At 70.3% G+C, this 55328-nt stretch carries 56 protein-coding genes, 3 pseudogenes and 1 riboswitch (2 of these 60 running past the window's edge); of the genes and pseudogenes, 28 read left to right on the forward strand and 31 right to left on the reverse strand.

The genetic code is table 11. From position 1 onward, the window contains the following. Both CHC09_RS16625 and CHC09_RS16630 read left to right on the forward strand, forming a co-directional pair. Positions 1–61, forward strand: partial view of a quinone oxidoreductase family protein gene (locus tag CHC09_RS16625; protein ID WP_089294001.1) — the final stretch only. It extends 866 nt beyond the left edge of the window; the window shows 61 of its 927 coding nt (coding positions 867–927); its start codon lies beyond the left edge, outside the window; its stop codon occupies positions 59–61. A gap of 168 nt (positions 62–229) precedes the next feature. Continuing rightward, positions 230–856 carry a hypothetical protein gene (locus CHC09_RS16630; RefSeq protein ID WP_143232377.1) on the forward strand — a complete coding sequence of 209 codons (627 nt, stop codon included), beginning with the start codon at positions 230–232 and terminating at the stop codon, positions 854–856. A 113-nt stretch (positions 857–969) separates the two neighbouring features. Here CHC09_RS16630 and CHC09_RS16635 read toward each other — a convergent pair whose 3' ends face one another. Continuing rightward, positions 970–2100 carry a serine hydrolase domain-containing protein gene (locus CHC09_RS16635; RefSeq protein ID WP_089294203.1) on the reverse strand — a complete coding sequence of 377 codons (1131 nt, stop codon included), beginning with the start codon at positions 2098–2100 and terminating at the stop codon, positions 970–972. Between the two features lie 238 nt (positions 2101–2338). Here CHC09_RS16635 and CHC09_RS16640 point away from each other — a divergent pair, with 238 nt between their 5' ends. After that, positions 2339–3001, forward strand: coding sequence for a nitroreductase (locus tag CHC09_RS16640; RefSeq protein ID WP_089294003.1), 663 nt, complete (start codon positions 2339–2341; stop codon positions 2999–3001). On the opposite strand, the gene CHC09_RS16645 is transcribed toward CHC09_RS16640, so the two are convergent. Then, complete coding sequence (locus tag CHC09_RS16645; RefSeq protein ID WP_089294004.1) at positions 2943–5357, reverse strand: hypothetical protein; 2415 nt, start codon at positions 5355–5357, stop codon at positions 2943–2945. The two genes, CHC09_RS16640 and CHC09_RS16645, sit on opposite strands and share 59 nt — an antisense overlap. Positions 5358–5536: 179 nt before the next feature. On the opposite strand from CHC09_RS16645, the gene CHC09_RS16650 reads away from it, so the two are divergent. Then, positions 5537–5977, forward strand: coding sequence for a VOC family protein (locus CHC09_RS16650; protein ID WP_089294005.1), 441 nt, complete (start codon positions 5537–5539; stop codon positions 5975–5977). Between the two features lie 13 nt (positions 5978–5990). Here CHC09_RS16650 and CHC09_RS16655 read toward each other — a convergent pair whose 3' ends face one another. Together CHC09_RS16655 and CHC09_RS16660 are read right to left on the reverse strand one after the other, a co-directional pair. Then, positions 5991–6275: a hypothetical protein gene (locus CHC09_RS16655; RefSeq protein WP_089294006.1), complete on the reverse strand. Its 285-nt coding sequence runs from the start codon at positions 6273–6275 to the stop codon at positions 5991–5993. 473 nt (positions 6276–6748) lie between these two features. Beyond that, positions 6749–7720, reverse strand: a complete 972-nt coding sequence (locus tag CHC09_RS16660; protein WP_089294007.1) for a helix-turn-helix transcriptional regulator — start codon at positions 7718–7720, stop codon at positions 6749–6751. A 92-nt stretch (positions 7721–7812) separates the two neighbouring features. Here CHC09_RS16660 and CHC09_RS16665 point away from each other — a divergent pair, with 92 nt between their 5' ends. After that, positions 7813–8214 (forward strand): RidA family protein, encoded by a 402-nt coding sequence (locus CHC09_RS16665; protein ID WP_239138247.1) that lies wholly within the window; start codon positions 7813–7815, stop codon positions 8212–8214. 24 nt (positions 8215–8238) lie between these two features. Here the strand turns inward: CHC09_RS16665 and CHC09_RS16670 are convergent, their stop codons facing one another. From CHC09_RS16670 to CHC09_RS16700, 7 genes are all read right to left on the reverse strand, one after another. Then, a complete protein-coding gene (locus CHC09_RS16670) occupies positions 8239–10320 on the reverse strand; it encodes an AfsR/SARP family transcriptional regulator (RefSeq protein WP_089294009.1) in 2082 nt (693 codons plus the stop codon). A gap of 159 nt (positions 10321–10479) precedes the next feature. Beyond that, the gene (locus CHC09_RS16675) at positions 10480–11820 is read right to left on the reverse strand and encodes a TolB family protein (protein WP_179277137.1); all 1341 of its coding nucleotides are present in this window, start codon (positions 11818–11820) and stop codon (positions 10480–10482) included. 132 nt (positions 11821–11952) lie between these two features. Then, positions 11953–13725: an acetyl/propionyl/methylcrotonyl-CoA carboxylase subunit alpha gene (locus CHC09_RS16680; RefSeq protein WP_089294204.1), complete on the reverse strand. Its 1773-nt coding sequence runs from the start codon at positions 13723–13725 to the stop codon at positions 11953–11955. A gap of 23 nt (positions 13726–13748) precedes the next feature. Further along, on the reverse strand, positions 13749–13949 hold the full coding sequence (locus tag CHC09_RS16685) for an acyl-CoA carboxylase subunit epsilon (RefSeq protein WP_089294011.1): 201 nt from the start codon (positions 13947–13949) through the stop codon (positions 13749–13751). A gap of 14 nt (positions 13950–13963) precedes the next feature. Beyond that, complete coding sequence (locus tag CHC09_RS16690) at positions 13964–15529, reverse strand: acyl-CoA carboxylase subunit beta (protein ID WP_089294205.1); 1566 nt, start codon at positions 15527–15529, stop codon at positions 13964–13966. A 25-nt stretch (positions 15530–15554) separates the two neighbouring features. Then, on the reverse strand, positions 15555–17144 hold the full coding sequence (locus CHC09_RS16695) for an acyl-CoA mutase large subunit family protein (RefSeq protein WP_089294012.1): 1590 nt from the start codon (positions 17142–17144) through the stop codon (positions 15555–15557). A 100-nt stretch (positions 17145–17244) separates the two neighbouring features. Then, positions 17245–18531: an RNA-guided endonuclease InsQ/TnpB family protein gene (locus CHC09_RS16700; RefSeq protein WP_307833930.1), complete on the reverse strand. Its 1287-nt coding sequence runs from the start codon at positions 18529–18531 to the stop codon at positions 17245–17247. On the opposite strand from CHC09_RS16700, the pseudogene tnpA reads away from it, so the two are divergent. Both tnpA and CHC09_RS16710 read left to right on the forward strand, forming a co-directional pair. Then, positions 18490–18876, forward strand: a pseudogene (gene tnpA / locus CHC09_RS16705) (IS200/IS605 family transposase). The gene CHC09_RS16700 and the pseudogene tnpA overlap by 42 nt on opposite strands. A 108-nt stretch (positions 18877–18984) precedes the next feature. Next, on the forward strand, positions 18985–19671 hold the full coding sequence (locus CHC09_RS16710; protein ID WP_089294013.1) for a TetR/AcrR family transcriptional regulator: 687 nt from the start codon (positions 18985–18987) through the stop codon (positions 19669–19671). 75 nt (positions 19672–19746) lie between these two features. Here CHC09_RS16710 and CHC09_RS16715 read toward each other — a convergent pair whose 3' ends face one another. Continuing rightward, positions 19747–20319, reverse strand: a complete 573-nt coding sequence (locus CHC09_RS16715; RefSeq protein WP_089294014.1) for a C40 family peptidase — start codon at positions 20317–20319, stop codon at positions 19747–19749. Between the two features lie 6 nt (positions 20320–20325). After that, positions 20326–20502: riboswitch (cyclic di-AMP (ydaO/yuaA leader) on the reverse strand. 457 nt (positions 20503–20959) lie between these two features. Between CHC09_RS16715 and CHC09_RS16720 the strand changes: the two genes are divergently transcribed. Both CHC09_RS16720 and CHC09_RS16725 read left to right on the forward strand, forming a co-directional pair. After that, positions 20960–21637 (forward strand): response regulator transcription factor, encoded by a 678-nt coding sequence (locus CHC09_RS16720; protein ID WP_089294015.1) that lies wholly within the window; start codon positions 20960–20962, stop codon positions 21635–21637. Then, positions 21634–23073, forward strand: a complete 1440-nt coding sequence (locus CHC09_RS16725) for a sensor histidine kinase (RefSeq protein WP_089294016.1) — start codon at positions 21634–21636, stop codon at positions 23071–23073. The genes CHC09_RS16720 and CHC09_RS16725 overlap by 4 nt, the downstream gene beginning before the upstream one ends. 2 nt (positions 23074–23075) lie before the next feature. Here CHC09_RS16725 and CHC09_RS16730 read toward each other — a convergent pair whose 3' ends face one another. After that, positions 23076–24284 carry a barstar family protein gene (locus CHC09_RS16730; RefSeq protein ID WP_239138248.1) on the reverse strand — a complete coding sequence of 403 codons (1209 nt, stop codon included), beginning with the start codon at positions 24282–24284 and terminating at the stop codon, positions 23076–23078. Between the two features lie 96 nt (positions 24285–24380). Here CHC09_RS16730 and CHC09_RS16735 point away from each other — a divergent pair, with 96 nt between their 5' ends. The 5 genes from CHC09_RS16735 (at position 24381) to CHC09_RS16755 (ending at position 29623) form a co-directional block, all read left to right on the forward strand. After that, positions 24381–25355, forward strand: coding sequence for an ABC transporter ATP-binding protein (locus CHC09_RS16735; protein WP_089294017.1), 975 nt, complete (start codon positions 24381–24383; stop codon positions 25353–25355). After that, positions 25352–26098, forward strand: coding sequence for an ABC transporter permease (locus CHC09_RS16740; protein WP_089294018.1), 747 nt, complete (start codon positions 25352–25354; stop codon positions 26096–26098). Before CHC09_RS16735 ends, CHC09_RS16740 begins: the two co-directional genes overlap by 4 nt. 109 nt (positions 26099–26207) lie before the next feature. Then, positions 26208–27221: a cation diffusion facilitator family transporter gene (locus CHC09_RS16745; RefSeq protein ID WP_179277138.1), complete on the forward strand. Its 1014-nt coding sequence runs from the start codon at positions 26208–26210 to the stop codon at positions 27219–27221. Positions 27222–27330: 109 nt separating this feature from the next. Next, positions 27331–29157 (forward strand): SpoIIE family protein phosphatase, encoded by a 1827-nt coding sequence (locus CHC09_RS16750; RefSeq protein WP_089294020.1) that lies wholly within the window; start codon positions 27331–27333, stop codon positions 29155–29157. A 127-nt stretch (positions 29158–29284) separates the two neighbouring features. Beyond that, positions 29285–29623, forward strand: a complete 339-nt coding sequence (locus tag CHC09_RS16755; protein WP_089294021.1) for an STAS domain-containing protein — start codon at positions 29285–29287, stop codon at positions 29621–29623. Positions 29624–29707: 84 nt separating this feature from the next. On the opposite strand, the gene CHC09_RS16760 is transcribed toward CHC09_RS16755, so the two are convergent. The 3 genes from CHC09_RS16760 to CHC09_RS16770 all read right to left on the reverse strand — a co-directional run bounded on the left by CHC09_RS16760 (position 29708) and on the right by CHC09_RS16770 (position 31820). Beyond that, positions 29708–30166 (reverse strand): SRPBCC family protein, encoded by a 459-nt coding sequence (locus CHC09_RS16760; RefSeq protein ID WP_089294022.1) that lies wholly within the window; start codon positions 30164–30166, stop codon positions 29708–29710. A 118-nt stretch (positions 30167–30284) separates the two neighbouring features. Further along, positions 30285–31016, reverse strand: coding sequence for a GAF and ANTAR domain-containing protein (locus CHC09_RS16765; RefSeq protein WP_089294023.1), 732 nt, complete (start codon positions 31014–31016; stop codon positions 30285–30287). Between the two features lie 36 nt (positions 31017–31052). Beyond that, positions 31053–31820, reverse strand: a complete 768-nt coding sequence (locus CHC09_RS16770; protein ID WP_307833931.1) for a GAF and ANTAR domain-containing protein — start codon at positions 31818–31820, stop codon at positions 31053–31055. A 245-nt stretch (positions 31821–32065) separates the two neighbouring features. Here CHC09_RS16770 and CHC09_RS45210 point away from each other — a divergent pair, with 245 nt between their 5' ends. The 5 genes from CHC09_RS45210 to CHC09_RS16790 all read left to right on the forward strand — a co-directional run bounded on the left by CHC09_RS45210 (position 32066) and on the right by CHC09_RS16790 (position 36235). Next, positions 32066–32569: an STAS domain-containing protein gene (locus CHC09_RS45210; protein WP_143232379.1), complete on the forward strand. Its 504-nt coding sequence runs from the start codon at positions 32066–32068 to the stop codon at positions 32567–32569. Between the two features lie 9 nt (positions 32570–32578). Next, a complete protein-coding gene (locus tag CHC09_RS16775) occupies positions 32579–33736 on the forward strand; it encodes an AI-2E family transporter (protein ID WP_239138249.1) in 1158 nt (385 codons plus the stop codon). A 227-nt stretch (positions 33737–33963) separates the two neighbouring features. Then, positions 33964–35169 carry a cytochrome P450 gene (locus tag CHC09_RS16780; RefSeq protein ID WP_089294024.1) on the forward strand — a complete coding sequence of 402 codons (1206 nt, stop codon included), beginning with the start codon at positions 33964–33966 and terminating at the stop codon, positions 35167–35169. A 100-nt stretch (positions 35170–35269) separates the two neighbouring features. Next, positions 35270–35572: a hypothetical protein gene (locus tag CHC09_RS16785; RefSeq protein WP_089294025.1), complete on the forward strand. Its 303-nt coding sequence runs from the start codon at positions 35270–35272 to the stop codon at positions 35570–35572. A 9-nt stretch (positions 35573–35581) separates the two neighbouring features. Next, positions 35582–36235 carry a LysE family translocator gene (locus CHC09_RS16790; protein WP_089294026.1) on the forward strand — a complete coding sequence of 218 codons (654 nt, stop codon included), beginning with the start codon at positions 35582–35584 and terminating at the stop codon, positions 36233–36235. A gap of 21 nt (positions 36236–36256) precedes the next feature. Here the strand turns inward: CHC09_RS16790 and CHC09_RS16795 are convergent, their stop codons facing one another. Continuing rightward, positions 36257–36529 carry a GNAT family N-acetyltransferase gene (locus tag CHC09_RS16795; protein WP_342352357.1) on the reverse strand — a complete coding sequence of 91 codons (273 nt, stop codon included), beginning with the start codon at positions 36527–36529 and terminating at the stop codon, positions 36257–36259. On the opposite strand from CHC09_RS16795, the gene CHC09_RS47615 reads away from it, so the two are divergent. Beyond that, complete coding sequence (locus CHC09_RS47615) at positions 36528–36932, forward strand: hypothetical protein (protein WP_239138277.1); 405 nt, start codon at positions 36528–36530, stop codon at positions 36930–36932. The genes CHC09_RS16795 and CHC09_RS47615 overlap by 2 nt on opposite strands. A gap of 56 nt (positions 36933–36988) precedes the next feature. Here the strand turns inward: CHC09_RS47615 and CHC09_RS16800 are convergent, their stop codons facing one another. Together CHC09_RS16800 and CHC09_RS16805 are read right to left on the reverse strand one after the other, a co-directional pair. Then, a complete protein-coding gene (locus CHC09_RS16800; RefSeq protein WP_239138251.1) occupies positions 36989–37363 on the reverse strand; it encodes a VOC family protein in 375 nt (124 codons plus the stop codon). A 97-nt stretch (positions 37364–37460) separates the two neighbouring features. Continuing rightward, positions 37461–38252, reverse strand: a complete 792-nt coding sequence (locus tag CHC09_RS16805; protein ID WP_089294029.1) for a sulfite exporter TauE/SafE family protein — start codon at positions 38250–38252, stop codon at positions 37461–37463. Between the two features lie 106 nt (positions 38253–38358). On the opposite strand from CHC09_RS16805, the gene CHC09_RS16810 reads away from it, so the two are divergent. Further along, on the forward strand, positions 38359–38769 hold the full coding sequence (locus tag CHC09_RS16810) for a hypothetical protein (RefSeq protein ID WP_143232380.1): 411 nt from the start codon (positions 38359–38361) through the stop codon (positions 38767–38769). A gap of 12 nt (positions 38770–38781) precedes the next feature. Here CHC09_RS16810 and CHC09_RS16815 read toward each other — a convergent pair whose 3' ends face one another. Then, positions 38782–39447, reverse strand: a complete 666-nt coding sequence (locus tag CHC09_RS16815) for a PaaI family thioesterase (RefSeq protein ID WP_089294031.1) — start codon at positions 39445–39447, stop codon at positions 38782–38784. 95 nt (positions 39448–39542) lie between these two features. On the opposite strand from CHC09_RS16815, the gene CHC09_RS16820 reads away from it, so the two are divergent. After that, positions 39543–39974, forward strand: a complete 432-nt coding sequence (locus tag CHC09_RS16820) for a type II toxin-antitoxin system Rv0910 family toxin (RefSeq protein WP_089294032.1) — start codon at positions 39543–39545, stop codon at positions 39972–39974. 81 nt (positions 39975–40055) lie between these two features. On the opposite strand, the gene kstR is transcribed toward CHC09_RS16820, so the two are convergent. Next, positions 40056–40676 carry a cholesterol catabolism transcriptional regulator KstR gene (gene kstR, locus CHC09_RS16825; protein ID WP_089294033.1) on the reverse strand — a complete coding sequence of 207 codons (621 nt, stop codon included), beginning with the start codon at positions 40674–40676 and terminating at the stop codon, positions 40056–40058. Between the two features lie 108 nt (positions 40677–40784). On the opposite strand from kstR, the gene CHC09_RS16830 reads away from it, so the two are divergent. The 5 genes and pseudogenes from CHC09_RS16830 (at position 40785) to CHC09_RS16845 (ending at position 45293) form a co-directional block, all read left to right on the forward strand. Then, positions 40785–41795: an acyl-CoA dehydrogenase family protein gene (locus tag CHC09_RS16830; RefSeq protein ID WP_089294211.1), complete on the forward strand. Its 1011-nt coding sequence runs from the start codon at positions 40785–40787 to the stop codon at positions 41793–41795. Further along, positions 41776–42909, forward strand: a complete 1134-nt coding sequence (locus CHC09_RS16835) for an acyl-CoA dehydrogenase family protein (protein WP_089294034.1) — start codon at positions 41776–41778, stop codon at positions 42907–42909. The genes CHC09_RS16830 and CHC09_RS16835 overlap by 20 nt, the downstream gene beginning before the upstream one ends. Before the next feature lie 45 nt (positions 42910–42954). Beyond that, positions 42955–43842, forward strand: a pseudogene (locus tag CHC09_RS47620) (bifunctional MaoC family dehydratase N-terminal/OB-fold nucleic acid binding domain-containing protein); the annotation flags it as partial. After that, positions 43825–44169 carry a hotdog family protein gene (locus CHC09_RS47625; RefSeq protein WP_239138271.1) on the forward strand — a complete coding sequence of 115 codons (345 nt, stop codon included), beginning with the start codon at positions 43825–43827 and terminating at the stop codon, positions 44167–44169. The pseudogene CHC09_RS47620 and the gene CHC09_RS47625, both read left to right, overlap by 18 nt. Further along, positions 44166–45293, forward strand: coding sequence for a lipid-transfer protein (locus CHC09_RS16845; protein WP_089294036.1), 1128 nt, complete (start codon positions 44166–44168; stop codon positions 45291–45293). Before CHC09_RS47625 ends, CHC09_RS16845 begins: the two co-directional genes overlap by 4 nt. A 57-nt stretch (positions 45294–45350) precedes the next feature. Here the strand turns inward: CHC09_RS16845 and CHC09_RS16850 are convergent, their stop codons facing one another. From CHC09_RS16850 to CHC09_RS16875, 7 genes are all read right to left on the reverse strand, one after another. After that, positions 45351–46157 carry an SDR family NAD(P)-dependent oxidoreductase gene (locus CHC09_RS16850; protein WP_089294037.1) on the reverse strand — a complete coding sequence of 269 codons (807 nt, stop codon included), beginning with the start codon at positions 46155–46157 and terminating at the stop codon, positions 45351–45353. 14 nt (positions 46158–46171) lie between these two features. After that, the gene (locus tag CHC09_RS16855; protein WP_089294038.1) at positions 46172–46510 is read right to left on the reverse strand and encodes a 4Fe-4S dicluster domain-containing protein; all 339 of its coding nucleotides are present in this window, start codon (positions 46508–46510) and stop codon (positions 46172–46174) included. Further along, complete coding sequence (locus CHC09_RS16860; RefSeq protein WP_089294039.1) at positions 46507–48093, reverse strand: FAD-dependent oxidoreductase; 1587 nt, start codon at positions 48091–48093, stop codon at positions 46507–46509. Before CHC09_RS16860 ends, CHC09_RS16855 begins: the two co-directional genes overlap by 4 nt. A gap of 94 nt (positions 48094–48187) precedes the next feature. Further along, entirely contained in the window at positions 48188–49828 is a 1641-nt protein-coding gene (locus tag CHC09_RS16865; RefSeq protein ID WP_239138252.1) for a sensor histidine kinase, read from the reverse strand. Beyond that, positions 49756–50229: a hypothetical protein gene (locus CHC09_RS47630; protein ID WP_239138253.1), complete on the reverse strand. Its 474-nt coding sequence runs from the start codon at positions 50227–50229 to the stop codon at positions 49756–49758. Before CHC09_RS47630 ends, CHC09_RS16865 begins: the two co-directional genes overlap by 73 nt. Before the next feature lie 113 nt (positions 50230–50342). Beyond that, positions 50343–52406, reverse strand: a complete 2064-nt coding sequence (locus tag CHC09_RS16870) for an ATP-binding protein (protein WP_089294040.1) — start codon at positions 52404–52406, stop codon at positions 50343–50345. A 231-nt stretch (positions 52407–52637) separates the two neighbouring features. Further along, the gene (locus CHC09_RS16875; RefSeq protein ID WP_143232381.1) at positions 52638–52922 is read right to left on the reverse strand and encodes a hypothetical protein; all 285 of its coding nucleotides are present in this window, start codon (positions 52920–52922) and stop codon (positions 52638–52640) included. A 208-nt stretch (positions 52923–53130) separates the two neighbouring features. Here CHC09_RS16875 and CHC09_RS16880 point away from each other — a divergent pair, with 208 nt between their 5' ends. Next, entirely contained in the window at positions 53131–53775 is a 645-nt protein-coding gene (locus CHC09_RS16880) for a class I SAM-dependent methyltransferase (protein WP_089294042.1), read from the forward strand. A gap of 12 nt (positions 53776–53787) precedes the next feature. Here the strand turns inward: CHC09_RS16880 and CHC09_RS47635 are convergent. From CHC09_RS47635 to kstD, 3 genes and pseudogenes are all read right to left on the reverse strand, one after another. Then, positions 53788–54009, reverse strand: a pseudogene (locus CHC09_RS47635) (GNAT family N-acetyltransferase); the annotation flags it as partial. Beyond that, positions 54010–54822 carry a MaoC/PaaZ C-terminal domain-containing protein gene (locus tag CHC09_RS16890; RefSeq protein WP_089294043.1) on the reverse strand — a complete coding sequence of 271 codons (813 nt, stop codon included), beginning with the start codon at positions 54820–54822 and terminating at the stop codon, positions 54010–54012. It abuts the pseudogene before it with no gap. A gap of 10 nt (positions 54823–54832) precedes the next feature. Next, positions 54833–55328: the 3' portion of a 3-oxosteroid 1-dehydrogenase gene (kstD, locus tag CHC09_RS16895; protein ID WP_089294044.1), read on the reverse strand. Its footprint extends 1133 nt past the window's final position; 496 of the gene's 1629 nt are visible here — the last part of the coding sequence; its start codon lies beyond the right edge, outside the window; it ends in the stop codon at positions 54833–54835.

Raw genomic sequence — 55328 nt, forward strand, 5'->3', positions numbered from 1 at the left:
CGCCGAGATCACCCAAGCGTGGAACGCCGACACCGACGACCGCATCGTCCTCGTCCCGTAGCGCGGAAACCCTGCTCGCCACTGGAGAACCTGAACCCGAAACGCGCGGATCAGCGGCGGTCGCGGCGCGTCAGCCGACCCGACGTCCCCGAAGGGGCATTCGCGGCGATCCGGGGCTTGGTACAGTCCCCGACCGGGATGGCGATCATCGATGTTTGCGGAGGTCGTGGTGGGCGGAGTCAGGGTCGGTATCGCACTTCTCGTGTTGCTGGGCTCGGGGGCGCTCGCGGCGTGCGGCGGTGCCGACGGTGTCGATGCGGGCCCGGCGCCGGCCGGAGCAGCGCCGTCCCTCGGGCCGGGAAAGTACGCGGGTGACGACCCGGTGCGGCCTACGCTTCCCGCAACTCGTGGGCCGGTGCTGCACATGGACAACAAGTACACGTACACGGTGCAGGTGCTTGACGCCATGACGACCCTGTCCATGCCGGGCGAACCGCCACCGGCCGGCACGACGGCGCTCGCGCTGCTGCTGCGGGTGGAGGCTGATCCGCCGAATCGCCGGATCAGCCCACCCATCCAGTACCTGGGCATCGACTACCCCAGCCGCGAGGAGGACCTGAGCCAGTACATCGGGACCGTGCTCGAGGGCCGCAAGTCCTATCTCACCGAGGATCAGCTGCTCTTCGGGGGCGAGGACGCAGAGGGCGTCGATGTCCTGGCGGCGAACACGGTGTACTACACGCGGGCCTGGCAGTTGGTCTCCGAGAAGGCCGACCTGAAGGGCGCGTCGCTGTGTGAGGTCGCGGTCGCAGGCCGGAAGAACTGCATCCCCATCGGAGCGATCCGAGCCGGCTGAGCGGCAGCGGCGAGTCGACGCCGCCGCTCACCGTCGATCACTGTCGCCCCCGGCTCCGAGGAATCCTGGACGCCGCGCATCTGGTCGGGTGCGCGGCGCTGGATCCCGCGATATCAGGCATCCCCGGGCTGGTCGGCGCAGAACACCGCTTGGATCAGGCCGGCCAGGGCCTGCGGGAACACCGTCGCCGGGTCGAGGTCCCTGGTGGTCAGCGAGGCGGTCAGGGTCTTGCGGCCGTCGGGTGTGCTGATCATCAGTGCCCCGTAGCCGCCGGGGGCGCCGCCGTTGTGGTGAACGATGGTGCCATTGCCCGGGCCCAGATCCTGCACCCACATCCCCAGACCGAGGTTGAACTTGCCGTGCGGGGTGAGCATCTCGGCCAGCAGCGGGGCCGGCAGCAGCCTGCCGCCCAGCAGCGCGGAGATGAACGTGCTGAGGTCGTTGGCGGTCGAGATCAGGTCACCGGCGCCGGCCAGCAGGGAGGGGTTCTGGCGGCTGACGTCGGTCAGCTTCCACTCGCCGGCGTCCTCGTAGCGGTAGTAGCCGTGGGCGTGCGGCCCGGGCAGGTCCGGCGAGGTGGCCGACACCACGGTGTCCGACATCCCGAGCGGCCCGAGGATCCGCCGCTGCGTCTCTTCGGCGTACGAACGGCCGGTGACCTTCTCGATCAGCAGCAGGGCCAGCGTGTAGTTGGTGTTGGCGTAGCTCTGGTCGGTCCCCGGCTCGAACCGGGCCGGCTGAGTCAGCGCGAATCGCACCAGTTCCTCGGGCCGGTAGATGTGGAACCGGTTCTCCACCCAGTCCTTGCCGTGGGAGGGCAGTCCCATCCCGAACGTTCCGTCGGCGTTCGGCTCGCCGGTGTAGTTGTACAACCCGCTGGTGTGCCGCAGCAGCATCCGGACCGTGATCCGTTCGTCCAGCTCGAGTTCGGGAAGGTAACCGGCCACCGGCTCGTCCAGCCCCAGCCTGCCCTCGGCCACCAGCTGGAGCACCAGGGTCGCGGTGAACGGCTTGCTCACGCTGCCCGCCCAGACCTGTCCGCCGGCCGGCGGCCCGGCGGTCTCGCCCAGCTTGCTCACCCCCGCGCGGCCGACCCAGTCGCCCTGCTCGTCGTGGATACACATCTCCGCGCTGCCGAAGCCGGCGTCGACAAAGGTCTCCAAGATCTGCTGCAGTTCCGGACGTTCCCGCCCGGCGGTCTCCAGGACGGTGGTGGCCGGGGCCGGGGTGTCGAACTTCTGCATCATGCTCTCCTGAGGTTTCGTCCCCGTTGATGGGGCGTAGGTCGTGGAACCGGTTGATGAGCCGTTCACGAGAGCCACGATCGCCTGCCGCTCTGACAGCAGACGGACATCGCGCTGACACGGCCTCTGACATGGCGCGTTCGACTGAGGGGCCGGGCATCCGGTGCCGTTGCGCAATACTTCGTGCTGGCACGATTCCGTGCCCGCAAGCGGTCACGAAGTAGGGCTGATCGACTCGATGGATGTCTACAACGCGGTCTGGACGAGGCAGTCGATTCGTAGATTCACCGATCGACCCGTCCCGCGTGAGGTCTTCGAGCGAGTGCTGACGGCGGCCGCCAACGCCCCGTCGGGCAGCAACCTGCAGCCATGGAATGTCTACGTCGTCTCCGGTGACCTGCTGACCAAGCTGAAGAACACAGTGGCCGGGCGGGTCGCGGCCGGCGACTCGGGCGACGATCGAGAATTCGCCAATCTTCCACCCGAGGTGCGCTCGCCCTACCTCGAACGCATGGCGGCGCTGGGCGAGGGTCTGTATGGCTCACAAGGCGTCGCGCGAGGAGATGTGGCGGGCCGAGCCCGCATCCGGGCCAGGAACTGGAACTGTTTCGGCGCCGGCACGGCACTCTTCTGCTACCTGGACCGGGACATGCCGAAGCCACGCTGGGCCGACGTCGGTATCTACCTGCAGACGGTGATGCTGCTACTTCGAGCCGAAGGGCTGCACAGCTGTACACAAGAGATCTGGGGGGAGTATCACCTCAGCGTCGCTGAGGTGACCGCCCCACAACCCGAGCGAATGCTCTTCTGTGGCATGTCGATCGGCTTCGCCGACCCGACGGTCACACATCCGCGCATCCGTCGTGCCCCGCTGTCGGAGACCGTGACCTTCCTGGACTGATCCAGGGTTCCTCCGATACGGGTCCGGGGCTGGCCGGCGGAGGCACGCCGGTCCCCGGCGCGGTGACCTGTTCGTCGATGCGCTGCCACATCGCCTCGTCGGACCAGTAGCCGGTGTGGCGGCGCATCGATGGCATCGGCTCGCCGGTGACGTACCACGCGGTGCTGGGATCGGGCAGGAGGACGTCGACCTCGTCACGGCCGATCGGGCCGCCGATGTAGTCGGTCTTGTAGGAGAAGTTGCGCCAGGACCGCAGCGGCTCGCCGGCTCGGGGGCCGTGCAGGCGGTCGAACAGGTTGCCGTTGATGTAGGCGGGGAACGCCCATCCGTACAGCGTGGTCAGCGGTGAGCCGAAGGTGACCAGGACCGGCCGGTCGCACCCGGGCCGGAGGGCGCCGAGCTGGGCGAGCGCCACCGCGGCCAGCACGCTGCCCTGGCTGTGCCCGACGACCAGCACCTGGCAGCCGCTGTCCTGCAGCCACCGCACGCGGCGCTGCAGGTCGGGCACGGCGCGCTCGGCGTAACAGGGCGGGGCGAACGGATGATAGGCGCGTGGCCAGAACGTGCCGACGTCCCACAGGACGCCCATCCACCGGCGGGCGTCGGGCCGGTGCCAGCCCCAGCGCAACAGTGCCAGCCCGCCGGCGGGGATCATCACGGCGACCGTCACGGCGAACGTCACCGTGGCCTCGGAGGACGACCGATTCAGCGAGTCGATCAGTACGGCGATCAGTGCCAGGCCGGCGATCAGCGCCAGGCCGGTGAACAGGTACCGCGCGTCGGCGGGCAGCCTGGCCAGCTTGCGCGCCCGCGCGATGGATCGAACCCACCTGGTGGCGCGCTTGCGACCGACTGGCGGCAGATCCTCGGTCGGCAGCGCACTGGAGCGCCATGCATCCCACGGCGGCCGCGGCGGTGGGTCCGCGTCCGAGCGGCCGGCGTACCACGCGACGATCGAGTCCCGGTCCGCTCGGCCGCCGGCCAGACCCCATCGGGCGAGCTCGACCAGCAGGAAGGTCAAGATCAGGCCGACTGGGGCGAACGTGAGCCATGGGATCACACCGCGGAGGGTCTCGAAGACCACTATCTGTATTTCGGAGTCTCCGGTCACCGTGTCGGCGGACCAGCGCAGCGAGCCGAGGGAACTCGCGGCGGCGAGCAGGCATCCCCACCCGACGACGTTGGCGCTGAGCATGCTGAGCGCGGCCACCACGAACGGCGCCCCGGGCCACCGCCTGCTCGGCTGTTCGACGGCGCCGGACGCCGCGCCGTCCCGGATCCCGAGTGCCCGCAGTAGGGCGATCAATGGCATCACCAGCAGCCGGACGAATATGAGAGCGCACAGCAGGCCGAAGGTGACGATGGCCGCGACGCGCAGCCCCGGCAGGTGTCCGCGGAGTGGGCCTCGGAAGGCCGAGCCGTGCCACGCGGACGAGGCCGTGGCGACCGTGAGGGCGAGAGCTGTCGCGGCCAGCGGTGTCACGAGGTGTTCTCCGGCAGCCTCGCAGGCGACCAGCACGATCGCGGCGCCCAGCGCCACGGCCGCCATCACCTGGAACCGCTGGTCGCGGATGGCGTATGCCACCAGCAGTGCGAGCCAGGCCAGGCCGGCGCTCACGTGCAGGCGCAGCAATCGCCGCACAGTGGCCGCCCCGTCGAAGAATCGGGGATCGGCGACGCCGTCCGGTAACGCGGCGGAGCTGCTCCGCGCCTGCTCACGACCATCGGTGCCGATCGGCGTCACCTGCTCATATCGGTTGTGGGCCCGATACGACAGCAGCGCCAGCCCGAGCAGGATCGCCACCACCACACCGACCCCGATCGCTACGCGGCGGCCGGGCTGCTCTTGGTGGGCCAGTGCATGTGCGACGCTTTTCCAGCGTGGCTCGTCGGACGGAAGCGGCTTCTCGTAGCCACCGAACTGGTACGCCCACGTGTCGACCACGACTGTCGACACGATCAACATCAGGTTGAGGGTGACCGCCAGCGCTGCCAGCCGGCCGCAGGCGCGGTGGGCCGCGAAGGCCCACCGATCCGCGTGGGTCCGTGCCGAGCAGGTCCAGCCGGCCAGGTTCGCCAGCATGAACGGGAACAGGAGCACCCAGAGCACGCGGAAGTTGCTGCGTGAGGTCAGGCCACCCCAGCAGTACGCCTCCAGTGACCGGTTCCGCCGGGTGACCTCCGCCGCGTAGAAGCCCGCGAGCCGGTCACCCCACACCTGCCGGAATGCCGTGGTCCCCAGCAGCGTGGCGGGTGCCGTCCCGCCGACCCCATGCACCCGCAGCTCGACCACCGCCTGCGGCTCGCTCGCCGCCGCGGACCCGGCTGCCAGCCCCTCATCCTGCGACGACCGCATCAGCCGCCTCCACCGTCATCCGCGAGTCCGATATGACGGTTTTACCGCATGGATTAGGCTGCGGCAGCCGACTTCCGGGTGCGTTCCACCTTGTAGAGCCGGCAGGCATCGCCACTGGTCCGGGTACGGAGAACGCCTACCGTGGCAGATGAATGATCGATACGACGGGAGCACGATTCATGGCGCACGTACGACGTTTCGACCACATCGGCATCACGGTCGCGGATCTCGATGCCGTCACGGCCTTCTTCGTGGCGCTCGGCCTGGAGGTCGAGGGCCGGACCTTCGTCGAGGGCGAGTTCCTGGAGACGGTCTGCGGCATACCCGACTCCCGCACCGAGATCGTCATGCTGAAGTCGCCCGACGGCGGCGCCCGCCTGGAACTCGCGAGATTCGTGCGGCCGGATTCCGTGCCGGGCTCGCCGGCGGCCATGGCCAACGAGTTGGGCCTGCGCAACGTGTCCTTCGAGGTGAACGACCTGCGGGCCGCTGTCGACTGGGCTGCCGGCGAGGGTTACGGACTGGTCGGTGGCATCGGTGAGTACGAGGGCGCGTGGCGGATGGCGTACGTCCGGGGACCCGAAGGGATCGTCGTCTCGCTGGCCGAGCGCGTCGGCTGAACCGTGCCGCCGTTCAGGAACTGTGTCCGGTTTCGCGTGACGGTTGCTTCTGCTGGCGTGCTCGCCGGGGACGACGCCGAACGTCATCGTGTGCCGCGTGAGCGGGTGTGTGCGCCGAGGGCGCCGAGGGCGGCCGTTTGACGAACTGGTAGGCCGTCATGGCCATACCCAGGACGGTGGTGAAAGTGACCGCTGCGGCGGACGCGATCTGAATGCCGGTGCCGTCAAGGAGGGCGGTGGTGAGTCCTGCGATGGTCGCCGCCATGAGCGCGTCAATCAGGAAAACCACAAAGGACATCAGCCGATGGAAGACGGCGTAGTTGTTCGCGGATTCAGTCGAATTCTCAGCACATTGCTGACAGTGAGTAGTGTGACCGATGCCGCGCGTAGCATCTGATCGAGGCACTTGTCACCTTCTTTGCAGTAGCCGGTGAGCGGGGTGACAAGATGGCCGGTGAGAGCCCTCGGTGGCCGCCGGGGGGCTTTCATACGTTAAGTCACGCCTGAGCTACGCTAAGTTACGTATGTGCCCTGGGCCCTCACGACTGCATCTTGTAGTTACCCATAGTAATTCCCCATGGTCGCAATAGCAGTGACGTGAGTGAATGTGCGCAGAGTGAAGAAAATCTTCCTGATAGGCGCTTATCAAAGCCCCCGGCACCGTCAATCGAGCTATACAGACTCCCTGTAACGTTGCAATAATCCACTGCGATTCCACGTACGCTTTTTGTGGACAAGATTGCGAACAGTGGGCCCGTTGCTCCGGCTCGCTCAGGGGTGACCGTAGCGGGCGGCGATCGCGGCGGCGCGGTCGCGGAGAGCGGTGCGCAGCCACTGCGGCGCCAGGGCTTCCGCGTCCGTGCCGAGTCGCCACAGCGCCCACTCGGCGTGTCTCGAATCCTGAAAGGTGACCTCCAGCCGCAACCAGCCGTCCGCGTCGGTCTCCTCGACACGCACGGCCAGGGCGGTGCCCACCAACTCCTCCCGCCGCGCCGGATCCATCCGTACCAGCACGGCGACCTGGTCGCCGCCGGCCCGGAACCGCGCGCTGCGTTCCTGCCAGGCCCGGTCCAGATCGATCCGGTCCGGTCGCTGCGCGGGTTCGGCGAGTTCCTCGGCGGCCAGGATCCGGGACAGCCGGTAGGTGCGGTCCGCGCCGGATCTCGTGGCCAGCAGATAGCCCTGTTCGCGGACGGTGACCAGGCCGATCGGGTCCACGGTGCGCCACTTCGGGGTCTGGCCCACCGCCGCGTATTGGATGCGCAGTTTGTGCCCGGCGAACACCGCGCGCCGGACCTCGGCCACGACGGTGCCGGGCACCTCCTCCTCGACCAGCCGGCGCGAGAGCAGGTCGGTCTCGGGGTCGACGAGGACTCGCTGGACCGCGCCGGCCGCGGTGGCCCGATAGCTTTCGGGCAGCGCGTCGACCACCTTGCGCATGGCCGACGCGAGCGCAGAGCCGAGGCCGAACGCCTGCGCGCCGCTCCGCGATCCGGCGACCAGCAGGGCGAGCGCCTCATCGTGGTTCAGTCCGGTGAGTTCGGTCCGGAAGCCGGGTAGCAATGCGAAACCGCCGTGCCGGCCGCGCTCGGCGTAGACCGGGACTCCCGCCGCGGACAGCGCCTCGATGTCGCGCAGCACCGTGCGGGTGGACACCTCCAACTCGGCGGCGAGCGTGGTCGCGGAGAGCCGGCCGTGCCGGCGCAGCAGGAGCACGAGAGAGACCAGCCGGTCGGCGCGCATGTCAGGACCCTATCGAAATACCTGACAGAGGATGTCGTGATTCGTTGACAGGCTCATCTGGACGGACGTACTCCCGATCGAATGGAGCTGATGTGGCAGTGGAGCGAACGGCGATCAACCCGGTGACTTGGTCGCTGGGGATGGGGTTCAACCAGGCTGAACTCGTCACCGGGGCCACCCGGACCCTGTACTGCTCCGGGCAGACCGCGATGAGCGGTGCCGGCGAGCCCCTGCACGACGGTGACCTGGCCGCACAGCTGGCGCTGAGCCTCGACAACCTGGAGGCCGTGCTGGGCAAGGCCGGCATGTCTCTCGCGAACCTCGTCCGGCTCAACGTCTACACCACCGATGTCGACCTGCTGTTCCCGCACTACGGCGTGCTGGCGTCGCGGCTGGGCGCCGCGGGGGTGGCCCCGGCCACCACGATGCTCGGGGTGACCCGCCTGGCGATCCCCGGCCAGCTGGTCGAACTGGAGGGAACCGCCGTGGCGTGATCCGGGCCTGAAGGGGGAGGGGTGTCAGGGACGCAGCCTGGTCCGGGGCCGGCGGCGCATGGGCGCCGGTGCGACGCCCAGCTCCCGCATGCGCGTGGCATAGGTGCGATAGCGGCGGGCGGCCTCGCCGTGCCGGCCACTGGCGGTCAGCACGTCGACCATCCGCAGGGCGCCGTCCTCGTCGTACGGATCATGGTCGAGCAGCCGGCGCCAGGCCCGTACCGCGCCGTCGGTGTCGTCCGCCTCCGCGCACGCCGTGCCGAGGGCCCGCATGGTGGTCAGATACATGGTTCGCGCCTCGTCACGCAGGGTCCGCACCGCTTCCAGGTCCGGCTCGTCGTCCAGGACCCCACCCGGGTACGCGGCGTCGGCGGCCTCGAGCAGCACCCGGGCCTCGTCGACCCGCCCGCCCCCGAGCGCGGCGGCCCCCGCCTCGGCCAGCCGCAGGAACGCGTCGACATCGACCGGCAGCGTGCGGGGGTCGTAAGCGACGCCGGCGGCATCGGTCACCAGGTAGTGGTCCGGTGCCGCCCGTCGCCCGGGATCCAGGACGGCGCGCAGCGTCGACAGGGTGATCGACAGGCGGTTGGCGACAGCGTTCTCGCCCGGCCACAGCGCCTCGCCGAGCGCCTCCCGGCTGATCGGGCGCCCGCGCCGCGCGATCAGGAGTTTGAGCAGGTCGCGTGCCTTGCGGCTGTGCCAGGCGGCGACCGGTACCGGCTCGCCGTCGTGCAGGACCGCGAACGAACCGAGCATCCGCACGCTGACCGGGCTGCCCGGCGGCCGCACCGACGGTGCCAGTGAGCGGGTGCCGGTGGCCGTCTCCACCTCCAGTGCGCGCAACCGGTGCTCCGCGATGACCTGATCCGCGGCCGGGTTCCGGCCGATCCGGGCCCGGGCGAGCGCGACCCGGGCCGCCGCCACCGGATCGCCGATGTCCGTCCACACCCGGGCGGCGTCGACCAGCAGCGGCTCCGCGGCGGCCGGCGGCTCGGTCATGGCGGCGAGTTCGAGGGCGTCCGCCAGTGCCGCGGGGTTGCGGGCGGCCCGGGCGAGGCCGATCGCTTGCTCGGCGTGCTCGCGGGCGGCCGCCGGTTCCGCGGCCACCATCGTCCAGCCCAGCGCGGCTCGGGCCACCGCGCCGGTCAGGTCGGTGGACGCGGTGACCGCCCGCGCGGCCGTCGGCCCGGCCGCGGGGTCGCCGGTGGCGGCCAGGACCCGGGCGAGACCGCACAACGCCGGTACCAGCGCCTGCACGATGCCGGCGCTCGAGGCGACCAGCACGGCCTCCTCGTACGCGGTGCGCGCCTGGGGCAGGTGGCCGCACAGCTCGTAGCTCTCGCCGAGACCGGTCAACGGGTACGCCGCGCCGTCCGCGCCGGCGCGCTGCAGAGTCGTCAGGGCGGCCCGGAAGCCGTCCCGGGCCGCGCGCAGCCGACCGCCGCGCAGCAGCAGGTCGGCGCGGTTGTGCTGGGCCAGGCCGACCATGGTCGGGTGTGGCTCGGGGGCGTCGGCGGTCAGTTCGAGCGCCGCGTCGAGCTCGGCCAGGGCGCCGGCGAGGTCGCCCTCCTCCAGCCGTTGCGAGGCGCGGTTGGCCCGGATCCGTAGCTGCTGGGTGCGATCGCCGGACGCCTCGGCGGCGGTCAGCGCCAGCGCGTAGTGCCGGTCGTTGTCGCGTCGGTCGCCGCGCGCCGCGGCCAGCAGTGCGTGGACCGTGTGGGCGGCCGCCAGCGCCCGGGGCCGGCCGCCGGCCCGCGCCAGCGGCAACGCCAGGTCGGCCGCCCGTCGGCAGGCGGCCACGTCGCCGCGAGCCCAGGCGACACTCGCCGTCCAGGCCGCGAGCAGGGCCTGATCGGCGCCGTACGCCGGATCGGGGTCGTCCCGCACCCGGGCGGAGACCGACTCGGCCTCCGTCAGCCGGCCTTGCAGGTAAAGCACCATCGTGGCCGGCCACGCCGCCCGCGCGGTCAGCGGGCCGGTGCCGTCGGCGAGGTGGCCGGCGTGCTCGATGGCCTGTTCCCAGTCGCCGGCGTCGGCATGGCGCAGCACGGCCGCCGGGCACGTCTCATCGACAGGGTGATCGGCGTGCACCCCGGGCACCGGCATCCAAAACCCCACAACCGTCTGGTCCGACTGACTCGCCCCGGCGGCGACCCATCGAGAGTCATCACCGGGGCGGACGATCGTATCGTTGTGGCGGCCTGGCACAGGGTTGCGACGCGGCCCGCGGCCTCGCCGTGGTGACCATCACTGTCGGATCCGTCGTCAACCGTCCAGGTTGTGCAGGAACACGTCCCCGGCCGCGTTCGTGTCCGGCTCGACGATGTTCGCCGCGCGAGAGTCGTAGGCCACGTGGCGCCCGGCGCCGCTGATCGCGACGTTGAGCACGGGGTTGCCGTCGAGCTGCCCGCCGGCGGCGGACGCGGTGACCCGGACGACGGTGCCCTTGACCAGGTCTCGGACGAACAGGTCCGGCCGGCTGTCGGCGTCGCCGTCGACGAGGTTGGTGGCCCGGGAGGTGAACGCGAGGTAGCGTCCGTTTCCGCTGAGGGCGGGAAGGTCGCAGTCACGCGCCGCCGGATCGTTCGAGCCGGACCGGCTGACCAGCTCCGTCCTGCCCGTGTCCCGGTCGTGCAGGTAGATCTGGCTCCAGAGCTGCGGGTCGCCGTCCAGCAGGTCCTGGGCCGTCGACCGGAACGCGATGTAACGACCGTCGGCGCTGATCGACGGCTTGTCGCTGGCACCGGAGGTCTGCCGTCCGCTGCTGGAGACGCTCACCCGCGAGGTGGCGCCGGCGGCGAGGTCGCGCACGAACACGTCCGACCTGCCGTTGGTGTCGTCGCCGACGAGGTCGCCGGCCTCTGACTCGAAGGTCACGTACCGGCCGTCCGCGCTGATCTCCGGGCGAGCCAGGGCCGCCGGTGAGAAGAGGCCGTCGCCGTAGCCCGGTTGCCCGCTCGCCGCCTCGGTGACCAGCGTGGTCCGCCCGGCGACCAGGTCGCGGACGAACACCCGCGACCGCCCGCCGGTGCCGCCCGCGATGAAGTTCCCGGCCTCCGAGCGGAACGCCACGTAACGGCCGTCGGCGCTGATCGACGGACGCGTGCTGTGCCCGTCGCCCGGCTCGCCGGTGCCGGAGACGCTGGCCAGCACGGTGGTGCCCGTGACGAGGTCGCGGACGAACACGTCGCGGCTGCGGTTGGTGTCGCCGGCGACCAGGTTCGTGGCGGCCGAGGTGAAGGCGACGTACCGGCCCGAGGTGCTCACCGCCGGGCTGGTGGACCTGTCGTTGCCCTGCCGGCCGTCGGTGGCGACGCTGACGAGCGTGGTGGCACGGTCCACCGTGTCGTGCACGAACACGTCGGTCGTACCGTTGCTGTCGGCGGCGACGAGGTTGGGCGCGACCGAGGCGAAGGCGACGATCCGCCCGTCGGCGTTCACCGCCGGCGACCCGCTCTCGCCGTCGCCCTGTGCGCCGTTGCCCGCCACGCTGACGCGCACGCCGCGCGCCACGTCGGCGAACGCCGACAGGGTACCGGCGGCCACCAACGCCGTGGCGACCCCCGCCGATACGCCGACGGCCAGCACCGATCTGTACAACCTCACCGAAGACTCTCCCTCATCCACCGGAACGGAAACACGGCGGCGGCGCGACGTGCGCGCCGCCGCCGCACGATGGTGGCAAGGGCATCTTTGGGTACGCTGTTGGTCGGCCGATCGACGGCTACCGCTCGGAGCTCAGGATTTGATCTCGCAGATCGTCGTTCCGGCGGTGACGGCGGCTCCGACGTCGGCGGCCAGGCCCTTGACCGTTCCGGAGCGGTGCACGGTCAGCGGCTGCTCCATCTTCATCGCCTCCAGAACGACGACCAGGTCGCCCTCCTCGACCTGCTGACCGTCCTCGACGGCGACCTTGACGATGGTGCCCTGCATCGGAGCGGTCAGCGCGTCACTGGAGGCGGCCGACGCGGACTTCTGCGCCGTACGGCGTGCGGGTCGGGCAGGCGCGACGCGTCCGCCGCGGGCTGACGCCGTACCCAGTGCCGAAGGGATGGAGACCTCCAGGCGCTTGCCGCCGACCTCGACCACGACGGTCTCTCTGGCCTGGTCGACCGCGCTCTCCCCGGTCGCGGCCGCGGTGAACGGTGCGATGTCGTTGACGAACTCGGTCTCGATCCATCGGGTGTGGACGGTGAACGGCCCGCTGTCGCCGGACAGTTCGGGGGCGAAGGCAGGGTCGGTGACCACGGCCCGGTGGAACGGGACCGCCGTGGCCATGCCCTCGATGTTCAGCTCCGCCAGCGCCCGTGCGGAGCGTTGCAGGGCCTGCTCGCGGGTGGCGCCGGTGACGATGAGCTTGGCCAGCAGCGAGTCCCAGGCGGGACCGATCACGCTGCCGGCCTCGACGCCGGTGTCGAGCCGGACGCCGGGGCCGGTCGGCGGCTCGAAGCGGGTGATCGTGCCCGGTGCCGGCAGGAAACCGCGGCCCGGGTCCTCGCCGTTGATCCGGAATTCGAACGAGTGACCGCGCAGGGGCGGGTCGGTGTAGCCGAGCTTCTGACCGTCGGCGATCCGGAACATCTCCCGGACCAGGTCGATGCCGGAGACCTCCTCGGTGACCGGGTGTTCCACCTGCAGCCGGGTGTTGACCTCCAGGAAGGAGATCGTGCCGTCGCTGCCGACCAGGAACTCCACGGTGCCGGCGCCGACGTAGCCGGCCTCCTTGAGGATGGCCTTGGACGCCGAGTAGAGCTCGGCGACCTGCGCCTCGGACAGGAACGGTGCGGGCGCCTCTTCGACCAGCTTCTGGTGGCGTCGTTGCAGCGAGCAGTCACGGGTGGAGACGACGACGACATTGCCGTGGCTGTCGGCGAGGCACTGGGTCTCGACGTGCCGGGGCTTGTCGAGGTAGCGCTCGACGAAACACTCGCCCCGGCCGAACGCCGCGACCGCTTCGCGGACGGCCGACTCGTACAGTTCGGGAATCTCCTCCAGGGTGCGGGCGACCTTGAGGCCACGCCCGCCACCGCCGAAGGCGGCCTTGATCGCGACCGGAAGGCCGTGCCGCTCGGCGAACGCGACGACCTCGGCCGCGTCGGAGACCGGGTCCGGGGTGCCGGCGACCAGCGGAGCGCCCGCCCGCTGGGCGATGTGCCGGGCGGCGACCTTGTCGCCCAGGTCACGGATGGCCTGCGGGGGCGGCCCGATCCAGATCAGCCCCGCGTCCAGGACGGCCTGGGCGAAGTCGGCGTTCTCCGAGAGGAACCCGTAGCCGGGGTGGACCGCGTCGGCACCCGACTGGCGGGCGGCGCCGAGGATCTTGTCGAAGTCGAGGTAGCTGGTGGCCGGGGTGTCACCGCCCAGGGCGTACGCCTCGTCCGCGGCACGCACGTGCAGAGCGTCACGGTCCGGGTCGGCGTAGACGGCCACGCTCGCGATCCCCGCGTCCCGGCAGGCCCGGGCCACGCGGACAGCGATCTCACCGCGGTTGGCGATGAGCACCTTGGTCAACGTCATGGTCTCTCCGATCGGGTTCATCGCGGGAACGACGGGGTGCGCCAGCCGGCGAGGCCGTGGGTGTGCGGTTGGCGCAGCAGGCGGTGGCGTGCCGCCCAGGTACCGGCCCGCGGGCGGCCCGGGGCCGGGTTCGCGGGGGCGGTGGCGGAGAGCAGTACCACCACCACGGCGGCCAGTTCCTCGGCGCTCGGGTTACCTCGCGCAACTGTGATCGTCATGTCGGCTTCCGGGTTTAGAGAGGGATGTTGCCGTGCTTCTTCGGGGGAAGGCTCTCCCGCTTGGTGGCCAGCTGGCGTAGCCCGTGCACGATGTGGCGCCGGGTCTCCGCCGGCATGATCACCGCGTCGAGATAGCCGCGTTCGGCCGCCACGTACGGGTTGAGCAGGGTGTCCTCGTACTCCCGCATCAGCCGGGCGCGCTGCGACTCGTCCTCGGCGAGGGCCTGGCGATGCAGGATGCTGACCGCGCCCTGGGCACCCATGACGGCGATCTGCGCGGTCGGCCAGGCCAGGTTGAGGTCGGCGCCCAGATGCTTGGAGCCCATCACGTCGTACGCGCCGCCGAACGCCTTGCGGGTGATCACCGTGATCAGCGGAACGGTCGCCTCGGCGTAGGCGTATATCAGCTTCGCGCCGCGCCGGATGATGCCGTCGTGCTCCTGGTCGACGCCGGGCAGGAAGCCGGGGACGTCCACGAACGTCAGCACGGGCAGGTTGAACGCGTCGCAGGTGCGCACGAACCTGGCGGCTTTCTCGCTGGCCTTGATGTCGAGGCAGCCCGCGAACTGGATCGGCTGGTTGGCGACGACGCCGACCGGCCGGCCCTCCACCCGGCCGAAGCCGGTCACGATGTTCGGCGCGAACAGCGGCTGGGTCTCGAGGAACTCCGCGTCGTCCAGCACGTGCTCGATGACGGTACGTATGTCGTACGGCTGGTTCGCGCTGTCCGGGATCACGGTGTCCAGCTCCCGGTCGGTGTCGCTGACCGTGGTGTCCGCCTCCTCCGGGAAGACGGGCGGATCGCTGAGGTTGTTCGACGGCAGGTATGACAGCAGCTGCTTGACGTACTCGATCGCGTCCTTCTCGTCGCCCGCCAGGTAGTGGGCCACGCCCGACACCGCGTTGTGGGCGCGCGCACCGCCGAGCTCCTCGAAGCCGACGTCCTCGCCCGTGACGGTCTTGATGACGTCCGGGCCGGTGATGAACATGTGCGAGGTCTGCTCGACCATGACGGTGAAGTCGGTGAGGGCCGGGGAGTAGACGGCACCGCCCGCACAGGGCCCGACGATCAGTGAGATCTGCGGGATGACACCGCTCGCGTGGGTGTTGCGGCGGAAGATCTCCCCGTACGCGCCGAGCGCCGCCACGCCCTCCTGGATGCGCGCTCCGCCGGAGTCGTTGATCCCGATCACCGGGCAGCCGGTCCGGAGCGCGAAGTCCATGACCTTGGCGATCTTCTGCCCGTGGACCTCGCCCAGCGCGCCACCGAACACGGTGAAGTCCTGCGAGAAGACGGCCACCGGCCGGCCGTCGACGGTCCCGAAGCCGGTGACGACGCCGTCGCCGTAGGGCCGCTTGGCGTCGAGGCCGAACTGCGTCGTGCGGTGCCGGGCGAACTCGTCGAGCTGAACGAACGACCCCTCGTCCAGCAGGAGATCGATGCGCTCGCGGGCGGTCATCTTGCCCGCCGCGTGCTGCTTCGCCACCGCCCGTTCCGAACCGGCGTTCGCCGCCTGCCCGACCCGGCGCCGCAGCTCGTCGAGCTTGCCGGCGGTGGTGTTGATGTCGATGTCGGCCATGGTCTCCACCTGGATCTCTCGTTGCTCAGAAGACGTCGTGGGGGACGTGGACGCCCCAGACGTCGCGCAGGGCGTGGGAAACCTCGCCGGCCGTGGCCCGCAGCCGCAGGGCCTCGCGCATCGGGGGCAGGACGTTCTCCGACGTGCCGCGGGCGGCGCCGCGCAGCGCGTCCAGCGCGCGCTCGACAGCGCCGTTGTCCCGTTCGGCGCGCAGGGCGGCGAGCCGTTCGCGCTGGTCGATCTCGATTCCCGGATCGACGCGCAGCGGCTCGTAGACCTCCTCCTCGTCCAGGACGTACCGGTTGACGCCGACCACGGTCCGCTCGCCGCTGTCGATCTGCAGCGCGATGCGGTACGCGGAGTTCTCGATCTCCGACTTCTGGAAGCCCTGCTCGATCGCGTGGACCGCGCCGCCGCGATCCTCGACGGCCTGGATCAGCTCCATGGCCGCGGCCTCCAGGTCGTCGGTCATCGACTCCATGACGTACGACCCGGCGAACGGGTCGACGGTGCCGGTCAGGTCGGACTCGTAGGCGATGACCTGCTGGGTGCGCAGGGCGAGCCGGGCCGCCTTCTGGGTGGGCAGCGCGATCGCCTCGTCGTACGAGTTGGTGTGCAGTGACTGGGTGCCGCCCAGCACCGCGCCCAGGCCCTGCAGGGCCACCCGGACCAGGTTGACCTCGGGCTGCTGCGCGGTCAGCTGAACGCCGGCGGTCTGGGTGTGGAAGCGCAGCATCTGCGACTTGGGGTTCTTGGCACCGAACTCGTCACGCATGATCCGGGCCCAGATCCGCCGGGCGGCACGGAACTTGGCGACCTCCTCCAGCAGCGTCGTGCGAGCGACGAAGAAGAACGACAGCCGCGGTGCGAAATCGTCGACGTCCAGGCCGGCGGCGATCGCGGTCCGTACGTACTCCTTGGCGTTGGCGAGGGTGAACGCGACCTCCTGAACGGGCGTGGCTCCCGCCTCGGCCATGTGGTAGCCGGAGATGGAGATCGTGTTCCAGCGCGGCAGCTCCCGGTGGCAGTAGGCGAAGATGTCGCTGATCAGCCGCAGCGACTGCTTCGGCGGGAAGATGTACGTCCCCCGGGCGATGTACTCCTTGAGGATGTCGTTCTGGATCGTGCCGGCCAGCCGGGATCCCGGAACGCCCTGCTCGGCCGCGACCAGCTCGTACAGCAGGAGCAGCGGAGCGGCCGGCGCGTTGATCGTCATCGACGTCGACACCTTGTCCAGCGGCAGGCCCTGGAAGAGCGTGCGCATGTCGTCGATGGAGTCGATCGCCACGCCGACCTTGCCGACCTCGCCGTGGGCGATCGGGTCGTCGGAGTCGTAACCCATCTGCGTCGGCAGGTCGAAGGCCACGCTCAGGCCGCCCGTGCCGGCGTTGACCAGCTGGTGGTAGCGCTCGTTGGACTCCTTCGCGGTGCCGAAGCCCGCGTACTGCCGCATCGTCCAGGGCCGGCCCGTGTACATCGAGGGATAGACGCCCCGCGTGAACGGGTAGCGCCCCGGCGCGCCCAGCTTGGCCTCGGCGTCGAAGCCGTCCAGCGTCCGGCTGTCGCAGACCGGCGGGATCGGCAGACCGGACTCGGTCGTCGCTACAGGCTCCATGCCCACTCCTCTGGTACCCAGTATCGTGGTGACGGTACTCGGTACCATCGGGGAGGACAAGGTGTCCCCGGACGGCGACGACAGGGAAGAATGAGCGCTCTTAACGACTCCCCTCGGATGAATCCGGGGGATTCCCAGCTCGGACCGCATCCGATCCACCGTCCCGGAAGGAGGCGATCGAATGTCTTACGTCGTCAGCACTGGCACGGTCGCGTTCGGCCGTGGCGAGGATCGTCCTCGCGGCGTTGAGGTCGCGGTTGGCGGTGTAGCCGCAGGCCGCGCACTTGAAGATGCGGACACCCAGTCCGAGGCGAAGATTGGCTCTCTCGCCGCACCCGGAGCAGGTCATTGTGGTGTAGGCGGGCGGCACCAGCACCACCTTTCGGCCCGCCCGCGTACCGCGGTTGATCAGTTCTCGTTTGCACGCGCCGATCGCGGCGTCGGCGGCTTTACGGGCCATCCGGGACTTGGCCAGGAACTTCGGTTTGAAGTCCTCAACCGCGATCAGCGCGTGGTGGTCGGTGATGTTCTTGGCCCAGACGCGGGCGTCGTGGGTGTTCTGCCGGGCCGCTTTCTTGGCGATCCGGGCGGTCTGCCGCTTCGCGGTCAGGTAGCCCTTCGACGGGGCGTGGCCCTTGGGCCGGCGGCGGCGTGCCATCCTGCGCTGGGATTTCGCGAGTTCGGCGGCGCAGCGTCTGCGGTGTCCGAGGTGTGGCAGGTCGAAGGCCGGGTCGGTGGTGGTGGCGGTCGTCGTGACGCCCCAGTCAACGCCGATACCCGGCAGATCAGCGTTGGGGGTCTCGGGCGTCTCGCGGCGGACCACGAAGCTCGCGTGCCAGTGGCCGAGGTTGTCCTGGTAGACGCGGACGCTGGTCGGATCGGACGGCAGCTCACGGGACCAGACGACCGGGACGGTGACCTTGCCGGGCAGGCAGAGGCGGCTGTTCTTGATCGAGAAACCTCGGGTGGTGTACTCCAGGCTCGGCAAGGCGTCCTTGAGCCGTTTCCTCTTTGGTCGGCCCCGGCCCTTGACCTTGAACGAGGAGTCCAGCGCGGCACCGTAGGTGCGCAAGGTTTGCTGCTGGGCGACTTGCGAACCGGACCGCAGCCAGGCATTGCGGCCCCGGGCTTCGGTCAGCATCTTCGACAGTTTGCCGAACGTCGGTTTGCGGCCGGTCTTCTGCTGGTGGACGGCCTCGTTCCACAGCCAGCGGCAGCGGCCCCACTCGGCGAGCAGTGCTGCCTCCGCTCTGTGGCCGGGCCGCAGGCGGTAGGTGTAACGCACCGTCTCAACCACACCGACCACTATGCCCGTCGAGGCTGTACAGCCAAAGTCGTAAACGAGATCCGATCGAACAACAACGTCGTGTATTGCTGCACCTACCACGTTGTCTGGTGCCCCAAGTACCGGCGCGACGTCATCCGTGGGCCGGTTGACGATCGACTGAAGCAGATCATTCGGGAAGTCTGCGTCGAGCGTGACGCCCTCATCCTGGAGCTGGAGACCATGCCCGACCGTGTGCACCTGCTGGTCACCTGCGACCCGCAGCACGGCATCCACCGGCTGGTCAAACAGATCAAGGGCCGGTCCTCCCGGCTGCTGCGCACTGAGTTTCCCGCACCTCAAATCCCGGATGCCGACCCTGTGGACCAACTCGTACTTCGTCGCCACCGTCGGCGCGCAACCCTGGAGATCGTGGAGAGGTATGTCGAGAACCAACGCAACGTCTAACCAGATGTCCTCCCGCTTTGGCGACGGGTGGGCTACCCCTGACCTGCTTCGCAGGGGATCCGATTCCTTCCCATGGCTAAGGCCGGGAGCTCCCACGGAAGGCTTTCTATGAGCAAGCCACCCGCGCGCATCCGGCTCGGCGAAGCCGCCTTCGCACTCTTCGACGAGCGCGGATACGAGCAGACCACCATCGACGACATCGCCGAACGGGCCGGCGTGGGACGGACGACGTTCTTCCGGAACTACCGGTCCAAGGAAGAGGTCATCTTTCCGGACCACGACCGGCTTCTCGAGCTGATCCGCGACCGGCTCGCGACCTCCAGTCACAGCACGGCCCTGATCGCCGTCTCGGACGCGGTGCGGCTGGTCCTGCTGCACTACATCGACGAGGGCGACATCGCGCGCCGCCGTTACGCCCTGACCAGCAAGGTGCCCGCGCTGCGTGACCGCGAGATCGCCAGCGTGGCGCGCTACCAGCGACTGTTCCGCGAGTTCATCGCCGACTGGATGGGCGACCCGACCGAGGCGGCGTCACTGCGCGCCGAGCTCATGGCGGCGTCCGTCGCCGCGGCCCACAACCATGTGTTGCGCCGGTGGCTGCGCGGCGAGTCCGCGGACCCGGTGAAAGAGGTCGACGAGGCGATGCGCGAGGTGCTGCGACTCTTCCCGCCCCCGGCCGAGCAGCGCGATGGGCGCGACCACGGCACCACCGTCGTCGCCTTCAAGAGCTCCATCGATCTCGACACCCTGCTGCCCTCGCTGCGGCGGCTCGTCGAGGACGGGTCCGCGCACTGAGCCGGTGCCGGAACCCGGAAAGCCGAACGGGGTGTGACCGAAGACGGTCACACCCCGCTGGTCGTTCGCGTCGGGTCAGGCCAGGCGCCGGACGACGTAGTTGCTGCTCCAGATCTTCTGCTTGGTGACCGGCTTGCCGGTACGCGGCGCCGACCACATGTAGCCGTTGCCCGCGTAGATGGCGGCGTGGGTGCCGTGCGAACCCTTGCGGATGATGATGAGGTCGCCCGGCTGGGCGGCGGCCTTGCTGATCGCCTTGCCGTACTTCTGCTGCAGGTCGGCCTTGTGCGGCAGCTTCCGGCCCGTCGTCTTCTTGAAGACGTACAGGGTGAAGCCGGAGCAGTCGAAACGGTTCGGGCCCACCGCGCCGTAGCGGTAGGGCTTGCCCTTGTGCCGTGCCGCCTCGGCGAGGATCCGGGCGCCCGCTGAACGAACCTTGGCGGGGGCGCTGGCGGCCTTGGCGGGGCGGCTCACCGCGAGGCTCGCCTGCGGCGGGGCCGGGGTGGAGGCGACGCTCGACGCCGCCTGCGCGGCGGAGGCGGCCTGCGGTGTGCCGAGGCCGCCGGTGAGCAGACCGAGGCCGACGGACAGGGCGATGACACCGGTTCCCAGGGTACGGGTGGGCCGGCTCGAGGTGCGTACGCGCACGGTGAAGGAATCCCTCCGGCACGCCTGCGAGGTTAGCTGTCGGGTTCGGGCGGGAAGGAAGTTGCCCGGCCGCTGGTAGCGGCTTCACCCCAAGGTCCTCCGGTCGGCCACCGCGAACGGTGTGCCGGTCGAGGACCAGTGTGTGGTTCCCCCGTCCCTGCCCCCGATTGCCTCATGAATAGTCATGCGGGCTCGTGTCGCCGGACTGGGGCAGGGCTCGGCGTAATCCGAACGACACGACCGGCGGGCAGGTGCCCGCCGCCCCTCCTTGATAGCGCAGACCCCAGACGCCCCTCCGTACTGCAGTGAGCACACGCAGTAGTGGCCGCTCGAGCGTTGTCCGGTTGTAGAAGTGGCGCGAGGATTCCCGCGACGGTCCGCTCATGGCCCGGTCACACAGTGGTGATGTGGCCTGTGAAAACCACCACGACAAAAATCGGCCGCGGCCAGGCGCGATCCCGGCGATGATCAGCCGATCCGCTACGGCGGGTGACCTGCCGGCCAGGCGACGGTGGCCACGTGGCTGTCGGGTTGCCGCTGGGTAGCTGATGGGTAGCAGCCCCGGGCGGGCCGCCGCCGCGCCTGAGAGTTCTCCAAGAGACGGGCGGCTTTCTCCGGGCGAGGTCGTAGGGTTCGGCGCATGCAGCGGCTGTTGGTTGTCGACGACGAGGCGACCGTGCGTGAGCTGCTCTCCGAGGCGCTGCGCTTCGCCGGGTTCACGGTCACCTCGGTGGCGACCGGGGCCGAGGCGGTCACCGCCGTCCGCGCGCGGCCACCGGACCTCATCCTGCTCGACGTGATGCTGCCCGGGATGGACGGCTTCGAGGTGGTCCGGCGGCTGCGAGCCCTGGGCGGGCCGCCCCGGAAGATCCCGGTGCTCTTCCTCTCGGCCAAGGACGCACCCGACGACAAGATCACCGGGCTGAGCGTCGGCGGCGACGACTACGTGACCAAGCCATTCCACCTGCGGGAGCTGATCGCGCGGATCAAGGCGGTGCTGCGCCGGGCCGGGGACGGCGCCCTGGTCGTCGGTGATCTCGCGCTCGATCCGGACAGCCAGGACGTGACCCGGGGTGGGCAGCCGATCCGCCTGTCGCCGACCGAGTTCCGGCTGCTCCGGTTCCTGATGGCGAACGCCGGGCAGGTGGTGTCCAAAGCGGAGATCCTGGCCGGGGTGTGGCGCTACGACTTCGCCGGCGACACCAGCATCGTCGACACGTACATGTCGTACCTGCGGCGCAAGGTCGACACCGCCGAGCCGAAGCTGATCCACACCCGCCGCGGCGCGGGCTATGTGCTGCGCGGACCACGACCATGAGGCTGCGCGGATCGCTGCGCGTGCGGGTCGTCGCGGTGGCGCTCATCCTGCTCACCGTCGGGATCCTGGTCAGCGACGTACTGGTGCTGCGCGAACTGCGGCGGCACCTGGTCGACCGGGTGGATCGGCAGGTCAGCGCGCTCGGGCAGCTGATGGCCCGGCTCAGCCCTCTGATGCTGTCCCGCACCGACCCCGACAAGCAGGGACGACTGCTCGGCGGCCTGGACCTGATCACCGAGATCTCGGTGGTCTACCGGGACGCCTCCGGGCACGTCGTCGGGTCGTCGTGGACCGGCTCCGAGCCGCCCGTGGTGATCGAGGGGAGCGCCGAACCGTTCGAAGTGGACGGCTGGCGGATGTCGGTGGTGCCGCGCGTCGACGGGGGAGTCGTGGTGGTCGGCGCGTCCCTGGCCGCGGTCGACGACATCCTCACCCGGCTGCTGGTGTTCTGCGTGATCACCGAGGTGGTGCTGGTCGCGGTCCTCGGGGTGGCCGGCTGGTTCGGGGTGCCGGCGGCCCTGCGCCCACTGCGGAACATCGAGCGGACCGCGACCGCGATCGCCGGGGGCGACCTGCAGCAGCGCATCCCGGTCGAGGGGCCGCCGGGCAGCGAGGTGGCGCGGCTGACCGAGGTGCTCAACGACATGCTGGCGCGGATCGAGCAGGGGTTCGCGGCGCGCGCGGCGTCCGAGGCCCGGATGCGGCGGTTCGTCGCGGATGTCGGGCACGAGCTGCGGACCCCGCTGTTCGGGATCGCCGGGTCGGCGGAGCTGCACCTGATGCGGGGCGAGTCCGAGCCGGGGGAGGTCGACCGGACCATGCGGCGGATCGACGTCGAGGCGCGACGGCTGACCGGACTGGTCGAGGACCTGTTGCTGCTGGCCCGCCTGGACGAGCCGGCCGCCGGGCCGGTGGTCACGCCGACGCCGATGGACCTGCGCACGCTGGCGGCCGACGCGCGGGATCGGCTCTCGACGCTGGACCCGGGCCGCCCGGTGACGCTGACCGGCCCGGACCTGACGATCACCGCGTCCGCTCGACCTGCCGCGATCGAGTTCGGCCCGCCGGGCGCGGCGCCGGTGCTCGGGGACGAGGCCCGATTGCAGCAGGTCGTGGTGAATCTGGTGGGGAACGTGCACGCGCACACCCCGCCCGACGCGTCGGCGCGGATCGGGGTCGGGACGATCGGTGGCCGCGCGATCCTGGAGATCGCGGACGGCGGGCCGGGCATTCCGGCCGGCGAGGCGGAACGGATCTTCGAGCGATTCCACCGGGGGGAGACGTCACGGGACCGCAGCGGCGGTGGGGGGTCCGGGTTGGGGCTTTCGATCGTACGATCGCTGGTGTCCGCCCACGGTGGACAAGTCGAGGTGTACAACGCGCCGGGCGGCGGCGCGGTGTTCCGGATGGTGCTGCCGGCCCACGCCGACGAGTAGCCTCAGCGCAAGTCGATCTCGACCCGTCTTTTCGTCATGAGGTCCAGCAGGAAGTTCAGGGAGGCTGCTGGGGCGAGCCGGCGTCGGTCGTAGCCGTCCACCAGGTGCTCCCGGGCGACGGCCGAGTCGTGCCACACCAGCCGGAACGGTGTTTGCGCGCCGAAACCACCGCAAAGACAGTCGTCGAAGCCGTCCAGGTCCGACCCGAAATAGCCGCCCGGGCCGTTGATCGCCTCACCGATCGCGCAGTAGAACCCCTCGATGTCGGTCACGAACCGACCGTCGAGCTCGTACGTGATGCCGGCGGGCCGGTCCGGCCCATCGGGGCGGCGACCGACGGCGATGCGGGCCCACTGGTACCGAAGCTCCCGGTCGTAGCCGGCCCACAGGTTCTTCTCGACCGGCCGGCCGGTGTGCCAGTGACCCAGGATGTCCAGCACACCGGTCGATAGCGGCTCGCCCGGGACGTTGTCGATCGTGATGTCGAGGAGCCCGGCACCGAGCCGCGACGGCTCGCCCGCCTGGACGCGCCCGACAACCCTGCTGTCGAGGATCGGGGCCGTTGATCCGTCAGCGGCGACCGTGTGCGCCGTGGCGCGGACCCAACGGCGACGGTCGGCCTCGATCGGCTGTCCGATCGCCTCGAGCGCGGTCAGCAGCGCGGGCTCGGGTCGGCAGCCGAGCAGCCGGATCTGTGGCACCAGCGGTGCGCCCTGGTCGCGGAATACACCGGTGACATCGACGCAGGTCCCGTAGCGGGCGTCGTCCTGGCCCGCGAGGGCGAACTCCGTGACCTCGTCGCGCGGACGCCGCACCGCGTCGGTGCGGTCGTAGACATGGACGAAGCCGCTGAGGTCGACATCCACGGTCCCCGGCGCGACGGTGCTGGGACGTTGGCCCAGCACGACGACGTCACCGAGGACCACGATCGACAGGCCCGGCGGCTCGGGTGCTGTGATGACGACATCGCCCAGCCAGGTCTGGTCGGTGCCGAGGGCCTCGCCGAGAGCACCGTCAGGCGCGCAGCCGACAAGCGTGAAGTGCTCACGAGGCCGGGGCGGCAGGTCGACGAAGAGTCCCTCGATCTCCATGCACAGCCCCAGCGGGGCGTCGTCGTCATCGGAGTCGTCGAGGCCGATGTCGCCGAGAATCAACCAGCGGAGACCGGCCGCGTGCTCCTCTTCCCGTCGCCGCCGCTCGGACCCTGTCACCCGGCAACCCTATCGAGGCCGGGCCTGCGGCTCGTGCACAGGGAACGCCCGGGGATTCTGCGGGAGCGCTCAGGGGAGTGGGACAGGCTTCCCGGCATGCTGGAGTTGCGGGGACTGACCAAGAGATACGGGGCGACCGTCGCGGTCGACGACCTCACGTGCGTGTTCGAGCCGGGCCGGGTGACCGGGTTCCTCGGGCCGAACGGGGCCGGGAAGACCACGACCATGCTGCTGGCGCTCGGACTGCAGCGGGCGACGGCGGGGTGGGCGCGGGTCGGCGGGCGTTCCTATGCGGATCTTCCGACCCCGATGCGGGAGGTCGGGGCGCTGCTGGACGCGCAGGCGATCCATCCGAACCGATCGGGGCGGGCGCACCTGAGCGCGCTGGCCGCGAGCAACCGCCTGCCGGGGCGCCGGGTCGGCGAGGTGCTGGAGCGGGTCGGGCTCGACGCGGTCGCGGGGCGGCGGGCCGGGACGTACTCGCTCGGAATGAAACAGCGGCTCGGGATCGCGGCCGCGTTGCTCGGCGACCCGGGGATCCTGCTGCTGGACGAGCCGATCAACGGCCTCGACCCGAACGGGATCGCCTGGGCCCGCGGCCTGCTGCGGGAACTGGCCGCCGAGGGCCGGACGGTGATCCTCTCCAGCCACCTGATGAGCGAGATGGAGTTGACCGCCGACCACCTCGTGGTGATCGGCCGGGGACGGCTGATCGCGGACACCTCGCTGGCCTCCTTCCTCGCCGGTGCCCTCCCACCGCAGGTGCTCGTCCGCGCCGAGACCCCGACGCCGGCCTTCGTGGCCGCGCTGCGATCGGCCGGGGCCGAGGTGCGGGTCGATCCGGACGAGGCCCTGCTGGTCAGTGGGCTCGACGCGGGCCGGGTCGGGCGGATCGCCTTCGCCGAGCGGATGGTGCTCACCGAGCTCACACCTCGGCGCGGCTCCCTCGAGGAGGTCTTCATGTCCGTGACCGCGGAAGCCGTCGAATTCTCGGGCGCCCGGATCGTTGCCGAGCCCCGGAGCGCCATGCCCGGGGAGACCGTGGCTCACACTTTCGGAGGCCGGCGATGATTCGTGCGGAGTGGATCAAGCTGCGGTCGTTGCGGGCACCGATCTGGAGCCTGGGCGTGCTGCTGGGGATGAACGTGCTGTTCGGCTGGATGATCGCGCTGGCGCAGGCACGGCAGTGGGACGGCACCGAGGCGTGGGATCCGGTGCGGGCCGGGCTGAGCGGGGTGATCGTCACCCAGATCGCGGCGGCGGTGCTGGGAGTGCTCGCCTTCACCAGCGAGAGCGGCAGCGGCACGATCCGGTCGAGCCTGGCCGCGGTACCCCGCCGGTCACGGCTGCTGGCCGCGAAGGCCCTGGTGGTCGCGGTCCCGGTGCTGGTCGTCGGGACGGTGGCGGCACTGCTGGCGTTCCTCGCCGGGCAGGCGGCGATCGCCGGTCAGGGGGTCCCGTCCGCCGGGCTGGGTGACCGGGGTGCACTGCGGGCGATCATCGGCGCGGGCCTCTACCTGACCGCGGCCGCCCTGGCCGGGATGGCCGCCGGTGTGCTGACCCGCTCCACCGCGGCCGCGGTGACCAGCGTGATCGTCGGCGCGCTGCTGGTGCCGGTCTTCGCCAACGTGATGCCCGAGGCGGTGGCCAAGCTGATCATCGGCTACTGGCCGACCGCGGCCGGTCTGCGGATCCTCGCGACGGTCCCGGACACCCGGATGCTCGATCCGTGGCCCGGCTTCACCGTTCTGGCCGTCACCACGGCCGTCCTGCTCGGCGCGGCCTTCCTCACCTTCCGCCGCCGGGACACCTGACGCGACAGATTCCTTCGGGTCGGGAGGCCGTGAGACCCGGCGCACATCCATCTGCAATTATTGCAATGAGCGCATGTGTTGTCGGACTCGACCGCGAAGGGGTTTCACCATGGCGACAGCTGACCCCCAGCACGACCATGAGCACGAGCACGGCGGGCACGCCGGTCACGACCACGGTGTCTCCGCCGGCACCGACCGTCGCTGGTTGACCCTGGCCCTGACGCTGATCGGCGTCTTCATGGCCGGCGAGGTGGTGGTCGGGATCATCGCGCGCTCCCTCGCGCTGCTCTCCGACGCCGCGCACATGCTCACCGACGCCGGCGCGATCGTGCTCGCCCTGATCGCCATGCGCCTGGCGGCGCGACAACCCAAGGGCGGTTTCACGTACGGCCTGAAGCGCGCCGAGATCCTCTCCGCCCAGGCCAACGGCCTGACGATGCTGCTGCTCGCGGCCTGGCTCGCCTACGAATCGGTCCAGCGGCTGATCGACCCGCCCCAGGTCGCCGGGGGACTGGTCCTGGTCACCGCCCTGGTCGGCATCGTCGTCAACCTCGCCGCGGCCTGGGCGATGAGCCGCGCGAACCGGGCCAGCCTCAACGTCGAGGGCGCCTTCCAGCACATCCTCAGCGACCTGTACGCGTTCATCGCCACCGCGATCGCCGGCGTCGTCATGGTCACCACCGGCTTCACCCGGGCGGACGGGATCGCCACCCTGATCGTCGTCGCCCTCATGATCAAGTCCGGTCTGCGTCTGATCCACGAGTCCGGCCGGATCTTCCTCGAGGCGGCCCCGGCCGGCTTCGACCCGGCCGCGCTCGGTGCCGAGATCGCCGCGATGGACGAGGTCGTCGAGGTGCACGACCTGCACGTTTGGCAGATCACCTCCGGGCAGCCGGCGCTCTCGGCGCACGTACTGGTCGTCCCGGACGGCGACTGCCACGCCGTCCGCGCCCGGATCGAGGAACTGCTGCGGACACGGCATCGGATCACCCACAGCACCCTGCAGGTCGATCATGACGGGGACGAGCAGGACGACCACTGCGACGACGCGCACGGCCTCGCCTACCGGTCCGGCCGGATGAACGGGGAGTCGTCCGCCCTGCTCCACCCAGCGAGAGACTAGACTGCCATGGCTACCAGGTCGCATCGATGTAGATCCGTTCCCGGACGGTATGTGAGGATGCGGTCATGCAGGACGACAAGCGCCCACCGGCACGTGGAACCCGCCGGTCTTGGGTGAGCGTGACGCCGCCGGCGGCGGGGGCGGTGTGACCCTCGATCCGACCCCGGCGCCCCTCACCGCACCCGGGCGGCTCGCGGCTGTGGTCAGCACAGGGCTGACCGCGAAGGCCGACCCCGCCTTGGACCGGTTCACGGCGATGGTGCGTACCGTGCTCGACGTGCCGGTCGCGTTGATCAGCCTGGTCGAGGCCGACCGGCAGATCTTCCCCGGCGCATGCGGTCTGGCCGACCCGTGGCAGCGGCAGCGGCAAACGCCGTTGTCACACTCGTTCTGCCAGCACGTCGTGGTCACCGCCGAACCGCTGATCATCCCGGACGCCCGCACCGACTCGCGGGTGATCGGCAACCTGGCCATCCACGACCTCAACGTCGTCGGCTACGCGGGGATGCCACTGACCGACGCCACCGGACAGGTACTCGGGTCGTTGTGCGCCATCGACAGCAGCCCCCGCCGGTGGACCGCCAAAGAACTCGCCGTCCTCTCCGAACTGGCCGCGGCCTGCAGCGACATGCTGCGGCTGCGGGTCACCACCCGCACCGCCCGGCACCGCGAGAACCAGGCCCGAGCACGCAACGCCACCGCGGACGCCGCGTTCGACCGTAGCCAACTGCTGCTCCGGGCCAGTTCCGCGCTTGCCGAGACCAGCACCGGCGACGACATCGTCGAAGTCGTCCGCGACCTGGTCACCGGCTCGTTGAACCCGGCCTACGTCGGGGTGTCGCTGCTCGACCCGGCCGGGCAGGTCAACCTGCAGTCCGGGCTGTCACTGCCCCCACGTATCGCCGAACGGTGGCATCACTACACCGGCACCGCCGCCACTCCCTCCGCGCTGGCCGTCCGCCTCGGCGCCCAGGTCCTGCTACCTGACCTGGCCACCGTGCAAGCATTGACCCCGGATGCCCTCGACACGTTCACCGAGATGGGCTGGCAGTCCGCCGCGAGCGTCCCCCTCCCCGGCGTGGCCGGCCCGATCGGGGCGCTCACCTTCGTCTGGAAACAGCCCTACCAGCTCGACCCGGCTGAACAGGCCGTCCTCGCCGCGCTGGCCGGGTTCGTCGCCCAGGCCCTGCAACGCGCCGACTACCTGGTCTCCCGCGAGAACGTCGCCACCGTCCTGCAGCGCGCCCTGCTGAGTGAACTGCCCGACGGTGCGCCCTACGAGTTGGCCGCGCGCTACGAACCCGCCGCGCGCGGCGAATACGTCGGCGGCGACTGGTACGACGCCGTGCGGCTCGACACCGCCCACCTCGCCCTGGTCGTCGGCGACGTCACCGGCCACGACATGCGCGCCGCGGCCCTCATGGGACGACTTCGCAACAAACTGCGCCTGCTGCTCGTCGACCGCCACGAACCACCCGCCGCCCTGTTACGCCGTCTCGACACCGCCAACCGCGCCCTCGGCGACCAGATCACCGCGACCGCCCTGCTCGCCTACCTACAGCCCGAGTTCGACCGCGAAGGCCACCGGCTGCACTGGTCCAACGCCGGACACCCCAGCCCGATCCTGATCACCGGCACCGGTGCCATCGCGCTGCAGGGACGAGACCCGCTGATCGGCGCGCCCACCCGGTCCCCGCGAACCAGTCACACGCACCACCTGCCGCCCGGCTCCACGCTGCTGTTCTACACCGACGGCCTCATCGAAACCCGCCGGTACACCTTCGACGAACGCGAACGGCTACTGCACGCCGCCGCCGCTGCCCTCGCTGACAAACCCCTGCCAGAACTACTCGACCGGCTTTACCGGGATTTCGCCGGCGACGACCACGAAGACGATGTTGCCCTGCTCGCCGTGCGGACCCCACACCGAATCTGAGGCTCCCGGAAACCGCCCGGACCGGTCGACGCGGATACTGCCGCCGGTCGCGGGTAGGTTAGGGGCATCCAAGCGTCGCGGTGCCAGCAGGCCGAGCGCACCCTGATCCGCGACGCAAGGACACCGAATGCTTCCCGCACCTCTGTGGTCGGCGCAAGTAGCCGCGCACGACCACACCCACACCGTGACCATCACCGGCGAACTCGACCTTCACGGCGCTGACGCGCTGCGCCTGCTACTGATCGCCGAACTCGACACCGGTGACCTCAGCACGGTCATCGCCGACCTCGCCGATGTCACCTTCCTCGACTCCGCCGCACTCGGCGCCCTCATCCGCGCCTACCAACACGCCGATGACACCGGCCGGCAATTCCTGGTCCGCAACCCCAGCCGGCCCGTCCAACGCATCCTCGAAATCACCGGCGTGAACGACATCCTCAATCCGCCTGCCGACATCAAAGAATAATCAGACAGCCACGGAGCGAGCCCACTCCAGGCTGGTGCGCACCCGCGAGTTCGCCGGCGATGGAGGCGCTTGTCGCCAGTCTGGTCAGCGCGGGGAGTGCGCGGTGTGGCGGGAGTGCTCAGCCAGTTCGGCCAGCCGGAGTAGGGCTTCGGCGTTGCGCCCGTGCAGGGCCAGATCGTTGATCTTGTTGTCGAACCAGTGCAGCGGACCCTCTTGGAATTCCTCGTACATGGTTACGCGGGTTTCGCCCGGATTGATGGGCTCAAGCGTGATGTGGACGACGGCCTCACCGAGCGGCCAAATTCTGGCACGGAGCGTGAGTTCACGTCCTGGGTTCAGAGCGATGACGGTCGACGTGTCGTTGATGGAGAGCGGCCACGGACCGACCTTGTGGTGCAGTCGCGTGCCCGGCTCGGGCCAGGAGGCGTCGACGTCACGGATGTGGGCCGTTCCCACGACCCAGTCGCTGTAGGTCCAGCCGTCCGCCAGGATCGCGTACACCTGTTCGGCTGTGGTACCGATCGTGCGGGTCACCTCCGCCATGATCGTTGGTATACCCGGCTGCGGTCCTGGATAACGCCTGATCAGCGGCGTTTATCGCCGAAGTGGAGGTCGGCGCAGGTGTGCTGGCACCTTCCGCGCCCGGGTCCGGGAGTTCCTCTCAGGGCTGGGCCAGGCCCGGCAGGCTGGGTAGATCGGTGACGATCAGATGCGCGACCTCGGTGAGCCGCCGGTTGTTGCTCCGGGCGTAGGCGCGGATTCGGTTGAAGGCCTCGTCGACGGTGACGTTGTGGATCTGGGCGAGGGCGCCTTTGGCCTGCTCGATGACGATCCGGCTGTTCAGCGCTCCCTGTAGCTGTTCGGTCAGCGCTTCACTACGGCGGATGGCGCGTTCCTGCATCAGGCCGATGGTCGCCACGTCGGCGAGGGCCTGCATGATCGGGACATCCGCGTCGTCGAAGTTTCCGCCCCGGGTGTCGCCGAAGACGTTGAGCGCACCGATCACCTGGCTGCGCAGCCGCAGGGGGAACGCGTGTACCGACCGGAAGCCGGCCGCCGTGGCTCGCGGTGCGAACAGGGGCCAGCGGGCGGTCGCCGCCGCGAGGTCGACGTTGATGACCGACTGACCCGTGCGGAACGCCTCCAGGCACGGGCCCTGCGAGTTCTGCAACTGGAACAACTCCACCAGGCGGACGTTCTCGTCGGAACCCGCGATGAACTCCAGCCGTCCGTGTTCGTCGGCCAGCATCAGCCCGGCAGCGGCCGCTCCGACGAGGCTGCTCGCCCGGTCGGTGAGCAAGTGCAGGAAATCGAACAGGTCGAACTCGTCGACCAGGGTGTCGGCGACCTCCACGAAGATCGCGCTCAACCGCTCAGCTGAAACGGTACCCATGCCCTGCCTCCCGGTACTCCTGAACCGACCAGCCAATCACTCTGTGTCCCCATCCAGCCGCAGCCGCCGATTGACAACATCACGCGCGACGTCGTCGAGGCTAAGGTTCTCGGCATACGCGTACGCCCGGATCCGCGCCAGAGCCTCACCGATGGACACCCCGAGCTGCACCATGACCATCCCCTGCGCCTGAAACAACTCGGCACGGCGTCCGACCCCCAGCACAGCAGCGCCATCGCCATCACGGAGATGTCCGTTCGCTTGCCGGTCGAGCAACGCTTCCACGGTGACCTCGGCGAAGCCGAGGGCCGTCCGGAGCTCCTCGTCGGTCAACGGCCCGACCCGGTCCCGGAAGATGTCGATCACACCGAGCCGGACGGCGCCGACCTGCAGCGGAAACGCGAAGACGGCGCGGACGCCGCCGTCCTGAGCGGCAGGAGCGTAGACGGGCCACTGGTACGTCGCGGCGGCGGTCAGGTCAGTGGTGAGCACCGGCCGACGACTGGCGAACGCGTCAAGGCAGGGGCCCTCGCCCAGAACGAACTGCAACTCCTCGATGCGTTCACTCACCGGATCAGACGCCGCCGACACGCCACGGGTCCCATCGGCGGTCATCACGCTGATGCCCGCGCCACAGGCCGACAATGCCCCGACAGCGGCACGACACACCCGCTGCAGCAGGTCCAGGTGATCCGGCTGCCGGTCGATGAGACCGCGGACCACAGCCCTGTGCTTGTCCGCGCCGCCGCCCGATGTCATGACCTCGAACGCCTCTGCGCCGACCGGGTGAAACCACGCATCCATGCCCGCACGGCCACCCCCTTCCCGTCACATACCTCAAGGACCAGGGCAGCATGAGCCGACGCAACTCAAACTCACAGTACTCCCGAGAGGCGTTCCAGCCGCATCAGACACCGACAGCCCCGGCAACACTCAAGTGGAGATCGGGATCGACCGGCGCACTCCAGACGCGTACCGTCAACGCTGCGGCTCGTGGCGAGCCGCGGCCCCAGACCCTGGCGCACGACCAGTCGCTCCTGGGGTGAGGTATGCCGCTGTACAGGTCATCCGACTGCACCGTCACGGTGAGCAATTTAGATTCAGCGCAGGTGGTTGAGATCTGCGTCGCCGGCGAACTCGATCTGGACGCCGCGCCCATGCTGGCCGAGGTCACTGACCATCTGATCGGTCTGGCCCCGCTGCAAGTCGTCGTCGAGCTCGGCGAACTAGCCTTCGCGGGATCAGCACTGCCGAACTGGCTGGCCAGAACGCAAAACCAGATGCACGGCCGCTCCTCCCTGGCGATCCGCCACCCTCAGCCACTCGTCAGCCGGGTCCTCACACTCACGAAGATGTCGCACCTCATCGACCATCGCCGGCCGACGGCCGAGCCCGTCCCGGCATTGATCCGATGGCGGGCGCGGCGCCGCGCCGGCCCCGGGCAGGCGGATGCTCCGCCGGGCTTTTCCACTGTTCGCGCCCGTGACGAGCGTGCCGTTCCCGCGACGTCACCAGCGAGACCGTTTCCGTTTGCTTGCCAGCGGGCCGGGTAGGTGAGGGATGTGCGTTCCGTCGACAACCGCACGGTCGCGCGGTACACGATGGTCGTCATCGGCCTCGTCCTCGCGACCACGCTGCTGCTGTTGCTGGTGTATCAGACCCGGCAGGTGCTGACCTGGATCGTGATCGCGGTCTTCTTCGCGGTGGCCCTGCATCCGGCAGCGAGCTGGGTGGAGCGCCGCGTGGTGCGGCGCCGGCGCTGGCTCGCCACCCTGCTCGTGTTCCTGCTCGCGTTCGCGTTCATCGGCGCGCTGATCACGGTCTTCGTCGTCCCGCTGGCCCGGGAGGGCGCCCAGTTGGCCGATGACCTGCCGAAGCTGATCACGGACGTCCGTGCCGGGCGGGGCCCGCTCGGCGGTCTGGCCGAGCGGTTCCACGTGTTGGATTACCTGCGAAGCCACGCCGAGCAGCTGCGCGGCTACGCCTCCGGTCTCGGCGCGCCCACCCTGGTGGTGCTGCGCGGTGCCGCGACCAGCGTGGCGGCCGCTGTCACGATCTTCGTCCTGGCGTACCTGATGGTGCTGGAGGCCAACAAGGTCGTCGACGGGATCCTCGCGCTGTTCGACCCGCGGCGGGCGGAGCGGATCCGCCGGGTCGGCCACGACTGCGCCAAGACGGTGACCGGCTATCTCACCGGTAATCTGCTCATCAGCGTGATCTGCGGCCTGCTCACCTACGCCGTCCTGGCGGTCCTCGGAGTGCCGTTCGCCGGGCTGATCGCTCTGTTCGTCGGGCTGGTCGACCTGATCCCGCTGGTCGGTGCGACGCTGGGGGCGGTGGTCGGCATCGCTGCCGCGTTCACCCAGTCGGTGACCGCGGGCATCGTGGTCATCGTCTTCTTCGTGGTCTATCAGCAGGCGGAGAACCATCTGCTGCAGCCGCTGATCTTCGCCCGGACGGTGAAACTCAACCCGCTGGCGGTGCTCCTCGCGATCCTGATCGGGGTGGATCTGGCGGGCATCCTGGGTGCGCTGCTGGCCATCCCGGTCGCCGGGATCATCCAGATCATCGCCCGGGACCTCCGGGACACGCACCGCAGCCGGCTCGCGGGCGACACGGAATACCCGCCGGTCTCGTACGTCGATGACCTCGACTCATCCGATCACGCCCTGCAGCTCCCGCGGCACCCGGCCGCCGGTGAAGCCGCGCCGACACGCTGAATCCGTCTGTTCGGTCGACCGACCGAGCCGGGCTCGATGCTCGCCTCGACGACTTGGCCGGCGTCGTGGTGGCTCGCCTCGGCGGCGACAAGTTCGTCGAGAGTCTACGCCGTACTAGGGAATAATCAGACTCATTCCGGGCGGATCGGACGCCGAACGGGCTAGCGTTGGTATTCGGCGTTCCCCTCTCCCGGCTCACCGGCCGGGCATCTACGGAGGCACTTCCGATGACCTTGACGAAGAAAGCCCCGACCCTCGCCGACCTGCTCGACTGGTTGGAGCGGCAGCGAAGCCGGGGCCAGGTCGTCTACGACGAAAAGCAACGCTGCTGGCACGTGCTCGGACACTCGGAGGCCGCTGCCGTACTCTCCGACCCGGGTGCCTTCTCCTCGGACCTCCAGGAACTGATGCCGCAGCAGGAGGACTTCGCCCTCTTCCAGCGGGGAAACTTCGTCCGGATGGATCCGCCCCGGCACCGCAAGCTGCGTGGCCTGGTCAGCCAGGCGTTCACGCCGCGCGTGGTGGCCGGACTCGAACCCCGGATCGCGCAGGTCACCAACGAACTGCTCGACGGCGCGGCCGGTCAGACCCGGGTGGAGCTCATCGACAAGCTGGCCTACCCGCTGCCGGTGATCGTGATCGCGGAACTGCTCGGCATTCCGGCCTCGGACCGGCCGGTGTTCCACCGGTGGGCGGAGACGTTCTTCAACCGGCAGAACATCGACCCTGACCAGTCCCTGCTGGCCGCCGGCAAGGAGGCGATGGAGAACGCCGCACCGACCGTCCGGGAGATGAACGCCTACCTGCTCGAACACATCCGGAACCGCCGCGGGAACCTCGCCGACGACCTGACGAGCAAGCTGATCCTGGCCGAGGTCGACGGGGAACGACTCGCCGACGAGGAGATCATCGGGTTCCTCGGCCTGCTGCTGCTCGCCGGGCACATCACCACGACGGCGACGCTCGGCAACTCCGTCCTCTGCTTCGAGGAGAACCCCGGCGCCGCGGCCGAGGTGCGCAAGGACCCGGGGCTGCTGCCCGACGCGATCGAGGAAGTGCTGCGATTCCGTACGCCTTTCCCTCGCCTGGCCCGGGTGGCCACCCGGGACACGCGGATCGGCGAGGTGGACCTCCCAGCCGGTGCCGTCGTCATGCCGTGGATAGCGGCGGCCAACCGGGACGAGCGGGTCTTCACCGAGCCGAACCGGTTCGACATCCACCGTCCCCGCAACCCGCAACTCGCCTTCGGGCACGGCATCCACTTCTGCATCGGGGCACCCCTGGCGCGGCTGGAGGCCCGGATCGCGCTGGGCATCATGTTCCAGCGCTACGCGGACATCTCCGTCGCCCTCGACGAACCGGTCGAAGAGGCGAATCCGTGGCTGATGGTCAACGTGAACCGGCTCCCGCTTGACCTGCGACCGAGCCGATGACCGTCGATCCCGGCTCCGGTTGACCCCGGCGAACCGCCGCTTCCTCGTCGGCCCGGCCCGATGGATAAGCTCTGGCGGTCGAAGGGTGAACATGAAAAGCATGACGGACGTGGCACGATCATTGCGGTGGTACGGCGGCATCGCCGTGCTCCTGTTCGGCGTGCTTCCGACGGTGATGGTCACCATGCTGGTGATCGGCGGCCACACACCGAAGCAGGTCGGTTTCCTGCTCATCGGCGGCATCCCGCTCGTCGCGGCCGCGCTCTACTACGCGGCGCGGGGCATCACCGCCTCCGACCCCGAACAGTCCGCCGGGTGGATGCGCCGGAGCATGACCCTGGTCGCCGTCGCTGACCTCCTGCTTCTGGGCGGCAACGCCCTGATCCGTATAGCTACGACCTGACACCGCGCCATGGTCACTCTTTCCGCCGTGCTGGGCGTTGCCGCGATCGAGCTGGGCATGGTGCTCATTCCCGGCCCGAACATGATCTATCTGGTCTCGCGGTCCGTGACCCAGGGCCGGCGTGCCGGCCTGATCTCACTCGCCGGGGTGGCCTGCGGCTTCCTCGTCTACCTCGTTGCCGCAACGGCCGGCGTGGTCACGATCTTCGCGCTGGTGCCGGCGCTCTACACGGCGCTGAAGCTGGCCGGCGCCGGCTATCTGCTGTGGCTGGCGTTCCAGGCGGTGCGACCCGGTGGAATGTCGGTGTTCACGCCCAAGGCGCTGCCCGCGGACCGGCCGGGGAAACTGTTCACGATGGGCCTGGTCACCAACCTGCTCAACCCCAAGATCGCCGTCCTGTACGTCTCGCTGCTGCCCCAGTTCGTCGACCCGGCCCGGGGAAGCATCGCGGCGCAGAGCCTCGTGCTCGGCCTGGTCCAGATCGCCATCGCGATCACCGTGAACGGCCTGATCGCGATGTCCGCGGGTTCGATCTCCCGGTTCCTCGGCGACCGGCCTGGCTGGCTGAAGCTCCAGCGCTACGTGATGGGCACCGCGCTCGGTGCGATGGCGGTGCGGATCGCCGCGGACCGGTCCCGCGCGGTGGTCACTGCCGCCCCGTGATCACCCGGTTGAGGCACAAGCTCAGGCGGTGACCCGCTTGCCCAGCGAGCGGCCCGAATCAGCGTATCCGTGCCGACCGTAGAACCGCACGGCACCAGAATTCCGGTGGTGGATGCCGGCGGACAGGTGGACGATCCCGGCGCCTGCGGCGTACTGCTCCGCGGCGGTGAGCAGAGCCGATCCGACTCCCCGGCCCCGGGCTTCGTCCGCCACCACCGTGTGGATCCGCGCCGACGACTCCGGCCGCAGAATCTGATGGTCGGGTGGATCCGGGCCGCGCAGCACCTCGACCATGCCGACCACCCGCCCGGTCGCCTCCGCGACCAACACGGCATGCTGCCCCGACTCCTCGATCAGGACCGCGGCGAAGTGGTGCCCGAACCGCGGCCTCCTCCGGGATCCGATAGGTCTCCGGGTCCAGCAGGAGTTCGTTCCGCTCGCCCCGCCGGACCAGCTGCGTGAAGTGGGGTTCGACCCCATCCCCGGCCTCGCGGCCCGACTCCGGACCTTTGTGGACGCGTACGGCTTGAGCGACTGGCGCCCCATCCTTCCTGCCCTGTACCGATTCCGGCTACTCGCGGCGGAGCGCATCAAGTACGCGCCGGTGAGCCCCGCGGAGGCCGCGGACGCTCTTGAACACCATGCACGCGAGCTGCGCTGGTTGCACGCCTTCATCGCGAACCTGGACTGCCAGTGAGGTCTTCTCGGCAACGTAGCGGTTGCGGCGTGTGGCGGGATGCGGGTGACCGCGGCCTAGGTCTGCGGCGCCAGGGTGCGTAGAACGTCGAACTCGTTGCCCTCGGGGTCTGCCATGACCACCCAGTTTCGGTCTGACCCCTGGCCCACATCCGTCTTGGTGGCGCCGAGCCCAAGCAATCTGGTCACCTCGTCCGCGGTGCTGCCGTCGATCGGGCTGACGTCGAGGTGAAGCCGGTTTTTCACGGTCCTGCCCTCAGGCACCTGGATGAACACCAGGGTCGGCGGCATCTGACGGGCCCGAACGTCCTCGACGGTCGGCACCCAGGAGCCGATCTCGACCTTGCCCTCGCTCCGGTCGATCACCTTGAAGTCCAGGACCTCGCACCAGAAGGCCGCAAGCCTCTCAGGATCGTGGCAGTCAACGACCAACTCGGTGAACCTACTCGTCATGACTCTCCCCAGGCAGTGCGGACGGGGTTCAGAGTATTGGCCCGTTGCCGAGAAAGATTCACTGAGTCGCCGTCGGCTATCGACTTGCCGCTGTCGATCCTTGGACCAGGTAGAGGATCGCGAGGGCGGTGGCCAGGAGACCGAGCAGCAGGCGCAGGGCCTTCTCGGGCAGGTAGGGCTGGAGGCGGGCGCCGAGGTAACCTCCGATCAGCCCGCCGGCTCCGCAGAGCAGGCCGAGCCGCCAGTGTGGGGCGATGTCGCCGCTGGTGCTGAGGGCGAGGACGCCGTAGGTCGCGGCGCCGACGATCGAGGTGAGGAAGGTCGAGGCAAGGGCCGCGGGCGCGATCCGGGTCATCGGGATGCCGCGGCCGGCGAGGATCGGGCCGAGGATGGAGCCGCCGCCGATCCCGTAGATCCCGCCGACGGTGCCGGTGACGACGCTGAGTCCGAGAATGGCGTGCCGGGACAGCGGCGAGCGGTCCGGGGCGTCGGGGCGCAGGGCCCGGACGCAGAGCCAGAGCCCGAGCGGGAGCAGGACCGCGGCGGCCACGAGGCGGAAGACCCGCGGGCCGGGGATGGCGAAGACCCGGATGATCGCGCCGAGTACGACGCCGGGGACGGTGCCCGCGATCAGGAGCCGGGCGAGTGGTCCGGCCAGCTGGCCGTTGCGCCGATAGCGGGCCAGGGCGCCGGGGCCGGAGACGACATTGAACAGCAGGTTGGTCGGGGTGACCGCCGGGCTGGGCACGTGCAGGACGCTCAGCTGTACGGGGAGCAGGAAGACCGCCCCGGAGACGCCGACGGGCGAGGTGACGATCGAGATCAGCAGCCCGGCGAGGAAGCCGGTGAGGCCGTTCTGCCAGCTCATCCGATTGGATCCGGAGCCCCGTCACGCACGTTCGGCACCATATCCCACGACTGTTGCGGGACCTTCCCCGCGGACTCAGGAGATCGAGTTGCGGCATGATGTTCCGGTGGAACCTGTGGTGCTCGACGGTACGTTCCGGCTCTGGTCCTACGGCGTGGGGCACTCACAGCTCGTACTTCATGCTCGGGTCGCCGATGGTGACCAGGACGCGGTCAGCGTGCACTTCGAGGGGGTCCGGGCCGTCAAACTGCGCGCGTCCTACCCCGGGTTGGTGATCCAGCCGGCTGATCCGCCGGCTCGCACCCGGTTGCTGGACTACGCCGGCGTGCCGGACTTCCTACGGCAGACGGAACTCTGCCTGACCCTGCCCACAGAGGAGGACGGGTTCGTCGTCTGCGGCAGGGCCAGAGTCCTTGCCGGTCGGCACTCGAACGATCAGGGAGGTTGGCGTCTGCCGGACCCGGCCGAAGTTCTTCAGGTCTGGCAGGCTACGAAGGCCGGACGGGCGGCTGGCTAGCCCGCAGGCGTCTCAGGGCCGGGCGCGCAGGACCGAGCCGAACAGGCGGCGGGTCTGCTCGGCGCGCAGGCCGACGAAGGTGCCGGTGGCGGTGACCAGGGCCGTGCCGGGCTCGGCCTCGGTCGCGATGGTGCCGGTCGCGGTCACCCGGCGGCCGCTCACGTCGAGTACGTCGGCGGTCAGCAGCAGCGGGGTGAGCAGCGGAACCGGTGCGTGATAGGCGGTGTCCAGCCGGACGGTCATCCCGGGGTTGCCGGAGGCGACCACGGCGTGACCGAGGATCTGGTCGAGCAGCATCGCGCTGACGCCCCCGTGCGCGAACGTCGGCGGGCCCTCGTAGGCCAGGCCGAGAGTGCACCGGCCGATCGCCGTCCCGGCCACCACCTCGACGTGCAGCGGCGGCGCGAGGGCGCTGCCGGCGCCGGTGACCGGGTTGTACATCCGGACGCCGCCGAGCAGGTCGTCGGCGCGGGAAAGGGTGGCGCGGCCGCGCACCCGCTCGCCGAGCCGGGCGGCGACGTCGCGCAGCTCGGAGGCCGCCCGGAGCAGGTCACCGGTCGGCACCTCGGTGGTGGTGGCGTGTTCGATCAGGGTGCGCAGGGCGTCGCCAAGCTCGGTGATGGCCGCACGTCGATGGGTCAGGCCGGTCTCGTCGTCGGCCACCGTATGTCCCTCCATCACAACAGCATCGCCGCTGACGGGCGGTGAGGAGCTAGTGAATCAAGTCACACTGCTATAACCTGTTCTAGTTGCTCTACCAGAGGAGGAGCGCGATGGCCAAGGTAACCGTCGAGGCCGATGCCAAGGCGGATCCGCAGCGGATCTGGGATGTCGTATCGGACCTGTCGCGGGTCGCGGAATGGAACACGATGCACGAGGGATTCACCGGCGACGTGCCGGAGAGCCTCGGCGAGGGGACCACGTACCGGCAGAAGGTGAAGCTGATGGGCATGCCCGCCGAGATGGCGTGGCGGGTGGCCACGGCGGCGGCGCCGGGCCGTCTCGAGCAGAGCGGCGACGGGCCGATGGGTGTCAAGGCGAAGAATCTCTTCGTGATCGAGCCGACCGAGGGCGGCTCGCACATCACGTACGAGATGGAGTTCATCGGCCCGGCGCTGAAGGGCCCGATGGCCGGCATGCTGGAGAAGCAGGCCACCGCGGCCGGTCAGCAGGCCCTGGCGAAACTGGTCGCGCTGACCGAGTGATCAGCGCGGGAGCGGCTGTCCGGGTGATCAGCGCGGGAGCAGCTGACCGGGTGATCAGCGCGGGAGCAACTGACCGGATGGTCAGCGCAGCAGCAGGCGGCTCGCCAGCTCCAGGTGGTTGACCACATCGTTCGCCGACGCGCGGCGGGTCACCCAGGCCACCAGGTTGGACAGCCACACGTCGCCGATGACCCGCGCCTTGGCCCGGTCGTCGGCGGTCGGCTCGCCGTCGTGCATGGCCCGGGTGAACATGTCCTCCATCAGTCTCGCGACCGCGTTGACCTCGGCGCTCGCGGACGGATCGGCGAACATGAAGGCCCGGGTCATCGCCTCGGTCAGCTGGGGTTCGCGCTGCATCGCCCGGGTCACCCGGCTGAGCACGAACTGCATGCGTGCGTCGGGGGTGTCGCCGGGGATCGGTTTGCGTTCCAGCTTCTCCTGGGTCTTCTCCAGCTCCAGGGCCAGGGCCGACACCAGCAGATGGATCTTCGACGGGAAGTAGCGGTAGAGCGTGCCCAGGGCGACCTCGGCGCGCTCCGCGACGGTGCGCATCTGCACCGCGTCATAGCCGCCTTTCGACGCCAGCAGCAGCGTGGCCTCGAGGATCCGACGGCGCCTGTCCCGCTGCGCGGCGGAGCCTTGCTCGGTGTCGAGTGTGCTGCGCGCTGCGCCAATACTGGTATTCGTTCTCGGTGCTGCCATGGCTACCCCTCGTGGCCCCTGTGGTCCCACCAGCCTAGCAACGGGATGTTGACAGTCTGTTGCGGCAGCCGATGTTGACCCCTAAGTGAAACGTGTTCTAATAGCGGCATGGGTCCGGACTTCGCGCTCGACGACGCCCAGGAGGCGATCGTCCGCCTCGCCGGCGAGGTGCTGAGCGACCACGACGACTCACCCCGGCAACTGTGGAAGTCGCTCGGCCAGGCCGGGCTGCTCGGCCTGGCGGTGCCGGCGGAGCTCGGCGGCGCCGGGCTCGGCCCGCTGGCGACCGGCCTGCTGCTCACCGAGATCGGCCGTCACGCCGCCCGTGTCCCGGCCTGGTCCACGCTCTCGCTCGGCGTGCTCCCGGTGGTCCGCTGGGGCAGCCCGCGACAGCAGCGTGACCTGCTTCCCGGCGTACTGGAGGGCCGGGTGCTGACCGCCGCCCTCGGCGACCGGGTCACGGCCACCGAGGACTGGCGGCTGACCGGGACGTGCCGCGCCGTCCCGGACGCCGACCAGGCCCACCGCATCCTGGTCCGGGCCCGCGAGACGGTCACGCTGGTCGATCCGGCCGCGCCCGGGGTGACGCTGCTGCGCACTCCGACCTCGGCCGGGACCGACGAGTTCGCGCTGCGGCTGGACGACGTCGCCGCCGAACCGCTGGGCGACGGCCGAGCCGAATTCGAGCGGTACGCGGTGGCGGGCGCCTGCGCGCTCGGCGATGGCGCGCTCGCCGGGGCCCTGCGGAGGACCGCCGACCATGTCCGCGACCGGCACCAGTTCGGCCGCCCGCTCGCCACCTTCCAGGCGGTCGCGCAGCAGATCGCCGACGTCTACGTCGCCTCCCGCACGATGCACCTCGCCGCCCTCGCCGCGAACTGGGGTCTCGACCAGAACCGGGACGATGACAGCGACCTGTGGACCGCCGGGTACTGGCTGAGCAGCGAGGCACTACCGGCCCTGCGCACCTGTCATCACCTGCACGGCGGGCTCGGCCTGGCCGCCGACTACCCGCTGCACCGGCACACCGAACTGGTCCGCGACCTGATCCGCCACCTCGGCGGTGCGGAGAACTGCCTCGACCGACTGGGAGGCCACGGTGTTCATCGCGCTGACTGAGGAACAGCTGGCTCTGCGGGCGCGGCTACGTACGTACCTCCGCAAGGTTTTGAGCGAGGCGGACCGGGCGGCGATGCTGCGCGAGCGGCACGGCAGGGTCTATCGCGCCCTGGTCCGCGGGCTGGGCCGGGACGGCTGGCTGGGCCTCGGCTTCCCGGAGCGGTTCGGGGGCGGCGGCCTCGGGCCGGTCGAGCAGCAGATCTTCGTGAACGAGGCGGCCCGCGCCGACGTGCCGCTGCCGGCGGTCACCCTGCAGACCGTGGCGCCGACGCTGCTCGCCCACGGCTCGCCCGAGCAGCAGGAGTTCTTCCTCCCGCGGATCCTGGCCGGCGAGCTGCACTTCGCGATCGGCTACACCGAGCCGGAGGCGGGCACCGACCTCGCCGCGCTACGGACCCGGGCGGTACGGGCCGGCGACGAATACCTGGTGAACGGCCAGAAGATGTTCACCACCGGCGCCCACGACGCCGACTACCTGTGGCTCGCCTGCCGCACCGACCCGGACGCGCCCCGGCACCGGGGCCTGTCCATCCTGATCGTCGACACCACCGACCCCGGCTACTCCTGGACGCCGATCATCACCTGCGACGGCGCGCACCACGTCAACACGGTCTACCTCACCGACGTCCGCGTCCCGGTGAACCGGCTGGTCGGCGTCGAGAACGGCGGCTGGCGGCTGCTGACCGCGCAACTCAACCACGAGCGGGTGATGCTCGGCCCGGCCGGGCGCTTCGGCGCGTTCATCGATCGCGTACGCGCCTGGGCGGACGGCCACGACGCCCCGGACGTGCGCCGCGCCCTGGCCCGGGCCGAGGCCTGCCGCCGGGTGAACGAGCTGCTCAACTGGCAGGTCACCGGCGGCGAGCCGAACGCCGCCGACGCGTCCGCCACCAAGGTCTTCGCCTCGGAGCGGCTGCTGCGGACCGGGCAGGAGCTCGAGGAGGTCGTCTGGCGGCACGGCGACCCGGCCGACCCCGTCACCGCCGAGCTGCTGACCTGGCTGGACGTGCAGGCCAAACGCAACCTCGTACTCACCTTCGGCGGTGGGGTCAACGAGATCCAGCGGGAACTGATCGCGTCGGCGGGCCTCGGCCTGCCCCGGGTGCCCAGGTAGGAGGCCGGGCGGCACCCACCACACGTCGCCGAAGGAGGGCACCGGATGACCGAGACGATCGAGGCGGCCGCGCGGCGCATCGCCGAGGCCGGGCCGTCCCCGGCGCGACCGGCCCGGGACCCGGTGAACCGTCCGGCGATCCGGGACTGGCTCGCCGCGATCGGCGACGCCAACCCGGTCTACGAGCGTGACGGTGTGGCGCCGCCCGCGATGGCGCAGGTGTGGACGATGCGCGGCCTGCGCCCGGCGCACGAGGACCTCGACGATCCGCTGCGTGGCATGTCGGCGGTGCTGGACGAGGCCGGATACACGTCGGTGGTGGCGACCGACTGCGCTCAGACGTACCACCGCTACCTGCGGGAAGGGGAGATCCTGGCGGTCCGCGGCCGGCTCACCGGAGTGGCCGGGCCGAAGCGGACGGCGCTGGGGGAGGGCTGGTTCGTCACCACCGAGAGCGTCTGGGAGGTGGCGGGCGAACCGGTGGCCGAGATGCGTTTCCGGGTGCTGAAGTACCGGCCCGGCGCTTCGGCCCCGGTGCGGTCGGAGCCGATCCGGCCGGTGGCCGGTCCGGACTCGGCCTTCTTCTGGGCCGGGGTCGAGGCCGGTGAGCTGCGGATCCAGCGCTGCGGAGAGTGCGGTGCGCTGCGTCATCCGCCCGGGCCGGCCTGCCCGGCCTGCGGTGCGCTCAAGCCCGAGTACGTGGTGGCGGCCGGCACCGGGACCGTCCACAGCTACGTCGTGCACCACCATCCGTCGTTGCCCGGACGACGGTCGCCGGTGACGGTCGCTCTGGTCGACCTGGACGAAGGGGTACGGATGGTGGGTGAGCTGCGGGGGGTGCACCCGAGCATCGGGGCACGAGTCCAGGCCGGGTTCGCCGACGGGCTCCCGGTGTGGGGGCCGACCGGGGTCGAGCTGCCGTCGTGGGAGCTCGCGGTGACCCCGACCGTGATCATCAGTTCCGCCCTGGCCACCCGGGACTTCCAGGACGTGCACCACGACCGGGACGCGGCGGTGCGGCGTGGCAGCCGGGACATCTTCCTGAACATCCTGACCACGACCGGGCTCGTGCAGCGGTACGTCACCGACTGGGCCGGGCCGGAGGCGGTGCTGCGCGGCATCGAGATCCGGCTCGGCGCGCCCTGCTATGCGTACGACACGCTGACCTTCACCGGGCAGGCGCGGGGCGACGAGGTGGCGGTCGTCGGGCGCACGGCGACCGGCGAGCACGTCTCCGGCATCGTGCGGGTGGCGTCGTGATCGCCCGGAGCGCGGCGATCGCGGGCATCGGGGCCACCGAGTTCTCCAAGGACTCCGGCCGCAGCGAGCTGCGGCTCGCGGTCGAGGCGGTCCGGGCGGCGCTCGACGACGCCGGCCTGCGGCCGTCCGACGTCGACGGCCTGACCACCTTCAGCATGGACGACAACGCGGAGATCGCGGTGGCCCGGGAGATCGGCGCCGGCGAGCTCACCTTCCTGAGCCGGATCGGGTACGGCGGTGGCGCGGCCTGCGCCGTCGTCCAACAGGCCGTGCTCGCGGTGACGGCCGGGATCGCCGAGACGGTGGTCTGCTATCGCGCGCTCAACGAGCGCTCCGGCCGCCGCTTCGGGCAGGCGAACACGCCGCCGGGGCTCGACGCGAGCTGGCACTATCCGATGGGTCTGGCCACGCCGGCCGCGCAGGTGGCGATGGCGGCCCGGCGCTACCTGCACGACTACGGGGCCACCACCGACGACTTCGGCCGGGTCACCGTGGCGGCCCGGCGGCACGCGGCCACCAACCCGGCCGCCTGGTTCTACGGCCGGCCGATCACCCTCGAGGATCACCGGGCCTCCCGCTGGATCGCCGAGCCGCTGCGGCTGCTCGACTGCTGCCAGGAGAGCGACGGGGCGGTCGCGCTCGTGGTGACCGCCGCCGAGCGGGCCCGGGACCTGCGCCGGGCGCCGGCCGTGGTGTGTGCGGCGGCGCAGGGGAGCGGGCCGGACCAGTTCGTGATGACCAGCTACTACCGCGACGAGGTGGCCGCGCTGCCGGAGATGGGCGTGGTGGCTCGGCAGCTGTGGGGGCAGTCCGGGCTGACGCCCGCCGACGTGCGGGCCGCTGTGCTCTACGACCACTTCACGCCGTACGTCCTCATGCAGTTGGAAGAACTTGGATTCTGCGGGCGTGGCGAGGGGCGGCACGTGATCGCCGAGGAGCGGCTGCCGATCAACCCGCACGGTGGGCAGTTGGGGGAGGCGTACATCCACGGCATGAACGGAATCGCCGAGGCGGTACGGCAGGTGCGGGGCACGGCCGTCAACCAGGTGCCGGGGGACGGACCGGTGCTGGTCACGGCCGGCACCGGAGTCCCGACCAGCGGGCTGATCCTCAGCGGAGCGTGACACCTGGCGACCCAGCGCAGGTCAGGCGGAGGTTGGCCGCCCCGGGCCGGCGCGGGATCAGTAGTGAATGGCGCCTACGACACCGCCGCCGACCGTGACGGCGTCGCCGGTGATGGCGACGCTGCGCGGTGAGGCGAGGAACGTCACCACGTCGGCGACCTCCTCGGCGGTCACCGCACGTCCGATCGCGGTGTTTGCGGCCAGGCGGCGTTCCGCCTCCTCGGGGGTGACGCCCCAGGACTCCGCGGCGTCCGCGGTCAGCTGAGGGGTCCGCTCGGTGACCGTGGCGCCCGGGTGCACGACCGTGACGTTGATGCCGTGCCGGCCGAGCTCATCGGCGAGGTTCTTGGTCAGCGCGGCCACGCCGATGTTGCGGGCGGTCGCGACGAAGTTGCCGCTGTGCCGGGCGGCCAGGCCGGAGATGTTGACGATCCGTCCCCAGCCCTGGGCGATCATGCCGGGTACGACGGCCCGGGCGGTGCGCAGATATCCCACGACCTTGACGTTGACCGCGTCGACGAACTCCTGGTCGGTGGTCTGCGACGGACTGGCCGGACCGCCCTTGCCGCCGCCGGGAACGGCCGCGTTGTTGATCAGGATGTCGATGCCGCCGAGCTGGTCGCGCGCGCTCTGCGTGGCGGCGCGGACGGACTCGTCGTCGCCGGTGTCGATCCGCACGGTGACTATCCGCCCGGGATGTCCCAGCGCCGAGAGTTCGGCGGCGGCCTTGGCCAGCCGTTCGGTGTCCCGCGCGGCGATGGCCACGTGGGCTCCTTCGGCGAGCAGTGCCCGTGCGATTCGTAGTCCGATTCCGCGGCTGCCTCCGGTCACCAGGGCACGCTTGCCGGTAAGTTGCAGATCCATCGATGCCATCTTTCCTAGGCTGGTGGGGTGATGTCGGGTCCGACGGCGAGGCGGGACCCAGGTGTACGTCCGTGACCCCAGCCGATGCCGGCGCGATAGCTGCCGAGCAGCCCCGTCGCCACGAGATGTTCCTCGTCGCGCAGCGGGTCACCGGCCGGCAGCGGTGCAACGGTGGGCGCCACGAACAACGCGTCGGTGGGGCAGTACGCCTCGCACATGAAGCAGGTCTGGCAGTCGGCCTGCCTGGCGATCACCGGGACGCCGTCGACGCCCCGGTCGAAGACGTTGGTCGGGCATGCCTCGATGCACCGGTCGCAGGTGACGCAGCGGTCGGCGCTGATCAGCTCGATCACGAAGCCACCGCCAGGTCGAGCGGGGTGTGCGGGCGTACCGGATCGGCCGCAGTCCACAGCTCGTCGAGGCCGCCGACCAGGAGCCGGTGGCGCCGGGACGGGTCGGTCCCGGGGTGGTCGAGGCGTTTGTGCATGCCGCGCGACTCGGTGCGGGCCAGGGCGGCCGTGTACATCCAGCGGGCGTGCGCCACCATGGCGGCCGCCTGCCGTGCCTCGACGGGAGATCCGTGCAGGTGGGCGCGCGTGTCGGCCCAGAGCTCGTCGAGGGTCGCGAGCGCCTGGTCGAGCCGGTCACCACGGCGCAGGTAGTTCTTCAGGTACGGGTGCGTCTCGGCCTGCACCGCGCGGACGACCTCGCGGTGGTCGCCGGAGACCACGCCGGTGGGGCGCAATCCCGCCTGTCCGGCGCTCACCGGCCTGCGCCGTCGTGCCGTTGTTCCCAGGGCCGCCGCGTGCCGGGCCGCCGCCGTGCCCGCCCAGGTCCCGGACGACATGGCCCACGCGGAGTTGTGCGACCCGCCGCCGGTGAAGCCACCGCAGATCAGCTCCCGGGTCGCCACATCGCCGGCCACGTAGAGGCCCGGCACGCCGGTCGAGCAGTCGTCGTCGACCACCCGTACGCCGCCGGTCCCGCGTACCGTGCCCTCCAGCAGCAGCGTGATCGGGAAGCGGTCCTCGAACGGGTCGATCCGCATCCGGTCGAACGGCAGGAAGAAGTTGGGCTGGCCTCGCCGCATGGCCGCCCGCACGGTGTCGTCGGCCAGATCGAGCCGGGCGAAGACCCGCTCGTTCAGCAGCGCCCGCGCGATCACGGAGCGGCCGCTCTGGCTGGCCGCCCCTTCGAGGACGGTGCCGTCCTCGCGGTAGAACGTCGCGTAGTTGTAGTAGGCCGTCTTGGTCACCGAGGAGAACTCCGGAGCGATCGCGTACGCGTTGGAGAACTCCATCCCGGACAGCGTCGCGCCCACCTCGGCCGCGAAGAGCGCGCCGTCGCCGGTGTTGACGTCGCAGCCCAGCGCCCGGGACAGGAACGCGCAGCCGCCGGTCGCGAGCACCACGGCGCCGGCGCGCACCCGGTACGGCTGGTCGAGCTGCCGCCGGTGGCCGGCCACTCCGGCCACCGCGCCGGTCGGGTCGGTGAGCAGCTCGAGGGCCGGGCTGTGGTCGAGGACGCGCACGCCGCCGCGCTTGAGCCAGGCCCGCATCCGGCGCATGTACTCCGGGCCCTGGACGCCGCGGCGCAGTTCGGAGCCGTCGGCCAGGATCGGGAACGGGTAGCGGCCGGTCGTGGCGAGTTCGTGGATGTTGGCGTACGTCTGGTCCAGCACCCGGGCCATCCAGCGCCGATCGGACAGGTGGCCGTTGAGGTGCTCCCGGCTGGCCATGGCCGCCTCGCGGGCCTGGGGCTCGACGTACCAGACGCCGGTGCCGGCGGAGGCCGTGGCGCCGCTCGTGCCGGTGTATCCCTTGTCGACCAGGATCACGTCGGCGCCGGCCTGCGCGGCCTTGAGCGCGGCCCAGGCGCCGGCCGGGCCGCCGCCGGCCACCAGGACGTCGGCGGTGAGATCCAGTATGTCGATCACGGTTCCTCCTCAGCGGCGGCGGCCGGGTGTGGGAACAGTGAATCCTTGCTGGCCCGCGGCGTCAATACCACTCTTAGCCCATGGGATTTGCGGGTTATACGTCCGTGGCTGCGGGCAGCGTGAACGTGAAGCGCGATCCACCGCCGGGATTGTCCGAGGCGGTGATCGTGCCGCCGTGAACCTCCACGATCCGCGCGCAGATCGCCAGGCCGAGCCCTGTGCCCTGATAGCCGCTGTCAGGATGCGCGCGGTGGAAGTTGGCGAAGATCTCGTCGTGCTGCCCGGGCGGGATGCCGATGCCGTTGTCGGCGACGCAGACCCGGATCAGGTCGCCCTCCCGCGTGGCGGTGATGGTCAGAACCGGTATGACATCGGCGGCGGTGTACTTGATCGCGTTGCCGACGAGGTTGTCCAGCAACTGCCGGACCAGCACCGGGTCGGCGTGTACGGGTGGGAGCTCATCGAACGTGAACTCGGGACCGGGTCTGCCCGCCGCGATGGCGGCGTCGGCACGCATGCTCGTGATCTCGGCGACCATGGCGGTGAGGTCGACCCGAGCCGGAGCGGCGGTGGCATTGCGCGCGGTGGTGTACGCGAGCAGGTCCTCGATCAGTGACCGCATGCGCCCGGAGGCATGGGAGAGCCGGGCCAGGTCGGCGAACGCCGGGTCCAGCGCCGGATGTGCCGGCATCTCGTGCAGGTCCTCGAGCAAAGCGTTCGACCACCCGTCCACGCTGGCCAGCGGGTTGAGCAGGTCGTGCGCCACCACGCCGGCGAAACTGGTCAGCTCGTCGCGGTGGCGGCGTTCGGCCGTGATGTCGTGGTAGACGACGACCGCGCTGTGGGTTCCGTCCGGGTTCCGCAGGCGGGTGGCGGTGACCCGGAGGCAACGGACCTCCGTCCCCTGACGGGTACGGATCATCATCTCCTCGCCGCGTACCTCCTCACCGGCCAGCGCCCTCCGGTACGCCCGCTCCTCGTCGCGGTAGCGGGAGCCGTCCGGGTGGAACAACTCGTCGGCGAGGTCGTCGGTGAACCTTGCGTTCGGGGCGAACTGACTGCCGAGCAGATGCGCCGAAGCGAGATTCCGCATCACTACCCGGCCCTCGCTATCGATCACCGCCAAGCCGTCGGCGATGGAGTCGACGATCGCGGTCATCAGCTCGGCGTGCGTCGCCAGCTCGGCCATCAGCCGCTGTCGCTCATCGCGTCCCAGCGCCAGGGCGAGCCCGACCACGGCGACCAACCCGGCGAACGCCTCCAGGATGACCGTGCGGAGCTCGAAGTTCTCGACGGACGCGAACGGACCCCTGTTCTGCAGGGTGAAGACCGTGGAGATGAGGGCGACGGCCAGGCTGTGCGCCATCACGAACGGGGTCGGCAGCCGGGTCGCCACCCACACTGTCAGACCGATCAGCGCGAACGAGATCGGCAGGCGAGCCGCGTTGCTGAAACCCACCAGGTACAGGCCGGTGGAGCAGACCGCGATGACCACGTACTCAGTGATCCGCCACCACGGCGTTTCCCGAAGAGTGGCGGCCCAATGGCGATGCCAGCCGGCCAGCGTGCCGTGCCGGGCGTAGTAGTGTGCCACCGCCTGCCCGATGGAGAGTCCGGCCACTCCGATGATCAGGATGCTCAACAGGTTGCGGGCCATCCACGCTACCGAATGCAGCCAGGTGTAGTCCTCACCGAGCACCCCACGGCCGCCCGGGCCCAGCAGCCCCCCCCGCATGCGGTCGCGGCGAACGTCGCGGTCAGCAGGATCCAGAGGTCCCGGGGCGACCGCATCGGCTCGGTGCCCCCGGCGCCCCACAGCGACGGCCGCCAGCGCCGGATCAGTGCGACGAAGATCAGACCCTGGACGGTACTGGCAACAGCGGCGGCCAGCGACGTTGCGGCCGACGCCCCGGTCAGCACGTTCGAGATGTACGAGATCGCGAAAAGCGTGATGGGATCGATCCAGTAGTGGGATGTGGGCCGCTGCGCGCAGAGCCAGACCACTCCGATACCCGCCGCGGGCCACACCAGGCCCAGACCGGCGTCGTCCAACACGGTGAGGCGCCCGACCAGCGCAGCCGCCAGGTACACCAGGGCGAACATCACGGTTCGGGCTAGCGAGACCCGGTAACTCATCCGTGACCTCCGCATAACGGCTGACCTACCCCCTTTTCGGCTGGATCGCCCATCCCCTGAGGCCGGGCTCACCCTTCCGGCTGGTCCGGTGCCCTATGGGAGGCGATGACCGGTCAGGGAGCGGGGATCTCGGCGGGCAGCGTGAACGTGAAGCACGATCCACCGCCGGGATTGTCCGAGGCGGTGATCGTGCCGCCGTGGCCCTCCACGATCCGCTTGCAGATCGCCAGGCCGAGCCCCGTGCCGTGGTAGCCGCTGTCGGGATGCGCGCGGTGGAAGTTGGCGAAGATCTCGTCGTGTTGTCCCGCCGGGATGCCGATGCCGTTGTCGGCGATGCAGACCCGGATCAGGTCGCCCTCGCGTGCCGCGGTGATGGTCAGGGCCGGCGTGACGCCGGCCGCCGTGTACTTCATCGCGTTACCGATGAGGTTGTCCAGCAACTGCCGGACCAGCACCGGGTCGGCGTGTACGGGTGGGAGCTCATCGAAGGCGAACTTGGGATCGGGTCTGCCCGCGGCGATGGCGGCGTCGGCGCGCGTGCTCGTGATCTCGTCCACCAGAGCGGCGAGGTCGACCCGGGCCGGAGCGGCGGTGGCATTGCGGACGGTGGTGTACGTGAGCAGGTCCTCGATCAGGGACTGCATGCGCCCGGAGGCCTGGGAGAGCCGGGCCAGGTCGGCGTACGCCCGGTCCACCGCTGGATGGGCCGGTACCTCGCGCAGGTCTTCGAACAGGGCGTTCGACCACCCGTCCACGCTGGCCAGCGGGTTGAGCAGGTCGTGCGCCACCACGCCGGCGAAGCTGGTCAGCTCGTCGCGGTGGCGGCGTTCGGCCGTGATGTCGTGGTAGAGGACGACCGCGTTGTGGGTTCCATCCGGGTTCCGCAGCGACGTGGCGGTGATCCGGAGGCAACGGGCCTCAGGCCCCTCCGGGTTGCGGATCATCATCTCCGCGCCGCGTACCTCCTCACCGGCCAGCGCCCTCCGGTACGCCAGCTCCTCATCGCGGTAGCGGGAGCCGTCCGGGTGGAAGAGCTCGTCGGCGATGGTGTCGTCGAACCTCCCGTCCGGGTCGATTCGGCTGCCGAGCAGGTGTGCCGAAGCGGGATTCCGCAGGATCACCCGGCCCTCGGAATCGATCACCGCCAGCCCGTCGGCCATCGAGTCGACGATCGTGGTCATCAACTCGGCGTGCCGGGACGCCTGCTCCTGCTGCGCCGCGAGCTCGGCTATCAGACGGGCCCGCTCGTCACGTCCCAGCGCAAGGGCGAGCCCGACCACGGCGACCAACGCGGCGAACGCCTGCACCATGATCGTGCGCAGCTCGATGTTCTCGACGGCCGCGAACGGGCCCACGTTCTGCACCGTGAAGAGCGCGGCGATGATGCCGACGCCCAGGCTGTGCGCCATCACGAAGGGTGTCGCCAGCCGGGTCGCCACCCACACCGTCAGACCGAGCAGGGCGAACGAGATCGGCAGGCGATTCGCGTAGTTGAAACCCACCAGGTACAGGCTCGTGGTGCAGACCGCGATGGCCGCGTACTCGGCGATCCGCCACCACGGCGTCGTCCGGAGCGCGGCGATCCAGTGGCGGTGCCAGCCGGCCAGCGAGCCGTGCCGGGCGTAGTACTGCGCGACCGCCTGCCCGATGGAGAGCCCGGCCAACCCGATGATCAGGATGCTCAACAGGTTGCGGGCCATCCACGCCACCGAGTACAGCCACGTGTAGTCCCCGTCGAGCAGCCATCGGCCGCCCGGGCCCACCAGCCCGCCGCATGCGGTCGCGGCGAACGTCGCGGTCAGCAGGATCCAGAGGTCCCGGGGCGACTGCATCGGCTCGGTGCCCTCGGCGCCCCACAGCGACGGCCGCCAGCGCCGGATCAGTATGACGAAGACCAGGGTCTGTACGGCATTGGCGAGCGACGCGGGCAGCGCCGTGGAGAACGGCGCCCCGGTCAGACTGTTCACGACGTACGAGATGACGACGAGCGCGACGACGTCGATCCAGTACCGGGGCGTGATTGGCTGCGCGCAGAACCAGATCACCCCGACGCCCGCGGCGGGCCACACCATGCTCAGACTGGTGCTGTCCAACACGGCGAGGCGCCCGATCAACGCTGCCGCCAGGTACGCCAGGGCGAACATCACGGTTCGGGCTAGCGAGACCCGGTAGCTCATCCGTGACCTCCGCATAACGACTGCCCTACCCCTTTTCGGCCGGATCACCCGCCCGCTGAGGTCACACTCGTCGTTCTCACCGGTCATATGGCGCCATGAGCGTGATGACCGAAAAGTGTCACCCTGTTACGCATTGATCGGTTTTACAGCGGCTTCTCCCGAGCTTGTGGTTACCCGACCTCACTCCCCGGGAACCGAAAGTCGATCTTCTCAGGGGGTACTCCGCAGGCGTCACCGGCTCTGATCATCGCTGCCGCGACCTTGTTCACGCCGTCTGCGGTCGATTTGGGCCTGCATGGCCTCGAGAAGTTGCCGCGCTCTGCTCTCGTGCTGATCGATCTGCTGCTCAACCGCGACCACGATCTCGTCCGGGTCATTGTCGGTCCGTGCGTACCGCAGCACCGCATAGGCGATTTCGTCCATGTCCTCCGGGTTGAGCGGGAGATGCCAGCGTCGGACGAACGGTCCGAGCGCCGCGGCGGCGCGAAGCATCTCCTGCTCGGTCGGTTCGGTCATCATGCTCCTGCCTGGGCCAGATGGACTGCCCGGTCGTCAGGAGGTGGGCCCGCTCACCTCGGCGGCGAGCATGCGCCGTCACCAGTCATGTTGCTGAAACAGCATGCATTGTTGCGGCCCGGCGCGGATGCCGGCAATGTCGGCCACGGGTCGCCGGGGCAGGCAAGGCGTCACGACCCTCTCACCGCCTGACGGAAAGGCCCTTCCGATGACCGAGACGACCTCCGCCGCCTTCTGGGAGAAGCACTACGCCGGCCTCGATACCGGATGGGGCACCAAACCCAACGTCATCATGTCCGGCCTCGTCACCGCGCTCGCACCCCATCCCGGCACGGCGCTGGATCTGGGTTGCGGGCACGGCGGCGACGCCATCTGGCTCGCCGCCCAGGGCTGGCACGTCACAGCCGTGGACGTGTCGGCGACCGCCCTCGACCGGGTCGCTGCGGGAGCCGCCGCCGCAGGCGTGGCCGAGCGCATTCACCCGGCCTGTCACGACCTGGCCCACAGCTTCCCGGAAGGCGAGTTCGACCTGGTCAGCGCCACCTATTTCCACACACCCATCGAGATCCCCCGCGACGAGGTCCTGCGTCGCGCCGCCGCGGCGGTCACCCCCGGCGGTCTGCTCCTCATCATCGAACACGCCTCGACGGCACCGTGGTCCTGGCAGGCCGGCCAGGACATCCGCTTCCCCACTCCTGAGGCGTCACTGGCCACGCTGCACCTCGGCGACGGCTGGCACACCGAGCGATGCGAAGCACCCGCTCGGACCGCCATCGGCCCGGCCGGCCAGACCGCAACCGTCCTCGACAACATCATCGCCATCCGCCGGACAGCCGCGCACAGCAAGCTGTAGCCAGGCGACCGTGTGGCCGGTGGCGGTGAAGGACTCGTTGCCGATCAGGGGACCGGTCCGAGTCTCCGTGACGGTGAAGCCCTCGCCGGCGAAGAGCGCCTCGGCGGCCGGGTTGCCGTCGAGCACGGTGACCTCGACCCGCGGTCCGGCGGCGGCGACCGCGTGGCGGAGCAGCGCCCTCCCGATGCCGTGCCGGTAGCGCTGCGGGTCGACGTACAGCCAGGTGATCTCGTCTCAACGGAAGGTGACGACGGCGTCGGAGAGGGCCGGCGCGTCGGCGCGGTCGGCGACCGTCGCGGTCAGGACCAGCCGGTCGTCCTCGCGCCAGATCCGGGTGCGCAGTGTCTCGCCGGGGAAGACCACCCCGGCGAAGCGGGCCCGGTAGCCGGCCACCCGCTCCGGTTCCGCGCCGATCGCGGCCTTCAGCACCATCCCGTACGTGCAGAGCCCGTGCAGGATCGGCCGGTCGAACCCGGCCCGGGCCGCGAATCCCGGGTCGACGTGCAACGGGTTGCGGTCGCCGAGCAGCCGGTACCAGAGGGCCTGCCGCGGCTCGGTGGGGGAGAGCACCTCGGCGTCCGGTTTGCGGGCCGGCACCGCCACCCGGGTGTCCGGACCACGATCGCCGCCGAAGCCGCCCTCGCCCTTGACGAAGATGCTGATCCGGCTGGTGAAGAACTCGGTGACGGTCTCGGTGACGACGATCGCGGCGCTGCCCTTGTCGTGGACGTCGGCGATCCGGGAACGGGCCGTGCAGCCGCCCCGTACCGGGATCGGCTTGTGGATCTCCAGCTCCTGCCGGCCGTGTACGACCCGGGCCAGGTCGACGTCGACGCCGGGCATCCTCACCGAGGGCGGTTCGGTGTCACGCAACGTGGTCGCCACCGTGGCGAAGGTCGGCAGCACGCCGCAGAGCGCGGCCTCGTACACGTACGACAGCTCGTCCGCGCCGACGGCCAGGTGATAGAGCAGCACGTCCGTGCTGTCCCAGCTCAGATCGCGGCTGGGTAGTTCGGCGCCGACCGCGATCGCGGGGTCGATGGGCATGGCGGTCCTTTCACGACGAGACGAGGTCGAGTGCGGCGAGGTAACCGAAGGTCAGGGCCGGGCCGAGGGTCGCGCCCGCCCCGGCGTAGCTACGGCCCATCACCGCGGCGCTGACGTTCCCGGCCGCGTACAGACCGGGGATGACCGTGCCGTCCGGGCGCAGCACCCGGGCCCGTTCGTCGGTGCGCAGCCCGCCCTTGGTGCCCAGGTCGCCGGGGACCATCCGGAACGCGTAGAACGGCGGCCGGGCCACCGCGCCCAGGCACGGGTTGGGTCGCTGCCGCGGGTCGCCGTAGTAGCGGTCGTACGCCGAGTCGCCGCGGCCGAAGTCGTCGTCGTGGCCCCGCACCGCGAACTCGTTGAACCGTCGGACGGTGCCCTGGAGTGCTTCGGCGGGCACACCGATCCGCTCGGCCAGTTCGTCGAGGGTGTCCGTCCGGTGCGCGATCCCGGCCGCGAACCACCGGCGCGGCAGCGGGGCGCGCGGGCCCCGCCCCGCGAACAGG

The sequence above is a fragment of the Actinoplanes regularis genome, assembly GCF_900188005.1.
GTDB lineage: Bacteria > Actinomycetota > Actinomycetes > Mycobacteriales > Micromonosporaceae > Actinoplanes > Actinoplanes regularis.

What these genes read in the sequence shown, in the direction of transcription:
- CHC09_RS16635 (WP_089294203.1), bottom strand. Translation starts at nt 2,100, where the DNA reads ATGCAGAAGTTCGACACCCCGGCCCCGGCCACCACCGTCCTGGAGACC.
- CHC09_RS16640 (WP_089294003.1), top strand. Translation starts at nt 2,339, where the DNA reads ATGGATGTCTACAACGCGGTCTGGACGAGGCAGTCGATTCGTAGATTC.
- CHC09_RS16645 (WP_089294004.1), bottom strand. Translation starts at nt 5,357, where the DNA reads ATGCGGTCGTCGCAGGATGAGGGGCTGGCAGCCGGGTCCGCGGCGGCG.
- CHC09_RS16650 (WP_089294005.1), top strand. Translation starts at nt 5,537, where the DNA reads ATGGCGCACGTACGACGTTTCGACCACATCGGCATCACGGTCGCGGAT.
- CHC09_RS16655 (WP_089294006.1), bottom strand. Translation starts at nt 6,275, where the DNA reads ATGTCCTTTGTGGTTTTCCTGATTGACGCGCTCATGGCGGCGACCATC.
- CHC09_RS16660 (WP_089294007.1), bottom strand. Translation starts at nt 7,720, where the DNA reads ATGCGCGCCGACCGGCTGGTCTCTCTCGTGCTCCTGCTGCGCCGGCAC.
- CHC09_RS16670 (WP_089294009.1), bottom strand. Translation starts at nt 10,320, where the DNA reads ATGCCGGTGCCCGGGGTGCACGCCGATCACCCTGTCGATGAGACGTGC.
- CHC09_RS16685 (WP_089294011.1), bottom strand. Translation starts at nt 13,949, where the DNA reads ATGACGATCACAGTTGCGCGAGGTAACCCGAGCGCCGAGGAACTGGCC.
- CHC09_RS16690 (WP_089294205.1), bottom strand. Translation starts at nt 15,529, where the DNA reads ATGGCCGACATCGACATCAACACCACCGCCGGCAAGCTCGACGAGCTG.
- CHC09_RS16695 (WP_089294012.1), bottom strand. Translation starts at nt 17,144, where the DNA reads ATGGAGCCTGTAGCGACGACCGAGTCCGGTCTGCCGATCCCGCCGGTC.
- CHC09_RS16710 (WP_089294013.1), top strand. Translation starts at nt 18,985, where the DNA reads ATGAGCAAGCCACCCGCGCGCATCCGGCTCGGCGAAGCCGCCTTCGCA.
- CHC09_RS16720 (WP_089294015.1), top strand. Translation starts at nt 20,960, where the DNA reads ATGCAGCGGCTGTTGGTTGTCGACGACGAGGCGACCGTGCGTGAGCTG.
- CHC09_RS16725 (WP_089294016.1), top strand. Translation starts at nt 21,634, where the DNA reads ATGAGGCTGCGCGGATCGCTGCGCGTGCGGGTCGTCGCGGTGGCGCTC.
- CHC09_RS16735 (WP_089294017.1), top strand. Translation starts at nt 24,381, where the DNA reads ATGCTGGAGTTGCGGGGACTGACCAAGAGATACGGGGCGACCGTCGCG.
- CHC09_RS16740 (WP_089294018.1), top strand. Translation starts at nt 25,352, where the DNA reads ATGATTCGTGCGGAGTGGATCAAGCTGCGGTCGTTGCGGGCACCGATC.
- CHC09_RS16745 (WP_179277138.1), top strand. Translation starts at nt 26,208, where the DNA reads ATGGCGACAGCTGACCCCCAGCACGACCATGAGCACGAGCACGGCGGG.
- CHC09_RS16755 (WP_089294021.1), top strand. Translation starts at nt 29,285, where the DNA reads ATGCTTCCCGCACCTCTGTGGTCGGCGCAAGTAGCCGCGCACGACCAC.
- CHC09_RS16760 (WP_089294022.1), bottom strand. Translation starts at nt 30,166, where the DNA reads ATGGCGGAGGTGACCCGCACGATCGGTACCACAGCCGAACAGGTGTAC.
- CHC09_RS16765 (WP_089294023.1), bottom strand. Translation starts at nt 31,016, where the DNA reads ATGGGTACCGTTTCAGCTGAGCGGTTGAGCGCGATCTTCGTGGAGGTC.
- CHC09_RS16770 (WP_307833931.1), bottom strand. Translation starts at nt 31,820, where the DNA reads ATGGATGCGTGGTTTCACCCGGTCGGCGCAGAGGCGTTCGAGGTCATG.
- CHC09_RS45210 (WP_143232379.1), top strand. Translation starts at nt 32,066, where the DNA reads ATGCCGCTGTACAGGTCATCCGACTGCACCGTCACGGTGAGCAATTTA.
- CHC09_RS16780 (WP_089294024.1), top strand. Translation starts at nt 33,964, where the DNA reads ATGACCTTGACGAAGAAAGCCCCGACCCTCGCCGACCTGCTCGACTGG.
- CHC09_RS16785 (WP_089294025.1), top strand. Translation starts at nt 35,270, where the DNA reads ATGACGGACGTGGCACGATCATTGCGGTGGTACGGCGGCATCGCCGTG.
- CHC09_RS16790 (WP_089294026.1), top strand. Translation starts at nt 35,582, where the DNA reads ATGGTCACTCTTTCCGCCGTGCTGGGCGTTGCCGCGATCGAGCTGGGC.
- CHC09_RS47615 (WP_239138277.1), top strand. Translation starts at nt 36,528, where the DNA reads ATGCCGACCACCCGCCCGGTCGCCTCCGCGACCAACACGGCATGCTGC.
- CHC09_RS16795 (WP_342352357.1), bottom strand. Translation starts at nt 36,529, where the DNA reads ATGGTCGAGGTGCTGCGCGGCCCGGATCCACCCGACCATCAGATTCTG.
- CHC09_RS16805 (WP_089294029.1), bottom strand. Translation starts at nt 38,252, where the DNA reads ATGAGCTGGCAGAACGGCCTCACCGGCTTCCTCGCCGGGCTGCTGATC.
- CHC09_RS16815 (WP_089294031.1), bottom strand. Translation starts at nt 39,447, where the DNA reads ATGGAGGGACATACGGTGGCCGACGACGAGACCGGCCTGACCCATCGA.
- CHC09_RS16820 (WP_089294032.1), top strand. Translation starts at nt 39,543, where the DNA reads ATGGCCAAGGTAACCGTCGAGGCCGATGCCAAGGCGGATCCGCAGCGG.
- kstR (WP_089294033.1), bottom strand. Translation starts at nt 40,676, where the DNA reads ATGGCAGCACCGAGAACGAATACCAGTATTGGCGCAGCGCGCAGCACA.
- CHC09_RS16830 (WP_089294211.1), top strand. Translation starts at nt 40,785, where the DNA reads ATGGGTCCGGACTTCGCGCTCGACGACGCCCAGGAGGCGATCGTCCGC.
- CHC09_RS16850 (WP_089294037.1), bottom strand. Translation starts at nt 46,157, where the DNA reads ATGGATCTGCAACTTACCGGCAAGCGTGCCCTGGTGACCGGAGGCAGC.
- CHC09_RS16865 (WP_239138252.1), bottom strand. Translation starts at nt 49,828, where the DNA reads ATGCGGGGGGGGCTGCTGGGCCCGGGCGGCCGTGGGGTGCTCGGTGAG.
- CHC09_RS47630 (WP_239138253.1), bottom strand. Translation starts at nt 50,229, where the DNA reads ATGAGTTACCGGGTCTCGCTAGCCCGAACCGTGATGTTCGCCCTGGTG.
- CHC09_RS16870 (WP_089294040.1), bottom strand. Translation starts at nt 52,406, where the DNA reads ATGAGCTACCGGGTCTCGCTAGCCCGAACCGTGATGTTCGCCCTGGCG.
- CHC09_RS16875 (WP_143232381.1), bottom strand. Translation starts at nt 52,922, where the DNA reads ATGACCGAACCGACCGAGCAGGAGATGCTTCGCGCCGCCGCGGCGCTC.
- CHC09_RS16880 (WP_089294042.1), top strand. Translation starts at nt 53,131, where the DNA reads ATGACCGAGACGACCTCCGCCGCCTTCTGGGAGAAGCACTACGCCGGC.
- CHC09_RS16890 (WP_089294043.1), bottom strand. Translation starts at nt 54,822, where the DNA reads ATGCCCATCGACCCCGCGATCGCGGTCGGCGCCGAACTACCCAGCCGC.